Here is a 56,572-nt window from a genome sequence, read left to right as displayed (position 1 = left end):
CTCGGCGTCGATGGCGAACGGGTAGGCCGGCGGCTCGAGCGTCAGGATGTAGGCGCGGATGTCCGGGAAGTAGGCGTCGATCGCCCGCGCCTCGTCGATGTCGTCGGTGCACAGCGTCGCCGCGGCCATCATCGTGCGCGCGTGGTCGCCCCGGCCGGCGGCGACATAGAACATCGCGTGCTTCTTCTTCATGTGCCACCACGGCGGGACGTCGACCGGCGTGACGACGACGGGCGGGAGGTCGAGCAGCGGCGGGTCGAACCATTCGAAGGTGTCGGGGTCGCGGTGCGAGAACAGCACGGCGGCGATGTTGTCGGCCGGGTTGACGCCGACCGTGAGCATCTGGGTGTAGGGCTCGACGGCGGCGAGGCGGTCGACGAAGCGCTGCAGCTCGGCCTTCTCGTCCGCTTCGGTGAGGAACAGATCGGCGAGCGCCGCCGTGCCGCCGACCTTGACGGTGAAGTCGGCGGTGGTGTTGCCGAGGCCGACGACGAGCTCGCCGTCGATCTCGCCGGCGTGACATTGTAAGCAGTTGGCGCTGACGAGCTCGACCCCGCCGGCGCCGACGAACGCGGTCTTGTCATACGGCAAGGTCGCGTTCTTGCCGGCGCGCCCGGGCAATCGCAGCGCCTCGGGGGCGTCGTCGAAGACCTGCGAATAGGCGGTCCAGGGGATCCCGCAGCTGACGTAACCATTGTTGACGAGGGCGTGGTAGCCGGCCTCGGGATCGCCGTCGCGCTGCGGCTCGGCCGGGATCGGGTGCAGGCCGTCATTCGGGGCGCCAGTGGTCGGGGCGCCGGTGGTCGGCGCGTCCGTCGTCGCGCCGGTCGACGTGGCGCCGCCGGTGGTCGCGGCGCCGGTCTCGCTGCTCGCGTCGCCGGTGGCCTCGGTGCCGGCGGACGAACCGGCGCAGGCGAGGGGGAGCACGCTCGCGAACACGAGGCGGAGACAGCGGGGCATCCCTCCATCGTAGCGGATCTGCGGGGATGTGCGGCGGCCGACCGGCCGCATGGAGATATGTCTTTTGGGGCAGGTCGCGTCCGTCCCGGGTCCGACCGGCGCGAGCGTTCGCGCGCGGGCGCAGCGAGTCCACAGTTGATGGCCCGGCGCCGGCCCGCGTACGCTGAGGCGATGTTGCGATGGATGACCCTCGGGGTCTTTGGTGTGGTCGCGTGCGGGCCGAGCCCGCCGCCGGAGAACGACACCGAGGGCGGCAGCTCGAGCACGACGAACACCAGCAACGGGTCGATGACCGGCCTGCCGATGACGTCGCCGCTGCCGGGCACCGACCCGACGATCACGACGGCTGACCCGCCGACCACCGGCGCGGTGACGTCCGAGGTCGACCCGTCGGCGACGACGGGGAACGAGACGAACACGGTGACGACGTCGCCGACCTCCGCGACGAGCACCACCGGCGGCGAGTGCGGCGGCGGGGCCGAATGTCCTTTCGGTCAGGGGTGCGTCGCGGGCCAGTGCGTGAGCGTGGAGGTGATTCCGCCGTGTCCGGTGGTCGCGGTGGTGGACTCGCACTTCCCCCTGGTCCACGAGCCGACGTCGCTCGTGCTCGCCGACCTCGACGGCGACAACGACCTCGACGTCGCCACGGGTGCGCCGGAGCTGTCGCTGATCGAGGTGCAGACACAGGTGAGCGAGGGCGAGTTCGTGCCCGGCGAGACGATCGCGCTGGTGCCGGCGACCGGATTCATCCACCTCGCGGCCGGCGACCTCGACGGCGACGGCGACGTCGACCTCGCAGCGGCGCTCGGCAGCGACGTCGACGTGCTGCTCAATCACGACGGGGTGTGGAAGCTCGAGTCGGTGCTCGACAGCCAGAGCGGCCTGCGCCGCGTCCACCTCGCCAACGCCGACAGCGCCGGCCCGGGGCTGTTCGACCTGATCACGGTCGGCGCGTCGAGCCCGAACATCGGCGTGTGGCTCGGCGTGGGGGCCGGTGCGTTTGAGCCCGAGCCGCCGTTCGACGCGCCGCTGTCGTTCGGCATCGGCGTGGTCGACGTGAACGGCGACCTCCTCCACGACCTCGTCGGGCCCGACTTCAACGATTCGTTCGCCAGCGTCGGGGTGCTGATCCGCGACGGCGGCGGCGGCTTCGTCGACGGCGGGCTGCTGCCGGCGACCGGCGAATCGCTGGTCCAGGTGCTGGCCGGGGACCTCGCCGACGACCCCGAGGACATCGTCGAGCTGCTCGCGCTCACGAGGGACGCGGTCGGCGGGCTCGTGATCCTGTGGTCCGGGAAGGAGCACGGCGCGTGGGACCCCGTGCCACGATTGATGCGGCCGAGCTTCCCCCTGTCGGGAGGTCTGCTCGCCGACGTCGATCCGGACGGCGACGTCGATCTGGTCGCCGCGACGGAGACCAACGCGCTCGTGGTGCTGCACGGCGACGGCAGCGGCGGCTTCGCGTGCGAGCGGGTGTTCGAGCTCGGCTCGCCGACGACCGCCGAGCTGCTCGCGGTCGGCGACGTCGACCTCCAGGGCGTCCGTGAGATCGTGACGGCGGACGTCTCGCTGCGTGATCTGGTGGTGATCAAGACTCTATGAGCGTCGCGTTCGATCGGCGCGTGCATGCGCCTGCGAGCAATTGCGAGCGGCGCGAAGTCGCGCGAGCGAGCGCTCGGCTTGACACGGCTGCGGGGCCGGTCGGATAAGGCTTGGCGGCCTTCGCGGGCCCCCGCACTTATGGCGAAACCGATCATCGTCACCTGGGGCGGCGTGCAGTCGACCTTCGATCACGAGAAGCTCGACCGCGCCAAGCTGTACGGCAAGCGTCAGCGCCAGATCCTCGACCCTCACGAGCAGCGCTGCGAGCGGGCCGAGCTGTCGCGCGACGGCACGCTGCTGATCCGCTCGGGCATGACGGCGCAGGGCTACTTCGACGAGGGCAACGCGTGGATCCCGAACGGCAAGCTGGTCGGCCTCGACGCCGACGGCAAGCCGCTGCCGCACATCCCGAGCACGCTCGGCGAGGCGCAGAAGCTCGACGGGCCGGTCGATCCGGGCGAGCTGCTCGACCTGGCCGTTCGGTCAGTCTACACGCTCGACCCGAACGGGCTCGACCCCAAGCTCGAGGCGGAGCTGAAGGCCGGCAAGGTGTTCCGCTTCACCTTCAGCTACCGCGGCGGCTACGACACCGAGCTGGCCTACCTGGTGTGCAACGCCGGGGCCTTCTTCGCGCTGGTCGGCTCGCCGGCGGTGAGCGAGTGGTGCGAGCTGCAGACCACGGTGGCAGACGACCCGGGCGGCGACGACGACGGCGACGAGCTCGACTTCGAGATGTTCTGAGGGACAGGTCAGGGAGACAGCCATGCGCAAGATCCAGCTGATGAACGAGGAGAAGCGCGACGCCACGCTCGCGCTCGAGTCGGTCAAGGAGAAGGTCGGGCCGGTGAGCGGTGTGCCGGGCAAGAAGCTCGAGTTCCGCCGCTACCTGGCCACCACCGAGGCGGGCACCTACGCCAAGCTGTCGGCGCAGCCGGGCGACCTGGCGCAGGCGCTGATCGACGGCGACCCGGAGATCGACATCGAGCAGGTCGGCAAGCAGGTCGGCGACACGCAGACCGTGTTCCTGTCGAGCAAGGGCGAGGTGCTGCACGCCTCGCCGAAGCTGGTCGACGTGCTGTTCGGGCCCGACGGGGCCGAGCGCGAGCGCAAGCCGGCGGCCGACATCCCGGCCAACACCAACGAGAAGGAGTCGCCGGTGCGGTTCACCAACCGGCGCATGCCCAAGGCCGAGGTGGTGACCAAGTTCGCGTTCCGCCGCACCATCCAGATCAAGCACGTCGACGGCCTGTCGTTCGACTTCCTGTTCAAGATGGCGAAGGAGCTGCACGACAAGGGCGAGCTGGCGCTGCTCGGCGCCGGCAGCAAGGGCCGCGACCCGCTGATCTTCCAGGAGAACGGCAGCCCGTACCGCGGCTTCCTTGAGGGCCGCGTCGACGGCCAGAAGTACAAGCTGCTGCTCCACCTCTCGAACCTCGAGCTGCGCGCCCCGGGCGCGGCGGCGACCTGACCTTTCGGACAGACTGGAGATTGCCATGAGCCTGTTCTCCATCGACAACGCCCGTCCGCTCGGCAAGGGCAAGCAGAGCCCCGCCGGCAGCCTGCTCGACAGCGAGCTGGCGGCGATGTTCCGCAACTACAAGCGCGCCGTGGCCGGCAGCTACCGTGCGCTGCCCTTCGAGGACCTGGCCCGCGGGGCGGTCCCGTCGGGGACGCTGCAGGTGTCGCCGAAGATCGACGGCGAGCTGTGGTTCCTCGTGCTCGACGAGCAGCAGGCGATCCTGTGCTCGCCGACCGGCCGGGTGGTCTCGGGCGACGTGCCGGTGCTGCTCGAGGCGAAGGCGGCGCTCGGGCGCAAGCAGGGTCGCACGGTGCTGGCGGGCGAGCTGTTCGCCGCCAAGCCGCCGGGGCAGGGCCGGCCGCGGGTCGGCGACCTCGGCTCGGCGATGGGCGGCGAGGCGCAGGCGCAGGTCGAGCGCATGGCCTACTTCGCGTTCGACGTGCTCCACGGCGGCGACGCCGAGGCGCCGCAGCGGCCGCCGCTGTACGTCGACCGCCTGGCGCTGTGCCAGCGGCTGCTGGCCGGCGGCAAGCGGCTGCAGGCGATCAAGACCGAGCAGGCGACCAGCGCCGAGCAGGTGATGCAGCGCTGGAACGAGTGGGTCGAGGGCGGCAAGGGCGAGGGCCTGGTCGTCCGCACCGCCGACAACCTGGTCTTCAAGCTCAAGCCGACCATCGACATCGACGCGGCGATCATCGGCTACACCGACAGCTCCGACGAGCCCGAGGCGGTCGGCTCGCTGCTGCTGGCGATGATGCGCGACGACGGCCAGTTCCAGGTCATCGGCGCCTGCGGCAACATGCCGACCGAGCAGCGCAAGGCGTTCTACCAGCAGCTGTCGGGCAAGAGCGTGGCCTCGAACTACCGCTACGCCAACAGCAAGGGCGCGCTGTACCGCTTCGTCCCGCCGGAGACGGTGATCGAGGTCAAGGTCACCGACATCCAGGGCGAGGACTCGAGCGGCGACCCGATCCTCCGCATGGTGCTCGAGCACAGCCAGCCCGGCTGGCGCACGATCCGCGAGATGCCCGGCGTGTCGATCCTGCACCCGGTGTTCTCGCGCGTGCGCAGCGACAAGACCGTCAACCCGGTCGACATCCGCGTCGCCCAGGTGCTCGAGCGGGTCCAGCTCGACAGCCTCAACAAGAAGGCCGAGCGCCTGGTCCTGCCGGCCTCGGAGGTGGTCCGCCGCGAGGTCTACGCCAAGACCGCCAAGGGCCAGCAGGCGGTGCGCAAGCTCGTCATCTGGCGCACCAACAAGGAGAAGGTCGACCCCAGCTACCCGGCCTTCGTGGTCCACTGGACCGACTTCTCCGCCGGCCGCAAGACGCCGCTCGAGCGCGAGGTCCGGCTGGCGCCGACGCTCGGCGAGGCGCTCAAGATCGGCGACGAGATGGTCGGCGAGAACATCAAGAAGGGCTGGGACAAGGTCGGCTGAGCAGCTGACCCCGAGGGCATGTCCCTCGCAGCATGGCGCTAGGGGCAGGTCCTTCGGGACCTGCCCCTTCGTTCATGCCGTCTCGCCGCCGTCGATCGCCAGCGCCTGGCCGGTGACGCCGCCGGCGCCCGGGCGCGCCAGCCAGGCGATCAGGTCGGCGACCTCGGCCGGGCTGCGCAGCCGGCCCTGCGGCGAGAAGCGGGCCAGCGCCTTGCGGGCGTCGTCCTCGCTGCGGCCGGTGGTGGCCTGGATGTTGCGCGCGGCGTCGGCGACGATGTCGGTGTCGGTGAAGCCGGGGCAGACGGCGTTGACGGTGACGTCCTTCGCGGCCAGCTCGACCGCGAGCGCGCGGGTCCAGCCGAGCAGGCCGGCCTTGCTGGCCGAGTAGGCGGCCGTGTACGCGTAGCCCTTGATCGCGGCGGTCGAGGCGACGTTGACGACGCGGCCCCAGCCGGCGGCGATCATGCCGGGGATGAGCGCGCGCGTGAGGACGAACGGCGCGGTGCAGTTGAGCTCGAGCAGGCGCGCCCACACGTCGTCGCCGGTGCGCGCGAGCGGGGCCGAGTGGGCGGCGCCGGCGTTGTTGATCAAGACCTGGACGCGGCGCCCGAGCTGTCCTTCGAGACCTGTGACTTCAGCCAGGAAGGCGGCGCGGGCGCCAGGATCGCCGAGGTCGACGGCAAGGACGTGGGCGCCGTGCGGGGCGTGGAGCCCGGCGCGCGCGCGCTCGAGGGCCTCGCGGTCGCGGCCGGCGAGGATGAGGGCGTGGCCCGGCGCGAGCGCCTCGGCGACGGCGCGCCCGATCCCGCGGCCGGCCCCGGTGATGAGCGCGAGCGGTGCGTTCGACATGCGCGGCAGTGTAACCCCGCGGCCGGCTGCGCTCGCGTCATGAATTCGCGGGTCGCACGCCGAAGACGCGCGTCGGGGTGCCGACGCCGCGCAGGGTGTGCTCGCCGAGGTCGACGAGGTCGTCGCCGTCGACGCGGGCGCGGAACGCCGCGGTCATGAGGATCACCGCGTCGAGGGTCTTGCACAGCGGCTCGAGGCGACAGACCTCGTTGACCGGCCCGCCGATGACGGTGAAGTCGAGGCGGTCGGGGCCGCCGATGTTGCCGTAGAAGACGTCGCCGACGTGCAGCGCGACGCCCATGGCGAGCGGGTCCGGGCGGCCGGCGTTCCACTTGGCCAGCCCCGCGACGGCGCCGCGGGCGGCGGTCAGGGCCCGCCGGCACGCGTCGGCCTCGTCCCCGGCGCTGGGGAAGATCGCCAGCACGGCGTCGCCGATGAACTTGAGCACCTCCCCCCCGGCCGCGGCGATCGGCTCGACCACCCGCTCGAAGTAGGCGTCGAGCGCGGCGACGACCTCGACCGGCGGTCGCCGATCGGACAGCCCGGTGAAGCCGCGCAGGTCGCAGATCCAGATCGCGGCGCGGATCGAGGTGCCGCTGCCGCGCAGGAACTCGCCCGAGAGCACGCGGCGGGCCGCGTTGTCGCCGAGGTACACCTGCAGCAGGCTGCGGGTGGCGAACTGGGCCTGGAACAGCTCGAGGCGGACGGCGAGCGCGGGCAGGCAAGCGCGCAGCTGCGCGAGCGGCTCGTCGGCGAAGCCGTCCGGTGCGCGCGTCGCCAAGGTCAGGCCGGTGCGCCGGCCGTCGCTGAACGTCAGCGCCCAGGCGAGGTAGGCGGTGCCGCCCTGCTCGGCGAGCTCGCGGCAGATCGGGTATTCGAGCTGCGCGTCGGGGCCGCTGAGCCGGCAGCGGATCTCGTCGACGCCGCGCTCCATGAGCGCGTGCATCGGGCTCGACAGGAAGAACGGGGTGGTCAGGGCGCTGCGCGGGTTGTGGCGCACGGTGGGGCCGGCGTCGGCGGTCCAGAACACGCTGAGGACGCCGACCTCGGGGTGCATCGTCGCCAGGCCGGTGCTCATGCGCCACAGCGGGAGGCCGAATTGCTGCGCGCGCCGGGCCAGCGCGTCGAGGAAGGCCCCGACGTCGGCGGCGGGGACGGTCAGGATCCAGCGCGACAGCGCGTCCATCGCCGCGAGTCTACCGCCGTCGCGGGCCGGGCGACGCGGGTGCTTTCGCGCGCCGACATGTCCCTGAGGTCATGTCGAAGGTGGAGGCGACCCGGGGCCCGGGCGGGCCGCCGGGACATGTCCTCCTGGACATGTTCTTACGAGCATTCACTTCTTGAACGGCGAGCTCAGGGCGAGGGAGGTGGCGGACTTGTCGGGCCTGGGCTCGACGACCGGCGGCGGGGGCTGCAGCCCCAGGCGCGGCTGCAGGGCGAACGGCGTCGGCCTCCCCCGGCGCCGATCTTCGCGGCTCGGTCGTCGAGCCGGGAGCGGCGGTAGCCGGCGAGTGTCCGAACGTCCGCGCCGCGCCGCGCGAGCGCCTGGCATTATTGCCACTCGGTCGGTTCCCGTTCGACGTCGGCGTCGGCCCCGAATACGTCGGCCTGGTGCGCACCCCGGCGCCGGCCGACGTCGCGGCGCTGCTGGCGGCGTTCTTCGCCACGCCGGCCGATCTCCTGCCCGCCGAGCCGCTGCCGGACAACCTTCCGTGGCGCGAGGTCCGGGGTCATTGCCAGCACGACGCCCGCTCGCTGCTCGCCGCCGCCGCGTCGCGGCTGCCGTCCGACGCCTCGACATCCTCGCCCGCGACGAACAATTGCGGCGCGCCTTCGAGGCGCTCGCGCTGCCGGAGGAGGCCCACTGGCTCGCCGAGCGCGCGCGGAGGCTGCGGTGCGCGGCGCGGACGAGGTGACGCAATGTCCTGAAGGGCATGGTCTTTCGTTCATGTCCTGGCGATCGCGGCAGCCGCGGCGATCGGCGAGCCACGGACGGTGCCGTCGGCGTGGACCCGAGGCGTGCACGCGCGTGCACGACTCGCGGTGCCACGGCCGTCGCGGACCTGGAGTACGCAGGCCCGGCGCACCGCGGCTCGCCGGCGAGGCGACGTGGCATTCGTGGCACCATGGCCGCTGCTCCAGCGGCATGGAGCAGGCCGGTCGCGTCTCACCATGTGGACGAGGGGCTGTGCTCGCCGACCCGTCCATAAAGCAATCATGGCACCAGTACAGGGGCGCCGGGTATCGCTCCAGCATTCGAAAATGCGCGCATGCGCTCGGTGTCATGATACATTTTGCTCGACAGACTGTGATGATGTGCGGAACTATGGGCAGGCCGGGACCCAGCTGCTAAAGTGCATGGGCCTGGAGGATATCGCCGATGGCCGACAGCGACGCGCGCCCCTTTCTCGACCTCCACGGACCCGCCTTTCACGCCGACCCGCACGCCGCCTTGCGAGCCGCCCGCGAGCAGCACTGGTGCGCCGAGACGGCGATGGGCCCGGCGATCCTGCGGTTCCAGGAGGTCCAGGCGGCGCTGTCCCGGCGCACGTTGCGGTCCGGCGGCCCCGACTCGCTGGCGATGCAGGGGATCACCGAGGGCCCGCTCGCCGAGCTCATGGCGAGCTTCCTGCTCAACAGCGAGGGGGCGACGCACGACCGGCTGAGACGGCTGGTCGGTCGCTCGTTCACGATGCGCCGCGTCGAGGCGCTGCGACCGCTGATCACGGCCACCGCCCACGCGCTGATCGACGAGATCGCGGGCCGCGGGCGCTGCGACCTCGTGGCCGCATTCTCCGACCCGTTCGCGCGCCGCGTGCTCTGTGCATTCGTCGGGTTCCCGCCCGATGCCCAGGCGAGGGTCCGCCGCTGGACCGGCGACATCGGCCTCCTGTTCGGCTTCGGCGTCGCCGAGCACCGCGCCCGGATCGAGGCCTCGCTGGCCGAGTTCCACGCGTACGTCGACGAGCTCGTCGCCGCCCGCCGCCGCGCTCCCGGCGACGACCTCGTCAGCGACCTGGTCACCGCGGAGGCGGCCTCCGACGCGCTGTCTCAGGCCGAGCTGCGGGCCATGATCATCACGTTCCTGACCGCGGGCAGCGATACCGTGCTGCACCAGCTCGGGCACGCGTTCGCGACGTTCCTCGCGCACCCGGAGCAGTGGCGCCTGCTCGCCGAGGAGCCCGAACTCGCCGGCCAGGCCGCCGAGGAGATCGTCCGCTACTCCCCCGCGTCGCTGATCGGCCTCCCGCGGGTGGCGACCGAGGACGTCGAGATCGGCGGGCGCGTGTTCCTCCGCGGCTCGTTCATCCTCCCGATCACGGGGGCCGCGAACCGCGACCCGCAGGTGTTCGTCGAGCCGGACCGCTTCGACATCACCGCCCGACGCAGGCCACACCTGACGTTCGGCGGCGGCATTCATCATTGTCTCGGGGCCGCGCTCGCGCGCGCCGAGCTGCAGATCGCCCTGCCGCTGCTGGCCCGCCGCCTCGGCGAATTCGCGGCCGACGGCCCGGCGGAGTGGCTCCCTCCCACCCTGGCTGTCTACGGACCGGCGCAGTTTCCCGTCGCGTACCACGCCCCCGCCGCGTGAAGGAGCGGACTGCGTTGGTGCAATGACGAGAGCGGACAGTCGTCCGCTGGAATCACATGTCCGGATTCATCGAACGGTGGCGGACTCACCTGCGCAAGCTGCGGTCCGCTGTCGAGTCGCGCCGCACTCGCCCCGGCGATGCACGGCGACAAGTGGGGCCGGCGACGCTAGCTAGGTCCCGGTCGAGCGTCCGGAGCCGGGGCGATCATTCGCGGGGACTGCGGCGAGGGAGCGCTCGTAGTGGCGATCCCGCAGGACGAGGATCCGGACCGGGCCGCTCCTGTCGTCCTCGATCACCTCGTCCCACGAGTAGAAGACCCGCTCGGGTTGCGGCCGGCGCGGGACGACGAGCTCGCCCCAGCGGGTCAGCGTCGGCAAGGCGTCTTCGACCGCCTGCGGGGCGAGGACGAGGGCGATGCCGGACGGATCCTCCGAGGCGACGACGCCGCGACGGAGCGTTTCCTGGCCCTTGTAGACGTTGACGGGAGCTCCACTGGATTGCATGGGAATGCCGCCTGGAGATGCGGGTCATTCATACGTGGGAATATACGGACGAGCCGCGTGTGCCCGGTTCGCCCTGCTCGTGGGAGATCAATAGCCGGTGGGGCGGCCTCGGGCCAGCCGGCCCGGGCTCGACGCGACCCTCCCCCGATCGGACGCGCACGGAGCCATCCTCGCCCGTCAGAGCTCGCTCGAGCGCAGGACCCGCGGCTGGGGGCGCGTCAGCGCCGCCGGGGGCCGCTGATTCAAGCCGACGCGGAGCGGTCGGGCGACCTCGACGGCGAGCCGCGTTCGCCCGCGAAACCACCGGGAGCGAGCGGCGGTCTGAATCGTCAGTCGGCCAGACCGCGGACCACGTCGACCCGGGCGGCGAGCTGCGGGAAGTCGATGAACGGATTGCGCCCACCCTGAATGTGGGCAATCTCGGCGTTGCGGTGGCGCTCCCACTCGCCGGGCGGGTCCGCGGCGCTCCAGTCGGCGAGCCGGGCGAGCTGTTCGCCGGCGTAGTGCTCGCGTGAGACGCGGCCGGGATAGCGGACCAGGAAGTACAGGGTCGCACGCGCGGCGGCGGCCTTGCGGTGGCGCGGCTCGAAGCGCAGGTCGATCGATTCGCCGCACTGCTCGTCGTCGCCGTGGGCGGGGAACCCGGGGAACTCGGCGTACGGCGACGACGCGCGGCGGGCGTTGCACTGCTGATCGCAGGTGAAGAGGTGATGCAAGTCCGACTCCATCGGCAGCTTGCCGGCGAACCACGCCCGCGGCACCACGTGCTCGCAGTTGAAGCCGGCGCGCTCGTCGAGCGCCGCGAGGCCGCGGGCGAGCGCCTGGTCGCCGAGGCGCCGCCGCTGCGCCCGCAGGTCGGCCACCGCGGCCTCCAGGCGCTGCGTCGCGGCGAATTCGGCCCGCACGAACGCCTCGACGTCGTCGTATTCGTGCGGCGAATACAGGCTGCGCAGGAACAGGCGCTGGCCGTCGCGCACGAGGTCGACGAGCGGATAGAGGTACTGCAGGCGCGCGGCCTTGTACGAGAGCACGCGCTCGTGGCTGGCTTCGAGGCGCGCGCACAGGGCGTCGTAGAGCGCGGCAGGGTCGGCGGACTCGAGGTCGAGGCCCTGATAGTATTCGTCGCGCGCGAGCAGGTCGGCGTCGGGGTCGTAGTAATCGGCCGGCGCGGCCCGCTCCAGGCGCGCCAGGGCCTCCTGCAATTCGCGGGCAGGCGCGGTCGGGGCGTCCGCGGCGCCCGGATCGAGCAGCGCGAGCGAGACGTGAATGTCGGCAGAGACGACGAGCGCACTTCGAGGCACGGCACGACCTCCGTGGACCCGCGCGCGGTCGCCCGTTCGCCGGAGCGTGGGCGGGAGCCCGTCGCTTCAAGATGGAAGATCCTCCGGCGGACGCCAATGCGGCCCGCGCCGCTGCGCCCGCTTCGCCGCGCGCGGCGTGACTCGTTCGCCGCCCCGGCGGCGTGACGCGCGTCCTCGTGTCGCCGCCGTCGCCGACCTGCGCGTGCATCGCGAGGCGAGCGCGAGACCAGCACGACCTGTGCGGCGAGGACCGGGTCGTCGTGGGCTCGCTCGGCGAGGATGGCGTCGATTCGAGCGACGACATCGGCTCGCCCGGGCTCGGGTGAATCAGCCGGGCGGGGGGACCAGCACGAGGTCGCGCAGGGCGACGTGGGCGTCGGGGCGCTCGGGGTCGACGACCTCGACGCGCAGGCGCGGCGCGGGGCTCGGCAGCGTGACCTCGGTGAGGGGCGCGTGCCACACGCCGGCGAGGTCGTCGGGCGGGTCGAGCTCGACCAGCGTCACGCCGTCGGCGAGCACGCGCACGCGGCCGGCGGGGCTGAGGCGGGCGGCTCGCAGGGTCGCGGCGAGGGTGATGGTGGTCTTCGGGACATGTTCGACGGGGAAGGTCAGCGGGTCGCCGGCGCGCACGACCAGCGACGGGCCGTCGAGCTCGCGCGCCGGGTCGAGGCCGGGGCGCAGGCGCGAGAGGGCGCGGCCGGCGGCGAAGCGGGCGGGGGTGACGCGGTGGCCGAGGTCCTCCGGTGGGGCGTAGGTGCGCGACCAGGCGCCGCCGCGGTCGTCGGGGCCGCGGTCGGGGCCGAGCAGGCGCAGCTCGGCGAGGCCGCCGTGCGGACAGATCGGGTCGGGCCCCGCGCGCTCGCTGCCCCACAGCTCGATCCGCCGCGGCTGGCTGGCGAACGGGATCGGGCCGACCGTGTCGCGCGCCCGCTTCGGACCCGGGCCCGGGGCGTCGAGGGGCACGCGCCGGCCGTCGAGGACGAGCTGCCACGCGGGGGTGTCGGCGCCAGGATGAGCGACCAGGACGAGCGAGCCGGGGCCGGCGCCGGGCGGGAGGTCGAGGATGGTCGGGTGCTCGGCGTCGAGGCAGACCTGTCCGTCGGGCAAGTAATAAGAGGACAGGGTGATATGGTCAGGTCCCTCGGCGCGGCCGTCGTCGATCCGCCAGCTGCGGACGGCGGCGCGGCGGGCCGGGTCGACGGTGACCTCGAGCAGGCCGACGCGGAGGTCGCTGCGGGTGACGCGGTCGGGGATCCGGTCGTCGACGGGGGTGAGGCGGTGGAAGTAGAGCTCGGCGAAGGCGACCGGGCGGGCGACGAAGGGCGGCGGCAGCAGGTCGTCGACGAGCGCGAGCGGGGCCGCCTCGCCGGGGAGGCGCAGCGGGTGGGTGGCCTCGCCGAGCAGGAGGTACACCGGCGGCGGGTCGTCGCCGCTGGCCGCGGGCCCGGCGACGAGGAGCTCGTGGAGGGCGGCGTAGGCGGCCTCGCGGTCGCGGTAGGGCAGGACGGTGCGGCCGTGGCCGAACGCGAGGGCGCCGCCCAGCTGGCTGAACACGTGGACGTGGTGCCAGCCCTCGCCGCCGGCCAGGACGACCGCGCGCTCGGGGATCTCGGCGGCGAGGTCGGCGATCATGCGGTCGGCGCCGGCGAACTCCTGCAGGCGCGTGGCGGGGGCCCGGGCGTACGGCAGCGCCTGGGCGCCGAGCAGGCCGAGGCCGAGGACGAGGCTGACCCATCGGGCATGTCGCCGCAGACCTGTGCGTTCGGACATGAACGCATGGACATGTGAGAGCGCGAGCGCGGCCAGCAGGCAGGCGGCGGGCAGCAGCTCGGGGACGAGGTAGCGGCCGTAGTAATAGAGGCCGACCTGGGGCAGGTTGCGCTGGGCGTAGAGGGCGAGGGCGGTGACGGGGAGGGTGGCGATCGCCAGCAACCACGCGCTGGTGGCGGTGGGCGCGGGGCGCAGGCGGGCGAACGCGACCAGGCCGAGGCCGGCGGCGAGCAGCAGCGGGGCGCCGAGCAGCGGGCCGACCGGGTCGAGGCGGCTCCACGGCGGTCCGGGGGCGCGCAGGGCCAGCCAGGCGAGGCCGGCGAGGCCGGCGAGGCCGGCGAGGACGAGCGGGATCCGGCGGACGTGGCCGCGGGCGCGGTCGAGGGCGACGTCGAGGACGAGGTAGATCGCCAGGGCGACGAGGCCGACGAGCACCACCCCGGCCAGCGACAGCGCGGCCAGCGGGCCGAGCTGGCGCTTGAACTCGTCGTGCAGGTACGGATAGGTGGTGGCGGCGTGGAGCGCGAGGCTGGCGAGCAGCAGCCCGAAGAGCAAGGTCGGAGCGGACATGCGCCGAAGGCCAGGTTCGGGGCGCAGCCACAGCACCGCGAGCGCGGCCGGGGCGGCCAGCCACAGGTTGCCGCGGACGAAGCCGGCGAGGCCGAGCAGGAGGGCGGCGGTCAGCTCCTGGCCGAGGGCGGCGGCGTCGCGGGCGCGCAGGGTCGAGTCGGAGGCGCCGGACGGTCGCGGCTCGTCGGGGCCGAGGCCGCGGGCGACGGCGAGGGCGGCGGCGAGGACGAGCAGGCCGGTGAGCGGCTCGGTCAGCGGGGTGCGGGCGGTCCACACGGCGATCGGCGACAGCGCGAGCAGCCCGGCGGCCAGCCACGACCAGGCCGCGCGCGGCCACAGGCGCTCGCCCAGGGCCCACAGGGCCAGCACCGACAGGACGCCGGCGAGCGGGGCGACCAGTCCCATCGACCATGGCCCGAAGACCAGGCCGAACAGCGCCAGCAGCGACGGGTGGAGGTGGAGGAACTGCGGCACGACCTCGCCGGCGTCGCGGCGGGCGAGGTAGAAGCCGGGGCGGTAGGAGCCCTCGTAGCGGCCGACGCGGGCCGGGCTGCGGTCGGCGTGGAAGAGGCCGAGGATGTCCCCGGGGCCAGGTCGCAGCGAGGCCTCGGCGCCGGCGCGGGCCAGCACCGGGTCGGTGTGGTCGGTCCGGCCGGTGCGCAGGGTGTGGCGGGCGCGGAGGACGTAGGTGCCCTGGTCGCGGCCGCCGAGGTCGGCGGGGATCGGCGGCCAGCGCAGCGCGGCGGCGCCGGCGAGCAGGACCAGGACGGCGGCGGCGCGCGGCCAGGAGCGGGCCCCGGAGCGTCGCGGGGCTCGCTGTCCCCAGGGCCAGGCGAGCACCGCCAGCGCGATCGCGGTGAACGAGAACGACGGGGCGGAGAAGATGCCGGCGACCCCCAGCAACGCGGCCAGGAGCCCGAGCGCGCCGAGGGCCAGGGCGGCGACGAGGACGAGCGACTCGCCGGCGGCCAGCGGCCCGCAGCGCACCTGCCAGCGCCGCGCGAGCGCGACGATCACGGCGGCGAAGGCGAGCACGGGCGGCACTTCGCGCGAGGATAACGAAAAAAACCGCGTCCCTGGGCGGGACGCGGCGGGAGCGGACATGTTCTTTCGATCATGTCCGGCGAGGGCCCGGCCTATCGCCGGATCCCCCGCGGGAAGCGGATCAGCCGCCGGACGCGCGCTTCTTCTGCCCGGGCGGCGGCGGCGGCGTCGGCCGGTTGGTCGCGCTCGGCTGGCCGGTGCCGGGGGTCGTGCCGGTCGTGCCGGTCGTGCCGGTGACCTTGTGCATCGGCGTGGTCGACACCGTCTTCGACGGCGTCTGCTCCTCGACGACCTCGACGTCGGTGCGACGGACCTTGTCGCGCACGGTCTCGGTGTGCGTCTCGACCTCGCGGCCGACCACGACCTCCTCGACCACGCGCGCCTCCTTGGCGACCACCGCCTCCTCGGCGTACTCGGTCATCTCCATCGTCGACTCGCGGAACGCGTTGAGGTCCTCGCTGGTGGCCGGGCGGTCGACGGGGCGCCGCTTCACGGTCACGTGCTCCTCGCGCAGGTTGACCTGCTCCTCGACCGGGCGCTCGCTGACGTGCGCGTAGACGCGGACGCGGCCCTGCTCGACGACCCGCTTGCCGACCAGCAGGTCCTCCTCGACGACCTTCATCTCGACCGCGGCGTCCCTGAAGTGCGGCGCGTCGAGGTTCTGCTGCGTGCGCTGGGCGGCGCCGGTGCCGGTGGTGCCGGTGCCGGTGGTGCCGGTGGTGCCGGTGGCGGCGGCGGTGGTGCCCGTGGCGCCCGCCGCTTGCGTCCGCATGGCCGCGCCGGTCATGCCCGGCTGGGCGCGGTAGGCCTGGCGCTCGCGCGTGAGCTGCTCCATCGTGTACGGCTTGGCCGACTGGTCGTGGCCCTTGAAGCCGGTCGACTTGAAGTGCTCGCGGCGGCGGTCGACGTCGACCGCGCCCGAGCCGCTCATCATCGAGGCGACGTCGGCGGCGCGCTCGTCGGAGGTCTGCACGAGCACGAGGGTGCCGCCGCGGCGCACGGCCTCGGCGTAGAAGTGGGCGTCGTGTTCGGGCACGCCGGCCTGGGTGAGCGCGCCGACCAGGCCGCCGAGGGCGGCGCCGGCGGCCGCGCCGACGCCGGCGCCGGTGAGGGCGGCCAGCAGCGGGCCGGCGGCGACGATCGGGCCGATGCCGGGGATGAAGATCGAGCCGATGCCGGCGAGGAAACCGAGCACGCCGCCGACGCCGGTGCCGACGATCGCGCCGGTGCCTGCCCCCGTCTTCGCGCTCTCGGCCATCGCCTCGTGGCGGCCCTCGGCCGGGTCCTTGTCGAGGTTGATGGGGATGTTCTCGAGGTTGTTGGCGACCACGCTGATGTCTGCGCGGTCGATGTTGCGCTTGAGCAGGGCGGTGACGACGGCCTGCGCGTCGTTGAAATCATCGAACAGACCGATAACGGTTTTCATGACGGCTTCTCCTGGGGTGGTTCTGTTGTGGGTGATAGAGATCGCCTCGGAGCGGAGATGCATCGTCTGCTGCTCGCGCAAGTGCACGCGGTGGACGCGGACGTGCAGCTCTTCGCGCAGGACGAGCTGCTTCTGCACGACCACGACCTCCTCGTGGATCGGCAAGATCATGGTGTCGCCGTCGTAGCGGACGGGCACCGGGGCGTCGACCGGGCGGCCGACGGGGACGCGCCAGCTGACGACGTGGTCCTCGCTGCTGGCGAGCTCGACCGGCTCGTCGCGCTCCTCGACGGTCTTGTCGATGCGCACGCGCCCGCGCTCGCGCACGCGGGTGTCGACGCGCAGCCGCTCCTCCACCCGCGGGATGACGGCGACGTCGCGCGCGGTCGCCTCGGTCGCGGCGGCGGTCGGGCTCTCGCTGTCCTTTTGGACAGGTCTGTTCGGCGGGGTCGTCATTGTCATTGCGATTGCGCGGCCAACACGTAGACAAGGACGGTGGCGACGAGCAGGACGAGCAGCGCGGGGATGACGACGGGGGTCAGCCAGGGCGCGCGGGCTCGCGGACGCTGCTCGGCGGCGACGGGCATCCGTCGCTCGAGCAGCTGGGCGCTCGACGGAGAGTGGATTCCGAGCTTGGGCATCGTGCCTGTCTCGCTGCGGACGGGGCGGTGGCGCCGGGTCCGCGGTCCTGGTTCGCGGTCGCCATGCTTGTGGGCCCGGTCGCGACGCGGCGCCAGCGAGCGGGTGCGCGAACCTCCGCGGCGGTGTCGGCCGCGACGCGCGAGCGAGACAGACCCAGCCGTCGCGAGATCCTCTATGCTGCGGCGGTGCTCCCCTGGACGATCGTGGTGCTGACGGTCGCGGCCGTGGCGGTCGTGGCGGCGCTGGCGAGCCCGGCGACGACGCTCGCGGTGCTGGCCAAGGAAGGGCCGGCGGAGCACGCGTCGCACGCGGTGCTGGCGGCGGCGGTGGTCGCGTGGGCGCTCGCCGGGCGGGTCGCGAGCAGGCGCGCGGTGCCGCTGGCGATGGCGGGGTTCTTGGCGCTGGTGCTGGCGGAAGAGGTCGACTGGGGCGCCGTCTACGGCTGGCCGGCGCTCGGCGAGCGGATGGCGGCGGCGTTCGGCCACCGCAACATGCACAACGCCGGCCGCGGGTCGTCGTACCTGCTGTTCGCGCTGCCGCTGGTCGGTTACTACATGGTCCCCGGCACCGGTCGCTGGCTCGGCCGAGCCACGCCGAGCCGCGACGAGCGCTGGGCGTTCGCGGCGGTGGCGGGGCTGTTCATCGCCGGGAACATGATCCCGGCGTGGGAGCGGGCGGCCCAGGAGCTGCTCGAGCTGCTGCTGTACGCGCTGCTGCTGGCGACCGGGGTGCGGCTGGCGCGAGCGCCTGGCTGAAAGGACAGGCGGGGGCGGGGCGGATGGGCAGAGCCCGGCCCGGCGCGGCTGGCTGAAGGGTCAGGTCGAGGCGACGACGCTCTCGGCGCCGGGGGCGGTCCGGATGGTGGCGTCGTCGTCGATGCCGAGCTCGGCGAGGACCTCGTCCTCGCTGGCGACCTCTTCGCTCGCGGCAGGCGCGAGCGCCTGGGCCCGCGCGGCCCGCAGGCGCTCGACCCGGCCCTTGCGCAGCAGGTACATCTCCTCGATGAGGCCGAGGGTGATGTAACAGCCGACCAGCAGGATCAGCACGGCGGGGCGGGAGATCCGGACGGCCACGAGCACGGCGCTGGCGAGCAGCAGGCCGACCACGGCGGTGGTCCGCTTGGTCAGCTTGAGGTCCTTCATCGAGCGGAAGCGGACCCGGCTGATCATCAAGTACGAGAGGACGGTGACCAGCGTGGCGACGAGGATGTGATTGGTGGTCTGGTTGATGCCGATGGCGTGGAACGCCATCACCGTCGAGATCAGGACGGTGGCGGCGACGGGGATCGGCAGGCCCAGCATGTACTTGCCGGGCTTCTCGTCGATGGCCCGCAGCGACAGGACGTTGAAGCGGGCCAGGCGGAAGGCGCCGCCGGCGACGAACAGGAAGGCGATGAAGAGCCCGGCGCGGCCGAAACCCTCGAGGCCCCAGCGGTAGATGACGAGCCCGGGCGCGACGCCGAAGGTGACGAGGTCCGACAGGCTGTCGAGGTGCAGGCCGAGTTCGCTCTGCGTGCGCGTGAGCCGGGCGATCCGGCCGTCGGCGGCGTCGAAGAACAGGCCGAGCATGATCGCCAGCGAGGCCTTGTAGAGCGCGTCGCTGCCCCCGCCCTCGTCGCTCAACCGCGCGCACACCGAGATCGCGTAGAAGCCGCAAAACAGGCCGGCGAGGGTGAAGAGGTTCGGCAGCAGGAAATAGGTCTTGCGAAAGTCCATTGCCGGGGGGCACCAAGGTAGCAAGAAATCGCGCGCGCGGCGCTGATTTCGAGCACGGAGGCCGAGTTCGGTTGACAGGCCGCGAGGGTCGGCCGATGGTGCGGCCGCGCCCATGACGCTGCTCCTGCGGGTCGCCTACGACGGCACCGATTTTCACGGATTTGCCCGCCAGGAGGGCACCAGGACGGTGCAGGGGGTGCTGGAGACGGCCCTCGCCGAGCTCTACCAGAGGCCGCTGCGGACTCGCGCCGCCAGCCGCACGGACGCCGGCGTGCACGCGCTCGGGCAGCTGGTGGGGTTCGAACCGACGCTCCCGATCCCGGAGCGCGGCGTGGTGCTCGGACTCACGAGCAAGCTGCCGCGCGACGTCGGGGTGCTCGGCGCGTGGGCCTGCAGCCTGCCGGACGGCCGCGCGGTCGACCCGCGGTTTTACAACGACGGCAAGACGTATCGCTACCGGATCCGCTGCACGCCGCACCGCGTGCCGACGACCGACCGCGGCGAGTGGCACCTGGCCCGCAGGCTCGACGTCGCGGCGATGCAGGCGGCGGCCGCCGCGTTCGTCGGCGAACACGACTTCGCCGGCTTCCGCGCCAGCCAGTGCCAGGCGCAGACGACGGTGCGGACGATGCTCGCGGTCGAGGTCGCGGCGGCGGCGGCGGAGGAGCCGCCGGGCCTCAGCACGGTGGCCGCGCCCGACTCGCCGGCGATCGTGACGGTGACGGTCCGGGGCGAGGCTTTCTTGCAGAACATGGTGCGCATCATGGTCGGCACGCTGGTCGAGGTCGGGCTGGGACAGCGGCCTCCGGCGCAGATCGCCGAGCTGCTGGCCCGACCCGATCGCCGCCGGGCCGGCCGCACGGCGCCGCCGCGGGGCTTGACGCTGGTCGAGGTCCACTGGCCCGAACCGTGGCCACCCGCCGACTGGGAGTCGCGCGCACGCAAGCCCGAGGACGATCCGCGGGCGAGCGCGGCGTCGCGGTGACGGGCGCGCGGCGAACTGGTGTAGCGTGCCGGTGATGACGCTCTCCTTCGACAAGCCGGTGCGCGCGGTGGTCACCGGCGCGGGTGGTGGCCTCGGCCGCGCGTTCTGCCTCGAGCTGGGCCGCCGCAACGCGCAGGTCGTGGTGGCCGACATCGACCTGGCAGGCGCGGAGGAGACGGCGGGGCAGCTCGAGAAGCTCGGCTGCAAGGCCCACGCGCGGGCCTGCGACGTGGCCCGGCGCGAGGCGGTGGCGGAGCTGGCCGAGGCGGCGCAGTCGCTGCTCGGCGGGGTCGACCTGCTGATCAACAACGCCGGCGTGGCGACGAGCGGGCCGGTCGACGCCATCCCGCCGCAGGACTGGGAGTGGATCATGGGCGTCAACCTGTGGGGCGTGATCTACGGCTGCGAGCTGTTCCTGCCGCACATGCGCGCGCAGGGCCGCGGCCACGTGATCAACGTCGCCTCGGCGGCGGGGCTCCTGTGCACGCCGATGATGGCGCCCTACAACGTGACGAAGGCGGCCGTGGTCGCGCTGTCGGAGACGATGGCCGGAGAGCTGCGCGGCACCGGCATCGGCGTGACGGTGCTGTGCCCGACGTTCTTCCGCACGCGGATCATCGACGCCGGCCGCCACCACGGCGAGAGCCGCGCGGCGTCGACCGCCACCAAGCTGATGGAGCGCGCGAAGATGCAGGCGCCCGAGGTGGCCCGCTTCGCCCTCGACGCCGCCGCGGAGGGCACGCTCTACGCCCTGCCGCACGCCGACGGGTCGTGGCTGTGGCGGCTCAAGCGGCTGGCGCCCGAGCGGTTCTACCACAAGCTGGTGCCGCGCTACTTCGGCAAGATCAAGCGCGGGTGAGCTGCGTGGAGGGACATGTCCGCGAGGGCATGTCCAGGAGGGCATGTCCGGTCGGACCTGCCCGAACGAGCAGGGCCGATCAGCCGAGCGAGAGCACGCCGTGGATCCCGATCGCCATGACGATGATGATGGCGGCCAGGACCAGGACGGTGCGCTGGAGCGAGAACACGCGGGTGAGCTCGCGCAGGGCGTGCAGCAGGTGGGTGATGTCGTCGCCGCTGGTGTCGATCACGCGGTTGAAGGCGTCGACGGCCCGCTGCAGCCACATGCCGATGAGGCCGAACACGACGGCCTCGGCGAACTGACCGATCGCGGGGCCGATGGCCGACCTGCCGTGGGTGGCGAGGCCGGCGATGCCGAGGATCAGGACGAAGGCGCCCACCGCGAGCGAGGCCGCGGCGACGAAGCGCATGGCGTCGACGAGCTGGCGGATGATGACGTTCTCCGGCGCCGAGAACTCGTAGTTGCGGGGGGTGCTCGAGGTGGTCATGGCGGGGCCAAGGGTATCAGCGGCGGCGTCGGGCGCGAAATTCGGCGAGCCCGACGAGCGAGCCCAGGCAGGCCCGAACGGCGGCGGCGAGGTGCAGGGCCGGCAGCGTGCGTGGAAGCGGCGACGATGGAGGTCGCGGTGCGGCGAGCGGGCGCGGCGAGCGGTGCCCGCGTCGCCAGGACGGCGAGCGAGGTCGAGGCGGGGGCTCGCTGCGGGAGCACGAAACGGTGCCCGGAGCTGGCGAGGGCCCGGCTGCAGGGGTTCGTCGCGGGCTGCTCGGAACGGTGGCTGCACGGGGACGGAGGCTCGGTGATACCGTCGCGTGACGAGCGAGTGGTCGAGAGGACGCGCGACACGGGTGTGCTGGACCCCGGACGGCGCCGCGGCGCGGTCACGGGCCGCTGAGGCGGATGGCGAGGCCGCGGTCGGGGAACAGGCCGGCGACGACGTCGGCGCGGCCGTCGGCGTTGAGGTCGGGGAGGACGACCTCGACGACGTCGCCGACGAACTCGAGCTGGACGGCGGCGGTGAAGCGGCCGTCGCCGACGCCGCGCCACAGGCCGAGGCGGTCGCCGTGGAACAGGACGGCGTCGAGGCTGCCGTCGCCGTCGAGGTGCGCGAGGGCGATCGGGCCGGGGCGCGAGCCGAGGTTCGTACGTGGCCCTTCGGTCAGGTCGGGGCCGAGCAGCGGCGCGAGGGCGTCGGGGGCGGTGTCGAGGACGAGGACGTCGAGGATGTCGTCGTCGTCGAGGTCGCGCAGGTAGAGGCCGCCGGGCCTGAGGCCGGTGGTCATGGCGACGAGCGGGCCGAACCCGCCGCCGGCGAGGGTGGCCCGCGCGAGGCCGTCGCTGCGCCCCTGCTCGGCGAGGACGAGCTCGACCGGACCGTCGCGGCGCAGCCGGCCGGCGACGAAGGCGTCGGGCGCGAAGCGGTCGAGCCCGGGGACGACGGCGAGGTGCACCTCGGGGGCCGCAAAGCCGCCGGCCGGGTCGGCGCGGACGATGCTCAGAGCTGGCTGTCCGGACATGGCCCCGAGGACAAGCAAGTCGCGCCGGCCGTCGCCGTCGACGTCGGTGAGGGTGGTGGTGCGGATGTCGATGCCGACGGCGATCTCGAACGCGGGCGCGAAGCCGCCGGCGCCGTCGGCCCGGTAGACGAGGACGCCGGCGTCGCAGGTGGGGAACAGTAGGTCGACGGCGCCGTCGAGGTCGAGGTCGCCGGTGACCGGGTAGGCGCTGCAGCCGGCGACCCGCACGTCGCGCGGCTCGCCGAGCCCGCCAGCGCCGTCGCCGAGCCGCAGGTCGGTGGTGATGGTGCCCGACTCGGCGCCGACGACCAGGACGTCGTCGAGGCCGTCGCCGTCGAAGTCGCCGGCCCGCAGCGCGAGCGGGCTGGCGGCCTCGGACTGGACCTCGAGGACATGTTCGTTGAAACAGATCTCGGGGTCGCGGTACTCGCCGTCGCCGCAGTCGTCGGCGCAGCCCGTTGACGCCAGCGCGGACGTGACGGCGACGACGACTGCGACCACGCGAAAGCCCATGTCCGCAGGCTATCAGGCGCGGCGGCGACTGCAAGGGAACCAAAGATGGTGTATGCTGGCGATCATGGCCGCCGCGCCGAAGCTCGCGACCTACGCGGATCTGCTCGCCACGCCGGAGGACGTGAAGGCGGAGATCCTCGCGGGCGAATTGGTGGTGCAACCGAGCGCCGTGTTCGACCACGCCTATTCCCAGGGGGGGCTGCTCGGCAGCCTGCGCGGCCCGTTCGACCGCGGACGTGGCGGCCCCGGCGGCTGGTGGATCGTCGGCGAGGTCGATGTTCAGTTCACGGATCACGACGTGGTCCGCCCGGACCTCGTCGGCTGGCGGCGCGAGCGGTTGCCCTCTCCCTGGGGCAAGCGGCCGATCACGGCGGTGCCGGACTGGATCTGCGAGGTTCTGTCGCCCAGGCAGGGGGTGCGGCGCGACCGCGTGGTCAAGATGGAGCTGTACGCCCGCCACGGCGTGCCCTTCTACTGGCTGCTCGACCCGGTGGAGTGCGTGCTCGAGGCGTATGCGCTCGAGCGCGGGCGGTGGACGGTGACGGGGACGTACGGCCGCAGCGCTGTCGCTCGCGTGCCGCCGTTCGAGGCCATCGAGCTGGTGATCGACGACCTGTTCATGCCCGAGCCGCCGGTGGAGTCCGAAGGTTGAGCGCGCGAGGCCTCGCGGCGAGGCGGCGAAGCCATGATGGGTGCACGCGCCGGCGGCCAGACAGTGCGCGCGGAACGAACGCGACGAGGTGGCTCGGCGATGACGGGAGCACGGGTGCGCGGCCAGACGGTGCTTCTCAGGAGCGCGCAGAATCAGTGCGACGAGGTGGTCGGGCGATGACGGGACCACGCGCTCGCGGCCAGACAGTGACTCGCAACGACGAGGCGGTGGTGCGATGACCGGGAACGACGATCGTGGCCAGGCGGAGATCGTGGCGACCTATGATGCTGTCGCGGAGCGCTACGCGGCCGAGTTCGCCGACGACCTGGCGGAGAAGATCCTCGATCGCGCGCTGCTCTCGGCGCTGGCCGAGATGCTGCGGCGCGCGGGCGTCGAGAACAAGATCGCCGACCTCGGCTGTGGGCCGGGCTTCGAGGCGCGGTTCATGGCGGAGCTCGGGCTCGAGGTCGTGGGCGTCGACCTGTCACCGGCGATGATCGCAGAGGCGCAGCGGCGGCACGCGGGCGTGCGCGGGCTCGAGTTCAAGATCGGCTCGCTGCTGGCGCTGCCGTTCGCCGAGGCGTCGCTGGCGGGAGCGATCGCCATCTACTCGGTGATCCACCTCGAGCGCGCAGCGCGGGCGCTGGCCTACGTGGAGATGGCCCGGGTGGTGCGGCAGGGAGGGATGTTGCTGCTTTCGGTGCACACCAGCGCGCTCGGGTTCCCGTCAGGGAGCATCCGCCGGCTCGAGGAGTGGTGGGGCCGGCGCGTCGGGCTCGACGGGCACTTCATCGCCGCCGAGGAGGTCGCGGGGGGGCTCGAGCAGGCGGGCTTCGAGATCGCCGCGAGGCTCGAGCGCGGGCCGAGCACGTCGCGCGAGTTCCCCAGTCAGCGGGTCTACCTGCTGGCGCGGCGGCGGTGAGCGCAGCGGGGGAGCGAGAGGGGCGGACCGCGGGACATGTCTCGCGAGACATCCGCTCTCAGGACATGTCCCTCGAGACATTCGACCGGCACGAAGCTCTCCCGAGGCGCACACGTCTCGCGCGTCGACGGACGCAGAAAGGGCCCCGGCGCGGTGCGGCGGGGCCCTTCGGCGTCGCTCTCGAGGAGAGCGTCAGGTCGCGGGCTTGGTGGCGCGCGCGCTCATCGGCACGTAGGGGCGGAGCTCGGCGCCGGTGTAGATCTGGCGCGGGCGGGCGATCTTCTGCTCGGGGTCCTGCAGCATCTCCTGCCACTGGGCCAGCCAGCCGGAGGCGCGCGGGATGGCGAACAGGACCGGGAACATGTCGACCGGGAAGCCCATGGCCTGGTAGATCATGCCCGAGTAGAAGTCGACGTTCGGGTAGAGCTTGCGCTTGACGAAGTAGTCGTCGTTCAGCGCGATCTTCTCGAGCTCGAGGGCGATCTCGAGGAGCGGGTTCCTGCCGGTGACCTCGAAGACCTCGTGGGCGAGCTTCTTGATGACCTTGGCGCGCGGGTCGTAGTTCTTGTAGACGCGGTGGCCGAAGCCCATCAGGCGGCCGCTGCCGTTCTTCACGCCGGTGATGAACTCCGGCACGTTGGCGACGCTGCCGATCTGCTTGAGCATGTGCAGCACGGCCTCGTTGGCGCCGCCGTGCAGCGGGCCGTAGAGCGCGGCCGAGGCGGCGGCCAGGCTGCAGTACGGGTCGGTCTCGGCCGAGCCGACGGCCCGCGCGGCGTTGGCCGAGCAGTTCTGCTCGTGGTCGGCGTGGAGGATGAAGAGGATGTCGAGCGCCCGCTCGAGCACCGGGTGGGGCTCGAACCGCGGCTCGGCCATCCGGAAGATCATGTTGAGGAAGTTGCCGCAGTACGACAGCTCGTTGTCCGGGTAGACGTACGGCCGGCCGGCGCTGTGGCGGAACGCCCACGCCGACAGGGTCGGCATCTTGGCGATGATGCGCACGATCTGCTCGCGCCGGGTCCGGTCGTCGCGGACCTTCTTCGCCTCGGGGTAGAAGGTGGACAGCGCGCCGAGCATGCTGACCAACTTGCCCATCGGGTGGGCGTCGAAGCGGAAGCCCTCCATCGATTTGCGCAGGAACTCGTGGACGAAGGTGTGGTGGGTGATCTCGTGGCTCCACTTGCGCAGCTGGGCCTCGTTGGGCAGCTCGCCGTGGAGCAGGAGGTACGCGACCTCGATGTAGGACGACTGCTCGGCCAGGTCCTCGATGGCGTAGCCGCGGTAGCGCAAGATGCCCTTGTCGCCGTCGATCAAGGTGATCGCGGACCGGCACGACGCGGTGTTCATGAAGGCCGGGTCGTAGGTCATCAGGCCGAAGTCGTCGTCGGACGTCTTGATCTTGCGCAGCGCGTCGGCGCGGATCGTTCCGTCCTTGATCTCGATCTCGTAGGTCTTGCCGGTTCGGTTGTCGGTGATCGTCAGGGTGTCGGCCATGGAGAGCCTCCGGGCAAACGCCGTCAAGGCGACGGCTACATGGGAGCCAAGCTGGGAGCGAAGATCCACCAGCGATCGACAGCGCGATCGTCCAGGTCTCGGCCGCCAACCAGGAAGGTAACACCGGTCCCCAGGGTGATGGAATGCCCGCCGTGCACGCGAGTCGCGACGGTCTCGCCGAGCTCGGGGACGAGGGTCTTGCGATCGAGCCGCCACCAGTGGGCGGCGCCCTGAGCGTACACGGCCAGATCATCTGCGAAGAGCCGGGGATCTGCGAGCGGCTCGGCGAGGAAACCAGGCCGCTCTTCGACGACGGTGTTCGCGAGGGCGGGCGGACAGGTCAGCAGCAGCGCGTCGCCGGTGGGCTGGCCGCCGCGCTGGCCGCCGAGACACAGCACGCGCACGCTGTCCTCGGCGTCCTCGGCGACGTCGAGGGCGATGCACTGGATGTTCGTCCAGGCGCCGACCGGGCCGAATGCGTGGGCGCCGTCGGGGAAATACACCGCGGGTGCGTCGGCCTCGCCGCCGACCAACATGAGGGTCTCGTCGCTGCCGCGCATGAAGTTGACGAGCCGGGCCCCGGTGCGAGGACCGTCGAGCGCGGCGACCGGAGCGAGCTCGATGACGCCGTCGTCGTCGGGCTCGAGCGACAGCGCGACGAGGTCGGTGTGGGTGCCCCCACCGGCGATGTAGAGGCGGTCGCGGGCGGCGCCCACAGACCACGCAGCTCCGGGCCGCGCGCCGAGATCGTCGCCCATGACAGTGGCGACAGACCAGCGATCGGCGGCGGGATCGTACATCGCGGCGCCGATGCCCTCGTCGCCGCCGGCCCGCCACAATCGCCCGCGCCGATCGGCGACGAAGGCGCCGTCACCCGGCTCGGGCGGACCGGACAGGCGCGCGCCGAGGTCGATGTCGAAGCTGGTCTCGTTGAGGAGGGCGATGTCGCCGGCGCTGCTGAGCAGCACGAGGCCGCGACCCGGGGCGTACGCGGCGAGCACGTCGGGGTCGGGCTCGGCGACCTCGCCAGGGTAGACCGACAGGACGCCGGGCCGGGCCATCAGCACCGCGAGGTCGCCCGGCGGCGACAACAACACGAACGGGACGCTGCGGCCGTAGGCGAGCAACTCTGACCCATCGGCCAGGTAGAGCGCGAGGCTGCGCTCGACGGCGTCGGGCTCGAACTCGAGCTCGACCTCGAACTCGGTGCCGCGAACCGGATAACTGGCGAACCAGGCGTCGGGCCCGAGCTCGACGGCGAGGTTGTCGGCGCCGTTGAGATCCGTCGCGTCGTCGGGCAGGACGACCCGGACCGCGAACGGGACCTCGAGGGTGCAGGCCGCGAGCCCGGCGAGCAGCAGGCCGGCCAACCCGAGCCGGCTGCGCGCAACGGCTGCGCTCACGCCGGCGACGCGGACGGTCTTGCGCCGACCGGTGGCCCCACGGGCAATTTCGAGCGCGCCCTGGGGCACCTGGAGGTGATCCGAGAGGAGCTCGCACAGGGCCGTGTTGGCGGCGCCGTCGACCGGGGGCGCGGCCAGCTGGACCTTGAGGCGGCCGTCGTGGAGGCCGACGAGCCGGCTGCGCGCGGCCCGGGGGGCGACGAGGACGTCGAGTTCGCAGCCGCGAGCGTGGTCGCGGACCGGAGAGTCGGAGCCGGGCGGCAGGTCGGAGGTCATGCGGGCGATCCTTCGGAGGCGAGGAAGAGGCGGTGGCCCTGGGCGCCGATGGGCGCGCGGACCGGACTACTACCTGGCCGAAGGAGCAGGCATTCTCGGTAGAGGTTGACGGTGGTGCAGACGTGGTCGGGGACCAGGAGGACCGGGGCGCCGTGGTCGGGGATCGCGCCGTGCTCGCGCCGCAGCGGCAGGTGCTCCTCGGAGGGCTTCAGCGGGACGAGGCCCGGCCAGGCGGGGAGCCGGCAATTCGGGGCGGGGCGATCGGGGGCGATCGCCTTGCTGCCGGCGTCGAGGGTGACGCGATCGGGGCCGCGGCTGACGACCCGGGCGAGCACCCAGGCGGCCTGTCGCAGGCCGAGCGCCTCGGCGGCGGGGTGGCTGCGGAGATCGCTGAGGACCACGGTGCCGGGCGAGATCCGGTGACGCCACGGGCCGGCGGCCAGCCGCGGGTGGGCCAGCGCGGCGAGGAAGCTGTGGGTGCCGGAGGTGACGAGCTCGAGATCGGTGCCGATGCAAGCAAACGCCGCGGCGAGATCGCAGAGGAGGTCGTAGGCGGCGGCGGCTTCGTTCGTCTGGCTCCAGGCGAGGTGGCCGTCGTAGCCGTGCAGGCCGGCGACGCGGCAGCGTGACAGCGCCGCAAGCCGGGCGACGCTGTCGCGCCAGACCGGCGGGGGGCTGCCGGTGCGACCCATGCCGAGGTCGACGTCGAGGTGGAGGTCGAGCGGGCGAGCGAGGCCGGCGCGGGCGGCCCAGGCGTCGAGGGCGAGCGCGTGCTCCGGGCTGTCGGCCAGCAGCTGCACGCGCGCGGCCGGGTGGGCGCCGGCGAGGGCGACGGCGGCGTGGAAGGCGGCCTCGTGCAGGGGGTAGGCGAGGAGGACGTCGAGGCTGTCCTCGCGGCCATCTTCGGCGGCGGCGTCGAGGAGCATCTGCAGCTCGTCGAGGGTGGCGCACTTGCAGCGGGTGACCCCGGCGGCCCACAACCGCCGCACGAGCGCGGCCGACTTGAGGGTCTTGACGTGCGGACGCCAGCGCTCGCTGCCGCTGGAGCCGTCCGTGCGGCCGCTCGACGGGCCGGCGGTGGCACCGTGACAGCGGCGCAAGACGGCGGCGATGTTGTGGTCGACGGCGGCGAGGTCGACGACGAGGGCCGGCGAGGCGAGGGCCGGCAGGAGCGGGCCGATGTCCGCCAGGATGGCGGCGGCGCGGGCGGCGTCGGGACCGGGCACCGCGGGAGTGTGCAGCACGCCACGCACCGAGACAAGGGAGGGGCCGTGCGGGTGCTTCGGCCGCGTTGTACTGGGCGCCGAGGTGTGTTTACGCTGCGACCATGCGCATGACGCCTCGCTTGCTCCCGGCCACGCTCCTGCTCCTCTTCGCTTGCGGTGACGACGGAAACATTACGTCGACGGGGTTCACCGAGGGCAACGGCTCGACGGTGACGATGGGCGGCGCGACGATGAACGCGACCGACACGACGACCGAGAGCGTGCCGACCACGACGGTCCCGACGGAGGGCAGCGCCACCGACGGTGACTCGACGACGCAGGTGTCGACGACCGAGGCGGTGACGTCGACCGACGCGACGACGACGACGACCGAACCCGCGACGTCGACGACGACGACGACGACCGGCGAGACGACCGAACCCGAGACGACGACGACGACGACCGGCGACGCGTGCTCGGAGGAGGTGCCGGACCCGAACTGTACGGGGATCGACGAGGGGCTCATCTTCGTGTCGACGCCGGTCGACGGCGGCAGCGACCTCAATGACGGCGTCACCCACGAGACGCCGGTGGCGACCATCGCCAAGGCGATCGAGCTGGCGCTGGCGTGCCCGGACAAGTGCGACATCGTCGTCAGCAAGGGCACGTATCCGAAGTCGGTGACGCTGGCGTCGGGCGTGAGCATCTTCGGCGGCTACACGCCGAAGTCGTTCATCTACGACCTGCAGGCCAACCAGACCACGATCGTCGGCAGCGAGGCGCGGGCGGTCCAGGCCAGCGCGCTGACCGAGACGGTGCGCTTCCACGGGTTCACGGTCGAGGGCAAGGACTTCGGCGATCAGGGCCAGTCGAGCTACGCGCTGTGGGTGAAGGACTCGGCCGACGACCTGCTGCTGGTCGAGCGCTGCGTCCTGAACGGCGGCGACGGCGGGGCCGGCACCAGCGGCACGGCCGGCACCAAGGGCGACGACGGCGGGATCGGCGGCAACGCCAGCAACCAGACCGGCGGGACCGGCGGCTCGTCGAGCTGCGGGGCCAACGGCGGCAACGGCGGCTCGGCGGCCGACTGCTCGAGCGCGCCGGGCGGGGGCGGGCAGGCTGGCGGCGACGCGACGCAGGGCGGCGCGGGCGGGACCAACGGCGCCAGCCAGTGCAGCCTCAACATCGTCAACGGCTGCAACGACAAGGGCGGGACCGGCGTGGCCGGCAGCGCGGGCGACAACGGCGGGGCCGGCTCGGGCGGCGCGGCCGGCGTCGCGCCGACCGGGGCGTTCGACGCGGCGGGGATGTGGTCGGGGACCAGCGGCGGCAGCGGCACGCGCGGCATGCACGGGCGCGGGGGCGGCGGCGGCGGGGCCGGCGGGACGGACAAGGATCCGTTCACGTGCGGCGACGACACCGACCTCGGCGGCGGGGGCGGCGGGGGCGGCGGGGGCGGCTGCGGCGGTCTGGCGGGCGCGCCGGGCGGTGCGGGCGGCGCCTCGTTCGGGATCGTCGTGATCAACTCGTCGATTCAGGTGTCGAACTCGCTGGTCAACGCCGGCAAGGGCGGCAAGGGCGGCGCCGGCGGCAAGGGCGGCAACGGCGGGGTCGGCAAGGCCGGCGGCAACTTCGGCCTGGGCAAGAACGGCGGCGACCCGAGCGACGGCGGCGGCAACGGGGCAGTCGGCGCGAAGGGCGGCGACGGCGGCGGCGGCGGCGGTGCGGCCGGTGGTTGCGGCGGGGCGTCGATCGCGATCGCCCGCGTCAGCGGCGGGTTCGTCGGCCTGGCCAACACGCAGCTGCAGGCCGGTACGCCGGGCGACGGCGGCCTCGGCGGCGACGGCGGCTTCGAGGGCAACGCGGCCGGCAAGCCGCAGGCGCCCGACGGCGGCGACGGCTGCCAGGGCGTGGCCAGCGAGGAGCAGACGTACTAAACCTTTCGGGCAGGTCCGAATGGACATGCCTGAAGGGGCATGCCTGAAAGGGCATGCCTGAAAGGACAGGAGTATCGGCGGCATCGACGCGGGCCGCCGCTGCGCTTTCTGGGGCGACGAGCGGGGGGCCGTGTGCCGTTGACGTTGTGGTTCGTCTCTTCAGCGCCAGGTCGAGCGCGTGCTGGCGGCGTCATCCCGAGCGACGACCCGGATGCGCGCCGTCGCTCGCTTCGAGACATGTCCCGAGAGTCACTGTCTTCAGGGCATGTCCTTGAAGGCATGTGTCGTCGGCCGGGCACGAACGGGCGCTGTCGCGCGCGGCTGGCCCGGGTGACGGCGCTTTCGCCAACATCGCCCAATCGAAAAGGCCGCGGTCGGCTATGGTCCGCCCATGGGACGTGGCTCTGTCCGGGCTCGTGAAGGGACGGCGCGGCGACGGGCGCGGGAAGACGGGCCGCGCATCGAGCACTGGCGCCCCGAGGGGATGGAGGGGCTCAGGGTGTTCCGCGTCGAGGACATGACGGGCCCGCTGTCCTCGTACTCGGAGTACTACGGGGTCGTGTCGATCCTGCAAGGCGCGTGCGACGGCTGGTGCCGCGGGGCGGTGCACACGGTCGCGGCCGGCGGTCTCAAGCTCAAGGAGCCCGGCGAAGTGCATCGCCACGTGCGCGTGCACGCCCCCGTCACGCTCCAGGGGGCGGCGTTCACGGCGGACGTGGTGGAGGAAGCGGCGCGCACGCTCGGTGTCCCCCGGCCGGTGCACTTCGTGCCCGTCGAGCCCGGGCGCGCGCCCCGGGCCGCGGCGCTCGCCACCGCGATGCACGCGGCGCTCGCGGCCCGGGGGCCGGTGACGCGCGAGCTCGAGGCGCTGGTGATCGAGACGCTCACGGAGGTGCTCGCCACCTGCACCGAGCGCGGCGAGGTCCGCGTGCACGAGCGGGCCCCGCGAGCGGTCCGCCGGGCCCGCGAGTACCTGCGCGCGCACGTCTCCGAGCCCGTCACCCTCGACGCGCTCGCGGCCCACGCGGGCGCCGACAAGTTTCACCTCATCCGGGCCTTCCGCGCCGAGCTGGGCATCCCGCCGTACGAGTACCTGACGCACCTTCGCGTGGCCCGGGCGGCCGAACTGCTGGCCACGGGCATGACGGGCGCCGCGGCGGCCCACGCGGTCGGCCTGTTCGACGAGAGCCAGCTCCACCGCCATTTCCGCCGGATCCTCGGCGTGACGCCCGGCCGGTTCGCGCGCACGATGCACCGCCAACATCGCCCAAGCGGCGCCCGCGGGTCGGGACTAGCTTGCCCGGCATGAGCGACGATCTCTCGCAGAAGAACCACGGTTTCGCCACCACGCCCGCCACCATCCGCCTCGGCGATCTCGAGGTCTCTCGCCTCGGCTACGGCGCGATGCGCCTGCCGGGCAAGGACGTCTGGGGCGAGCCCGAAGATCCCGCCCGGGCGCGCGCCGTGCTGCGGCGGGTGATCGAGCTGGGCATCAACTTCATCGACACCGCCTGGTTCTACGGGCCGCACGTGGCGAACCGGCTGATCGCCGAGGCGCTGCACCCGTACCCGAAGGATCTCGTGATCGCCACGAAGCTCGGCGGCAGGCGCACGCCGGACAAGGGGTGGGCGCCCTTCGTCCGGCCCGAGGAGCTGCGGCAGGGCTGCGAGGAGGACCTGCGCACGCTGCGGCTGGAGCGCTGCGACGTGACGCATCTGCGCTACATGGTCGGCTCGGGCGTGCCGTTCCGCGAGTCGCTCGACGCGCTGATCGAGCTGCAGAAGGAGGGCAAGATCCGCCACATCGCGCTCAGCAACGTGGGCACGGCGGAGCTCCTGGACGCGCTCGAGCGGACGCCGATCGTGGCGGTGCAGAACCTCTACAACGTGGCCGGCGGGCTCGCAGGGCTGGCGACCGCGGGCCACGTGCCGGCGGAGCCGCCCGACGCGGTGCTGGCGGCCTGCGAGGCGCGCGGCATCGCGTACCTGCCGTTCTTTCCGCTCGCCAACGGCGACCTCGGCAAGGGGCACCCCGCCCTCGACGCGACGGCCGCGAGGCACGGGGCGACGCCGGCCCAGCTCGCGATCGCCTGGCTGCTCGCGCGCTCGCCGGTGATGCTGCCGATCCCGGGGACCAGTTCGCTCGCGCACCTGGAGGAGAACTGGGCGGCCCGCACGATCGCGCTGTCGCAGGCGGAGGTGGAGGCGCTGGCCCGCGAGGCGCGTGCGGGCGGTTGAGCCGGGACGGGGCCGGATCCGCCGTATGTGATCCGAGGGACAGGTCTGAACAGACAGGCGGGTGGGGCCGGGCGGCGCCGAATCCGCGGCGCATGGTCCGAGGGACAGGTCGGAACGAACAGGCGAGCGAGGCCGGGCCGAGATCTCGGCGCGCGCGGGCGCGCCGGTTGGCGGGTACCTGGAGGGTGGGCGGCGGGACGGCGGCGCTTGTCGCGGCGCCGATCGGTTGCGCGGGCCCGGTGGGTCGGGCATCTCGTGGCGGCGATGAAGTGGGTCCCGGGGGCAGCGCCGGTCGTGAGGGTCGTTGCGCTGGCGCTGGGTGCGCTGGCGGGCGGCTGCGAGCGGGCCGCGCTCGTCGCCGACGACGGGGTGTGCGGCGGCGAGGTGCCCGAGGCGCTGGCCGGCGGGGAGGTCGTGCTCGAGGGCGACATCCTGCTGTCTTCGGGACATGTTCTATGGGACATGTCCGATGGGTCATCCTATCGCAGCGCCGTCAAGTGCCGGGGGACGCTCGACCGCGCGTGGGACGTCGGGCGCAAGCGCGACCTGTCGTACTGCCTGGGCGAGTTCGCCGACGCGACGCTGCGGGCGCGCACGCGCGAGGCGCTGGTGTACGGGGCGGCGCAGTGGGAGCGGGCCTCGGGGGTGAACTTCATCCACCGGGCCGAGCTCGACGGCACGCCGGAGTGCGCGGCGCCGGAGCAGGTGGCGTTCACGGTGCGCCAGGGCAGCGCGGACGAGTGCGGCGCGCGGGGCTGTCCGCTGGGGTCGGCGTCGTTTCCGCCGGGCGAGCAGGAGGAGGAGGGGGCGCGCCTGCTGATCTGGCCGGACGCGCTGGCGAGCGACATGTACTCGCCCGAGATGGTGGTGCTGCACGAGCTCGGGCACCTGCTCGGGTTCGTGCACGAGCACTCGCGGTTCGAGCAGTCGCGGGAGATCTGCGTCGACGCGGCGTCGACCGAGTTCCGCGGGCTGACGTACCCCGATCCGTCGTCGGTGATGGGCGACGCGCGCTGCCCCGGGATCTCGGCCGCGAGCTCGCAGGGCCGGCTGTCGCGCGGCGATCGGCTCGGCGCGGCGATCCTGTACGGGCTGCCGAAGACGCGCGTCGACGTCGACGGCGACGGGCGCGAGGACGTGGTGTGGTTCGTGCCCGGCGGCGACGGCTACGAGGTGTGGTACGGGGCGCAGGCGGGTCGGTTCCTCCGCCGGAGGTACAGCCTGTGCGGCGGCTCGACGCCGTGCCCGAGCCGGGCGCCGCGGTCGTGGCGGCCGGTGGCGCTGGCCGGCGAGGGCGGGCGGACCGGGGTGCTGATGTTCGGGCCGGAGGAGATCACGGACGAGCTGTGGCTGCCGCCGGCGGGGCGCGGCGAGTTCTCGCGCCTTCGGGTCGAGGCCCGCGACCGCGCGGTGCCGATCGTGGGGGCGTTCGCGGCCGACGGGGCCGACGCGGTGTGGTGGTGGCGCCCGGGGGCGGAGGTCGACGCGCGGTGGGTCTGGCGCGCGGGCGACGTCGAGAGCGAGCTGCTCGACGACCGCTTCGCGGCCGGCTACGGCTGGCCGCTGGTCGGGCTGTGGACGCCGGGGCGCGGGTCGGGGGCGCCGCGCAGCCAGGTGCTGTGGCTCGACGCGCAGCGGTTCGCGGTCGACCTGTGGGCGTTCGGACATGACTCCGAGGACATGTTGCAGAGGTCAGGTCTTCCGGCCTGCGGGCTGCGTGCGGGCGACGAGCAGGTCGGGCGCGTCGGCGACTTCGACGGCGACGGCGTCGACGAGGCGCTGTGGTGGGACCCGCGCGCGCGCACGGCGGTGCGCTGGCACCCGGACCGGATGTGGCGCGAGGACGGCAGCTGCGCGCCGTCGGGCTGGTCGCGCGCGGCGGGGGCCGGCGACCTGCTGGCGCGCGTCGAGGTCGGCGAATTCGACGGCGACGGGGCCGACGACGCGCTGTGGTGGACGACGGGGCCGGACAGGGCGTGGCTGTGGCGGATGGTCGGGCCGACGGCGGAGCGGGTCGACGCGCCGGCGCCTCCCGCCGAGGCGACGCCGTGCATCGGCGACTTCGACGGCGACGGCTGCGACGACGTGCTGTGGCACGCGCCGCGCGGGACGTCACGGCTGTGGCGGGCCCGCTGCGCGGGGGAGATGGCCTTCGAGACAGCCGAGGTGGCGGAGCCGCCGCCGGGCGGCTACCCGGTCGGCTGCGGTGGATGAGCATTGGGACATGTCCTAATGGATATGTTTTAGAAGACATGGCCTTTAGGTCATATTGAGCGGCGGGCGGCGGAGCGGAGGTGTCCGCGGGCGCTCGCTCTGCGGCTTAACGCGCTCTTAATCCCGGTCTGGCGGCCGGCGCCGCGGGCCAGGGGTACACTGCGGGAGACGTCATGCGGATCTTGCTGATCGAGGACAACGAGCGGCTGGTGCGGGCGCTGCAACAAGGGCTGTCGGAGGAGGACGTCGCGGTGGCGCACGCCGCCACGGCCGCGGCCGCCCGCGAGCAGGCGCACGCCGCCGGGCTCGACGCGATCGTGCTCGACCTCGGCTTGCCCGACATGGACGGGATGGACCTGCTGCGGGCGCTCCGCGACGAGCGGCTGCACATCCCGGTGCTGGTGCTGACGGCCCGCGACGCGGTCGAGTCGCGGGTGGCGGCGCTCGACGCCGGCGCCGACGATTACCTGATCAAGCCGTTCGCGTTCGCCGAGCTGCTGGCGCGCCTGCGGGCGCTGACCCGCCGCGCCGGCGGGCCGCGCTGGGCCGCGGTGACGGAGGGCGAGGTGACGCTCGACGACGAATTCGGGGTCCGCAGCGGCGCGACGCGGGTGGTGCTGACGCCGCGCGAGCACGCGATCCTGGCGTACTTGCTGCGCCGGCGCGACGAGGTGGTGCCGCGCGTCGACATCCTGCGCGAGGTGTTCGGCTACACCCACGACCCGGGGACGAACGCGATCGATGTCCACCTGGCGCACATGCGGCGCAAGCTGGCCGACCTGCCGCTCGCGCTCGACACGGTGCGCGGGGCAGGGGTCCGGGCGCGGGTGACGGCGGCATGACGCGCGCGCGACGGCGCGGCTCGCTCGGCGCGTGGCTGGCCTGGTGGATCGGGGCGTCGACGGCGTTGAGCCTGCTGGTGTTCTCGGCCACGGCGGCGCTGGTGCTGTACGTCGACGAGGTGCGCGACGCGGCCGAGCAGGACGACGACGACGAGGACGAGGCCGAGGAGCCGGAGGAGATCGAGTTCCCGACCGAGACGCTGCTGGCGCAGGTGCTGGTGGCGTTCGCGATCGCGGCGCCGATCGGGTTGGCGCTGGCGATCGCAGGGGCGCGGTGGTTGACGCACCGGGCGACGCGCCGGATCGACGCGGTGATCGCCGCGGCCGCCCGCATGAGCGCGGAGGACCTGCGCGAGCGGCTGCCGGTGTCGGGCGCGGACGACGAGCTCGACGCGCTGGCGTCGGCGCTGAACGCCCTGTTCGCCCGCGTCGAGGCCGGGATCGCGGCGCAGCGGCAATTCGCGGCCGACGCGTCGCACGAGCTGCGCTCGCCGCTGGCGGTGCTGTCGAGCACGCTCGAGGTGGCCCGCCGCCGCCCGCGCTCGGCCGGCGAGTGGGAGGGCCTGGCCGACCGCGCGCTCGACGAGGTGCAGCGCATGTCGGCGCTGGTCGAGGCGCTGCTGCAGCTGGCGCGCGCCGGCGGGGTGCGCCGCTCGCCGGTCGATCTGATGGCGCGGCTGGCCGGGCCGGTCGAGCGCTGGGCGGCCGCGGCGGCGCGCGCCGAGGTGCGGTTGGCGTTCGCCGGGCCGGACGCGCTGGTGAGCCACGTCGACGCCGATGCGCTCGAGATCGCGATCGGCAACCTGGTGACGAACGCGATCGCCTACTCGCCGGTGCACGGGACGGTGACGCTGCAGGTGCGCGGGGAGCCGGCGGGGGTCGAGATCACGGTCGACGATCAGGGACCGGGGGTCCCCGCGGGCGAGCGCGAGCGGATCTTCGCGCCGTTCGTGCGCGCGACTTCACCCGCGGCCGACCGTACCGAGGGGCGCGCCGGGCTCGGGCTGGGTCTGGCGATCGCGCGCCGGATCGTCGAGAGTCACGCGGGCACGGTGACCGTGCGCGACGCGCCGGGGGGCGGCGCGAGGTTCGTGATCCGCCTGCCGCGATCCCCCGGTCAGGACCTTCCCCGCCCCTGGACAGCGGAACAGGCAGTGAGCGATCCAGAGTAGTGCGAGGCGGTATGGAACGGACCTCTCCCCCGACCGGGCGCCGCGCCGCCAGCCTGCTGCTGGGGCTGGTCGCGATCGCCGGTTGTGGCGGCGGTGAGGCCGCCGGGCGGATGAAGGAGGCGGCGCCGGCGGTGCCGGTGCTGAAGGACGGGCTGGTCGAGCTGCCGCCGGGTTACGCGGAGCGGGCCGGGATCGGGATCGCGCCGGCGCGCTACGAGGATGTCACGCCGCTCGTGCACGTCACCGGCGTGCTCGAGTTCGACGCGCTGCGCCTGGCCGCCGTCGGCTCGCGGATCGCCGGGCGCGTGGCGGAGGTCGAGGTCATCGAGGGCAGCAAGGTCGAGGCCGGACAGGTGCTCGGGACGATCGTCAGCGCGGAGCTCGGCACGGCGCAGGCGGACATCGCCGCGGTGGAGGCCCGCGTGCTGGCGGCCCAGCGCGACGTGGCCCGCAAGCGCAGCCTGCTGGCCGAGGGGATCACGTCGCAGCGCGAGCTCGACCTGGCCATCTCGGCGGCGGCGATCGCCGAGGCCCAGCTGCGGGCGGCGAGGCAGCGGGTGACGGCGCTGGCGGGCTCGCGCGGGTCGAAGGCGCTCGGGGTCGCGGAGCTGCGCAGCCCGATCGCGGGCGACGTGGTCGGCGTGCACGTGTCGCGCGGACAGGCGGTGGTGCCGAGCCACACGGCGTTCATGATCGCCGATCCCCGCACGCTGTGGGTGCGCCTGGCGGTGTTCGAGGGCGAGCTGCTGCACGTGCAGGTCGGCGACCCGGTCGAGCTGTCGCCGACGACCGGGTCGGCGGAGACGTTCGCCGGGGTGGTCGAGTTCGTCAGCGTGGCGCTCGACCCGATGACGCGCAGCGCCGAGGTGCGGGTGGTGGTCGACAACCTGGCGGGCAAGCTGCGCGCCGGGCAGACGGTCCAGGCCAACATCCGCCCGGCGTCGGCGCAGCGGCGCGCGGTGGTGGTGCCGCGGCAGGCGGTGCTGCAGATCGACGGGACGCCGACGGTGTTCGTCGCCCAGACCGAGCGCAGCTTCGAGTCGCGCCAGGTGGCGCTCGGGGTCGGCGACTTCGAGCGGGTCGAGATCCAGCAGGGGCTGGCGGCCGACGAGCAGGTGGTCGTGTCGGGGGTGTTCGCGCTCAAGAGCGAGCTGTACCGTTGAGCATGTCCCCTGGGGCAGGTTCTCGGGGACATGCCCAATACGACATGTCTCAACCGACAGGGATGTGGATGCAGGCGTCGCCGATGGTGGCGGCGAGGGCGTCGCCGACGACGTCGACGTAGCCGGCCTTGTCCTCGATGTCGCCCCAGATCGGCGGCTCGCCGAACGCCTTCATGAACTGCCACAGCTTCTGGTTCTCGTCGGGGACGCACTTCTTGAGCAGGCCGGCGGTGAGGATGCAGGCGTCGCCGCCGCAGTCGGCCTTGGCCTCGCGGACCATGGCGGTGTAGGTCGAGAGGACCTCGACCGAGGCGTCGGGGTCGTTGGTGAGGAAGAAGACGAGGAGGATGGTATCGCTGTCGCGCAGGAAGCCCTGGTTGGCGACGGCGTTGGTGGCGCTGGTGGCGTAGGCGGCGGCGGCGACGGGCATCTCGAGCGAGGAGCCCTGCTCGCCGGCGGCCGTGGCGGCGCCGGTGAACCACGCCTTGAGCGGGGCGGGATCGTCGTCGGTGTTGGTGGCGAAGTAGCTGAGGCCCTCGTGCACGAACAGCCGGCCCTGCGCGCCGTTGGCCCCGTTGTCGCCGCTGGTGGGCGGGACGTAGTACTTGTCGATCGCCTCGACCTCCTCGGGGGTGGTGCCGATCTGGCACTGGGTGTTGCCCACCGGGCAGTTGTCGGGGCAGCACTCCTGGCCGGCGCCGGTGCAGTAGAAGTCGGTGGTGGTGACGCCGACGTGGAGGTCGACGCTCTCGGGCAGGTTGGCGATCATGGCGTCGACGAACTGCGGGAACGCCTCGGCCAGGGCGCTCTGGTACTGCGCCATCGACTTCGAGTTGTCGATCACGAACAGGACGTCGACGGCGCCGCAGCCGGGCACCTCGGGGGGCGGCTCGTCGGGTAGATCGTACTTCTCGGGCCCGGCCGTGGTGACGCTTGAATCGCCGCCGGGGCCGGTGGTGGTGGTGCTCGTCGGCGGCAAGACGATGCCGGTGGTGGTGCCGGTGAGCACCGGACCGCTCGGATCGCCGGCCTCGCTGGTGGACTGGGTGGCGTCGCCGCAGGCGATCAGCGGGGCGAGGACGAGGCCGCAGGCAGAGGCGAGGGAGCGGACGTGCACGCGGCGAGTATGGCGCGAAGGTGCGCGGGCGTCGACGCCGTCCTGAACCACGCACGGCGCGGCGATGCCTCACGCGTCGCTCGCCCGGTCGATGCCGCGACGGCGAGGCCGGCAAGGCGTGCGCAGCCGCGATCGCGGGCGTCACGGCGAGGGGGTGGTCGGCGCGGGGGCGGGGCGCAGGGCCTCGGCGAGGCCGCGCAGCGCGGCGATCTCGGCCATGCCGAGACGGACCTCGATCGTGACCTCGGTGCCTGCCTGGCCGAGGCCGACGCGGTCGAGGATCGCGGGCGGCAGCCCGGCGCCGCGGAGGCCGTCGAACTGGCGCCGCAGCTCGGCCAGGGTGGCGGCGGCGACGTCCTCGCCGCGCATGTCGAGGGCCAGCTCGACGCCGAGGCCGTCGCGCAGGTCGAGGGCGCCGCGCACCCGCTCGAGGCCGGACAGCGCGGGCGCGAGCGAGACGGCGGCCTGGGTCGGGACCTGGCCCGCGAACCAGATCGGCCGGTCGGCCGGGACGCGCGCGAGCAGCGGCTGCAGCGGGCCGGTGGCCGCGGCGGCGCCGGTGCCGGCCCGCAGGGCGTCGAGCTGCTGCGACCAGCCCGGGGTGGCGAGCACGAGGACGTCGGGGGCGTGGATCCGCCCGCGCGCGCCGCCGAGGACGACGACGGGCTCGGCTTCGCCGGTGTCGAGGCGGATCCCGCGATCGGGGAGCTGACCTTCGAGACAGGTGAGCCGGTCGCGCTCGCCGACGCCGTCGCCGACGAGGACGGCGGCGACGTCGACGCCGTTGGCCGCCACCGCGAGGTCGAGCGTGCGCAGGCCGTCGAACGGGACGCGGCAGGTGGCGAGGGCGTCGAGGGTGCGCCGGGCCTCGGGGTCGGCGTCGAGCAAGGGGCGGTTCTGCTGCCACAGCGGGGCGGCCCGCAGGGCCTGCAGGTCGACGTGGGCGATCAGGCTGGCGTCCGCCGGCAAGAGGGTGAGCGGGTCGACCTGGGTCCGCGCGGCCGGCCGCGAGCAGGCGAGCGCGACGGCGGCGACGAGGCCGAGGCGGCGGACCGGGACGCGGCGCATGTCAGGGTGATACTTCGCGCGCGCCGGGCGGTCAATCGCGACGGAGCGGGGCGGGCCGCGGCGCGGGGCGGCGGTCCTCCACGCGGATGCTGTCTGACGGGGCATGTCGAAAGGGACACGTGCGATCGCGCGCCCCGCGTCGTGACGGTGGATGCTGCTGCTCGATCGAACATGTTGTCAAGAGCATGTCTCGATAGTCATGCCTTCACCGTGCGGGCGTGCGACGGCGAGCCGGAGCGGAGTCGTCGAGCGGTCCGGTCCGCGGCGAACGTCCGGCGCAGACGGGCCGGCGGCCACGAATTCTCGCTTGCCGCCCGCTGGACGATGCCGCGCGTGCGGCCATATTTCCGCGGCCGACGCCATGGAGGCGGCGGCGAGGATGAGGCGACGATGATGATCGAGATGCTCGTGAGTGCTTTGTTGACCGCGCTCCCCGTGCCCGGCGATGCCGAGGGGCTCTCCGCGGAGCCCGACGAGGCGGCCGCGCCTTCCGACGATTTCACCGAGATTCCCGCGGTGGCGCGCGACTACGAGTGCGTGGTCGGCGACGAGAGCGGCGCGTCGTTCACGTGGGAGGAGGGCGAGGTCAAGATCTACTGCCTGGCCTACTGCGAGGGCTTCGACGAGTACCGCCGGGCCTGGCGGACTCCGGTCGACCCGGTCGACAAGCCGGACGGCTGGTGCCGCAACAAGGCGAAGAAGTACTGCCACCGGTACAACCTCGACTTCGAAGATTCGTGCTACGGCGAGCGAGACTGAGGCGCGCTCGCCACCGACGGGGCCGGGCGGAGCGAGCGCCCGGTCGCGGCGCTATCGCAGCCAGGAGCGGGTCGATTGCACGTGCGGGTGCTCGGGGCCGAGGAGGCGCTCGAGGGCCTCGGCGGCGGCGGCCATCTCGTACTGGCCGGCCGGGTCGCCGAGCTCGCGCAGGGCGGTGCCGCAGTTGAAGCGCGAGCTGACGGTCTGCCAGTGCTCGGAGCCGAGGACGCGCTGGCGGATCTCGAGGGCCTGGCGGTAGTGCTCGAGCGCGGCCTGGTGATCGCCGCGGCCGTAGTGGACCTGGCCGATCGCGTTGAGGGTGACGGCGGCCTTGGCGTGCTCGTCGCCGTACAGCGCGCGCAGCCCGGCGAGGTTGCGCTGGAAGGCGTCGAGGGCCCCGTCGATGTCGCCGGCGCGGCCGCGGGCGCGGCCGAGGTCGTGGAGGATGGCGAGCGTGTCCTCGTGGCCGGCGCCGCGGTGCGTCTCGCTGAGGCCGAGTGCGCGCTGGTACTGGACCAGCGACTCGGCGTACTGGTTCTGTTGAAACAGGACCTGGCCGATGCCGACGATCACGGGGATCAGGCGCCGGTCGATGTCGGCGGCGTCGGCGGCGGCGCGCAGCTGCTCGAGGCCGGTGAGCGCGGCGTGGAGGTGGCTGAGGGCGTCGGCGAAGTGACCCTCGGCGAGCAGCAGCTCGCCGATCGCCTGCTGGGTCGCGATCGTGCGCGCATGACCGGGCCCGAGGCTGCGCAGCTGGACGGCCAGAGCCCGCGTGTAGGCGGCCAGCGCCTCGTCGCGCTGCCCGGAGGCGAACAGCGCCAGGCCGAGGTCGAACAGGGTGTTGGCGGTGAAGATGTGACCAGGGCCGAGCAGCTCGCGCTTGATCGAGAAGGCCTGCCGGTGGTGATCGAGGGCGGCGACGTGCTGGCCCTGGACGAACAGGATCTGGCCGATCGCGCTCAGCGTGCTCGCCGTGTACGGGTGCTTGGCGCCGAGGACCGTCCGCTGCAGCGCGAGCGCCCGGTTGTAGTGATCGAGGGCCTCCTCGAACTTGCCCTGCCGTCGCAGCTCCTGGCCGACAGCGTGGAGGGCGATGGCGGTGTGCGGGTGTTCCTGGGACACGGTGCTCGCTGCGACAGCGCCGGCCAGTATAGTGGCTGGCCGCAGTGCGGCTCAACGCGCAAGCCTGCGCGGCCCTCGGCGCGTGATCGCGCGAGCGTGCGCGCGGGCGCGCGAGAACGGCCGGATGGACGGCCGTCCACGCGGAGCCGGCGCGCGGCGCACGTGAACGCGGCTGATGGGGCATGTCTTTTTAAGAATGTTCGAAAGGACATGTGGCATCGGCGCGAGTCGGCGGCGAGCGCGGGAGTGCCGGCCGGCATGTTCTTTAGATCATGCCCGATAGGGCATGTCTTATGGGGAATGTTTTGAGGGACATGTCCCTCAGGCCGGCGGGGCGGTGCTGTCGGCGGCGGGGTGGGCGCGCTCGATCAGCGGGACGCGGCTGCGCGCCTCGGCGGCGGGCAGGTGAATTTTAAAGACCATGGCCTGGCCGACCTCGCGGACGTCGAGGCGGCAGCCCTCGATCTTGAGCAGGGCGTCGGCGATCGGCAGCTCGAGGCCGAGGCCGCGGTGGCCGGGGAGGCGGTGGAAGCCCTTGCGCGCGAGGCCCATCTGCTGCTCGCTGGCGGGCTTGAGCGGGGTGGTGACGTGGAGCTGGAGGCCGAGCGGGGCGTCGGGGTCGCCGCGGCGCAGCTTGATGTTGAGCGAGCCGGCGGTGAGGCGCTTGCCGGCGAACAGCAGCAGGTTCTCGAGCGCCTGGACGAGGTGGCGCGGGTCGATGTAGGCGGTGGGCAGGCCGGGCACGGCCTCGACGGTGTAGTTGAGGTGGTCGCCGCCGCGGACGCGGGCGCGCTGCACGGCCTTGCTGATCAGCGGGGCCAGCGGGACCGGCTCGGCCTGCTTCTCGATCCGGCGCGCCTCGATGCGCGCCATGTCGAGGATGGCGTCGATCTGGGCCAGGAGGTCGCGCCCGGCCGCGGCGATGGTCTCGACCATCTCGCGCGTCTCGGCGTCGAGGGTGCCGTCGACGCCGCGCAGCAGCAGCGAGGAGAAGCCGAGGATCGAGTTGAGCGGCGAGCGCAGGTCGTGGCTCATGTTGGCGAGGAACTGACTGCGCAGGCGGTCGGTCTCCTCGGCCTTCTCGAGCGCGACGAAGCGGGCGATCGTGGCCTCGTGCATGCGCGCGACCAGGGCCTCGATCGCCTGCGCGAGCGCCTGCCACTCGGGGCCCTGCGGCGCGGGGGCCGGCTCCTCGCGCAGGTGGGCGCGCACGCGGGCGAGGTCGCGCTCGCTGCGGCGCGCGTACAGGGCGATCGCCAGCATGCCGGCGAGGGTGGCCAATGCGCCGGCGAGCACGAACGGGACGGCGTTGTCGACCGGGGCGCGGCGCAGCGGGACGACCGCCCGCGCGCCGCCGCGCTGGACGGCGAAGCGGTCGTACTCGCCGTCGCCGTCGGCGTCGAGGAGGCCCTCATCACCTGGCTTGAGGGACAGGTCAGCGCCGTAGATGGCGCCGCGGGCGGTGAGGACGGTGGCGCCCGGGGCGGCGGCGAGGCGGCGGCCGAGGTCCTCCTCGTCGGCCGGACCGGCGACCTCGATCAGGGCCTCGGCGGTCCGCTGGGCCGCGGCGACGGCGTCGGCGCGGGCGTGGGCGTGCAGCCACAGGTGGGAGCCGAGCAGCGGGGCGGTGACGCCGGAGAGCAGCAAGATGCCCGACCAGACGCGCAGGCGGGCGGTCATGCGCCGCGGGCGGTCGCCGACCGGCAGCTGCGCGATCGGACAGGCGAGGATGTCCCCGCGGACAGCTCGGCGGGCCCAGTGGGCGGCCAGCGTGGCCAGCGGGGCGGCGATCGCGGCCCACAGGCAGGCGTGGGCGAGGGTGGTCGACCAGGTCCACTGCAGCGGGTTGCGGGCGATCAGCGCGTCGCTGAGGGCGATGACGAGGAGGCCGCTGAGGACGGCGCGGGCGACGGTCCGCGGGACCTCCTGCAGCGCGAGCGCGGCCTGCTCGACCTCGGCCCGCGGGGCGACCCGCAGCAGCTCGTTGCGCTCGCGCGCCTCGAGCAGCGGGTGCAGCGGCAGGGCGAGGAAGCCGAACGCGCGCACCAGCCAGGCGCCCGCGGGCGCGACCGGGCGCCCGAGCTCGTCGGGCCGCAACCACCGGGCCGCCGGCAAGGCGGCGTAGACGGTGAGGAGCGCGGCGGTGAGGATGAAGAGGTGCGGGACGAGCAGGGCGAACAGCGGCCACGGGGCGACCGCGCCGCGGCTGTCCCACACGATCAGCGCCCAGGCGACGTCGAGGCCGACGGCGAAGGTGTAGGCGGCCGCGACCCCGGCGAGCACGTCGCGCTCGGCTCGCAGGCGCGTCGGCTGACCCGCCCGCGGGTAGCCGGGCGCGAGGTCGTCGACGGCGCGCGCGAGGCCGACGAGGTCCTCGGTGCTGCCCTCCCACTGCGACTCGGACGAGACGCTGCGATCGCTCACGGCTCGACCTCCCCGACGGACGAGCTGCGCGGGCTCCAGAGCCGCGGGTTGAGACGACATGTCTCTTCGGTCATGTCGATCGCGCTGCGCCGGCTCACGGCTCGACCTCCCCGACGGACGAGCTGCGCGGGCTCCAGAACCGCTGGCTGGCGCGGACTGCCTCTTCGGTCATGTCGATCGAGCTCGGCTTGCGCGGCGGGGTGAGCGGCAGCGAGAGGGTGAAGGTCGAGCCGCGCCCGAGGGTCGAGCTGACCTCGAGCGAGCCGGAGTGGTGGTTGGCGATGCTGCGCGCGATCGCCAGGCCGAGGCCGGTGCCCTTCTTGCGCTGGGCGAGGTTGCCGACCTGGCGGTACTCCTGGAAGATCTTGTCGATGTCCTCGGGCGCGATGCCGATGCCGGTGTCGGTCACGCGGATCAGCACGCGCCCGTGCAGCGGCTCGAACGCGGCCGAGACGATGATCGTGCCCTTCTCGGTGAATTTGGTCGCGTTCGACAGCAGGTTGTTCAAGATCTGGCAGATCCGCCGGCGGTCGCACACGACCCGCGGGAGGTCGCCCGGGACCTCGGTGCGCAGCTCGAGGCCGGCCTCCTGCACGAGCGGCCGGTGCTGCCGCCACACCTCGTCGATCATGTCGGCCGGATCTTCGGAGGCGAAGTAGAGCCGCAGCTCGCCCGACTCGATCATCGAGATGTCGAGGATGTCGTTGATGAGCCCGAGCAGCTGCATGCCGCTGGTCCGGATCAGGCGGATGTCTTCGCGCTGCTCGTCGGACAGCGGGGTCGACAGGCCCTCGAGGAGCAGCTGGGAGAAGCCGCAGATCGAGTTGAGCGGGGTCCGCAGCTCGTGGCTGACGGCGGCCAGGAACTCGGCCTTGGCCTCGGCGGCCTCGCGCGTCTGCAGCAGGGTCTCCTTGTAGAGCCGGTGCTCGCCGACGAGGTCGCGGCGCAGCCGCTCGAGCTCGTTCTGCAGGGCGCCGAGGCCGTCGACGCGGGTGGTGACGAGCGGGCGGCTGCCGGCGGCGGTGTCGATGTTGACGCGGTCGAGCCGGCGCGCGAGCGACAGCACCTCGCCGCCGGCGTCGCGGGCGAACACGCTGCCGGCGCGGGCGAACAGGCCGGTGAGGATGGCGAGGCCGAAGGCGGGCCACAGCTCGCGCGAGCTGGCCTCGGGCGCGGCGGCGGCGAGGACCCGGCCCATGGCGAGCAGGCCGGCCGAGCTGACCGCGCTGGCGAACAGCGAGCACCAGGCGGCGTGGGCGGTCTGGTGCTCGTCGCGACCGACGGTCCGCGGGGCGCCGCCGAGGTGCTGATAGGCGGCCAGACAGGCCGGGGCCAGGGCGAGAGCGACGCCCCACACGGCCGCGAGCACGGGGCCGAGCGAGGGCACCAGCACCGGGACGCTGGTGGTCTGCAGCACGCTGCCCCACAGCAGCGGGACGGCGAGCACCAGCGCGGCCGGCGGGGCGACCACGAAGGCGCGCACGGCCTCGCGGCCGGCGGTCTCGATGATGCCTGTCCTTGAGGACAGGTAGACGACGGCGACGTGGACCAGCGCGACCATGCCGGCGACGACCGCCGCGGTGCGTCGCAGCGGCTCGCCGGTCATGTACGTCAGCGCGACCTGCGAGACGACGAGCAGGGCGATGCCGGCGACCATGGCGATCGCGAGGGCGTACACGGTCTGCCGCCGCGATGCGGTCTGGCTGCCCATTGCGGGCCGCCAGCGTAACACCCTTCGCAGCGCCGGCGCGGCGGGCCGCGGGCGGCCGGCGCGGGCCGAAGACGGCGGCGGCCTCGGCCCTCACCGGTGGGGGTGAGGGGCGAGGCCGCGCCGATGCTCCATTCAGGTCGATGCGAGGCGCCCGGGGCCCGGGCGCAGCGCTCAGGCCGCGCCCTTGCGGGCCTTGATCAGCTCGACGAGCTGCGGGACGGCCTCTTCCCACTTGGCGACCAGGCCGTAGTCGGCGACCTGGAAGATGGGGGCCTCGGCGTCCTTGTTGATGGCGACGATCGTCTTCGAGCCCTTCATGCCGGCGAGGTGCTGGATCGCGCCCGAGATCGCCACGGCGAAGTAGAGCTCCGGGGCGACGATCTTGCCGGTCTGACCGACCTGCAGGTCGGCCGGGACCATGCCCGCGTCGGTCGCGGCCCGGCTGGCGCCCAGAGCGCCGCCGAGCAGGTCGGTGAGCTGCTCGAGGATCTTGAAGTTGGCGCCCTCACGCATGCCGCGGCCGCCGGACACGATGACCTTGGCCTCGGTGAGCTGCGGGCGCGACGACTCGGTCTTCTGCACGCCCTTGACCTGCGCGCCGCGGGTGCTGACGGCCGCCGCGGCGAGCGCCTGCACGGGCACGGCGCCGGTCGGGTGCGCGTGCTCGAACTCGGTGCCGCGGGCGGTGAAGAAGAACGTGCCGCTGTTGACCTTCTGGTCCTGCAGGGCGCGGCCGGCCGAGATCGGGCGGACGAAGGTGTCGCCCGACTTGACCTTGACGACCTCGGAGACGAGCGGCGCGTCGAGGATGGCGGCGGCCCGCGGGAGGGCGTCGCGCAGCGTCGACGATGCGGTGCCGCCGATCACGCTGGCGTCGAGGGTGCGCGCGGCGTGGACGATCGCGTCGCCCCACGCCTCGGCGGTGAACGGCTCGAGCTCGGGGGCGGCGAGCGTGTGCACCGCGGCGGCGCCGTAACCGGCGGCGGCGACGGCCTGGGCGGCCTCGCCGGGCTGGGCGCCGAGCACGAGCAGGTGCAGCGGCTTGCCGGTGGCGCGCGCGATCTCGGCGGCGCAAGTGATGCCGGGGAGGCTGTGCGGGCGCAGCTGGCCGCCGGCGGTTTCGAGGATGACGAGGACCTTGCTCATGTTAGATGACCTTCGCTTCCTTCGTGAGCTTGTCGAACAGCTCCTCGACCGTCTTGACCTTCTGACCGGCCTTGCGCGCCGGCGGGGCGGCCACGCCGGTCACCTGCTCGCCGGCGCCGGCGGCGACGCCGAGGTCGGACGGCTTCAGCACGGCCACCGGCTTGCGCTTGGCCATGGTGATGCCCTTGAGCGAGGCGAGCCGCGGGCCCTCCTGGTAGGCGTGGGTCGCCGGGGTCGAGCCGTTCTTGACGCTCTTCGGCAGGACGATGCGGAGGTCGACCGAGACGACCGCCGGCAGCGGGACGCGCTTGACCTCGACGCCGTCGTCGACCTCACGGCCGACCGTCAGCGCCTTGCCCGCCTGGTCCCACTCGAGCGTCGCGGCGAAGCTCGCCTGCGGGACGTCGAGCAGGCCGGCGACGCGCTGCGGGACCTGGCCGCCCTCGTTGTCCTGCGACAGCTTGCCGGCGATGAGGAGGTCACAGGCCTCCTTCTTGAACACCGCGGCGATCAGCTTGGACACGGTGGCGGTGTCGAGCTTGTCCGGGTCGGCGTCGACGATGATGCCGCGGTCGGCGCCCATGGCCAGGAACTGGGTGAGCTGCTGGCGCTGGTTCTCCGGGCCGATCCCGAGGACGATCACCTCGGCCAGCCGCTGGGCGCCGCCGACGACTTCGGCGAGGCGGAGGGCGGTCTCGATGGCGTACTCGTCGAAGGCGTTCGGGACCCACTTCGAGGCAGAGTAGTCGAGCCCGCCGCCCGTGAATTTCAGGCTCTCGTCGGGATCCGGGATCCGCTTGACACAGACCAAAATTTTCAAAAGGGACTCCTCCTGCGCGAGGCTGTATCGCCCGGGCAGAGAACCGTGTCAATGCGTCCGTCCGGGTGAGTTTTTCCCCGGATGTGGAGCTTTCTCCGCGGTCATCTGCCCGTGCCCGCCGTGTCCGGACAGAAGGCCGCGGCGGTCGGGGACGCTTGCGGGCGAGCGATGCGTGCGTTAGCGTTGCGCCGCCAATTCTGCCGGACGCTGCGAACTTGCGGCGAACTCGCCGGCTGCGCCCGCCAGGATCATCCGCGATGACCCGCTCCAAGTGCTCGCTCGCACCGCTGCTCCTCATCCTCTCGGCCTGTAGCCCCGCGTGCACCTCGGTGCCCGAGGCCGGCACCCCGGAGAACAAGGGCGGGCCGGTGGCCGCGGACACGAAGGCCGAGGCGCCGCCGAGCGAGGTCACGCCGCCGCCCGGCGGCGAGATCACCGAGGCCAAGGGCGTCGACCTGTCGCGCCTCTCGGAGCCGCAGAAGACCAGCTTCTTCCAGCTGATCAACAGCGAGCCGTCGGCCTGCGGCAAGCCGCACAGCCTGGCCGTGTCGCTGCGCGACGACGCCGCCTGCCGCGACTCGCTCAGCGTGTCGCAGTTCATCGCCGACGCGCTGGCCTCCGGCGCCTCGGCGAGCGACATCAAGGCCAACATGGAGTTCGTGGTCGGCGCGCTGCAGCCGCGCAAGATCGACATCGAGGGCCGCCCGGTCTACGGCAACGAGCGGGCGCCGGTGACGGTCGTGGTGTTCGCCGACTTCGAGTGCCCGCACTGCCGCGCCGAGGCGCCGGTGCTGCGCCAGGCGATCGACCAGTTCCGCGGCCGCGCCAAGCTGGTGTTCAAGCACTTCCCGCTGTCGGCCCACCCGCGCGCCAAGGTCGCCGCGATCGCCACCGTCGCCGCCCAGTCGCAGGGCAAGTTCTGGGAGATGCACGACATCGTCTTCGAGAACCAGACGGCGCTGTCCGACGCCGACATCCGCAAGTACGCGCAGAAGATCGGCCTCGACATGAAGCAGTTCGACGCCGACTTCGCCGCGCTCAAGGGCAAGGACCTGGTCGAGGCCGACCGCGCCGAGGGCGAGAAGCTCGAGATCTCGGGCACCCCGGCGGTGTTCGTCAACGGCCGCAGCTTCAACGAGTACATGTTCGGCGGCACGGTCGTCGGCTGGATCGACGACGCCCTGCGCCGCTGAGCGCGACCGGCCGGCGGCGGCTTGACTTCGCGCTCGTCCTGAGTCTGACTCTTTGGACATGTCACGACCGCGACCATGGATCGAGGCGTTCGCGCCCGCGACGGTGTCGAACCTCGGGCCCGGCTTCGACTGCCTGGGCCTCGCGCTGCGCGGGCCGGGCGACCGGGTGCGCGCGCGCCGGGCCGAGGCGCCGGGAGTGACGATCGTCAAGGTCGAGGGCGACGGCGGCAAGCTGCCGCGCGCGGCCGACAAGAACACCGCCGGCGTGGCGGTCGCGGAGCTGCTGCGGCGCCACGCGCCCGACGCCGGGGTCGAGCTCGAGGTCCACAAGGGCCTGCCGCTCGGCAGCGGGCTCGGGTCGTCGGGCGCGAGCGCCTGCGCGGCGCTGGTGGCGGCCGACGCGGCGCTCGGGCTCGGGCTGCAGCCGGCGCAGCTGGTCGACCTGGCCCGCGAGGGCGAGCGCGTCGCCTGCGGCGCGCCCCACCCCGACAACGTGGCGCCGGCGATCCTCGGCGGGGTCGTGCTCATCCCGCAGCTCGACCCGCTGCGCCTGATCGCGCTGCCGAGCCCCTCCGACCTGTGGCTGGCGGTGTACACCCCGGGCTGCTCGGTCAACACCGCCGAGGCCCGCGCCGTGCTGCCCGCCCAGGTGCCGCTGGCCGCCACGGTCCAGCAAGCCAGCCGCCTCGGGCTCCTGGTCCACGCGCTCCACTGCGGCGACCTGTCGCTGCTCGGCGAGGCGATCGTCGACGAGCTGGTCGAGCCGTGCCGCGCGCGCCTGATCCCCGGCTACCTCGACGCCAAGGCGGCCTGCTGCGAGGCCGGCGCCCTCGCCTGCAGCATCAGCGGCTCGGGCCCGACCACGTTCGCCCTGGCCGCCTCGCGCGGCCGCGCCGAGGCGCTGCTGGCGATCCTCGAGGAGTGCTTCACGCTCGCCGGCGTGCCCGGCACCGGGCTGTGCGACCAGGTCGGGCCGGGCGCCCGCGTGGTGTCGACGCTGCTGCACTGAGCCGCTCGGCGCGCTCGAGCATGGCCGCGGGGACATGCTGTTCAGGGCATGTTCGTGGGGACATGTTCTCCTGGACATGTGTGATCGGGCAGGCCGCGGGTCGCGGGCGTGAGGCGCGCGAGAGCGGCGCTCGCGGACGGATCCGAGCCCACCGGAGCGCCGAGCGGTCTTTCGGACATGTCTCTCAAGACATGATTGGATCGAGGTCAGAAGGCGAGGCCGAGGCCGAGGCCGAGGCCGCGCGGGAGCACCACCGGGCCGGCAGCGCGCAGCTGCAGGCGCGCGGTGGTGGCCGGGCGGGCTTTCTTGAGCTTGTGCAGGCGGACCTGGCTGGTCGGCCAGAGGATCGCGCCGGGGACGGCGAGGCCGAAGCCGGCGGTGATCACGAGGGCGCCGCCGATGACGTCGACCTCGCGGTCCTCCTGGTCGGCGAGGAGCACGAGGGCGATGCCGGCGGCGCTGAGGCCGAGGCCGGCGATGGAGAGGGCGATGCCGGCACCGAGGCGGCGACGAAACCGGGCGCGCGCGAACTCATGAAAACCCTGGCCGGCGCGGTGGTCGGTCTGGTAGTCGGTCCACACGCGCTGCAGATCGAGGCCGGTGCGCTGCTGGAGGTCCTGGTAGACGGCGGCCTCGCTCGCCAGCGAGGCGGGCACCGGCGTCACCTGCGGGGCGGGAGCCTGGCTGCTCGGCGGCGGGGGCGGAACCGGCGGCGGCGGGAAGGTCGCGGCGGGCGGCGGAGACGGGGGAGGTGCTGCGGTCGGCGCGGCGGTCGTGGGCGCGACGGTCGGCGAGGCGGGCGCGGCCGCCTCGTTCGCCGGGGGCGGCGGAGGGGCTGCCGGTGAGGCCGGAGAGGCGGGCGCGATGGCCGGCGAGGCGAGCAGGAGGCTGGCGAGCGCGCCGACGAGGTGCATGCCGCGATCGTACGTCACCCGCGGGGTCCTGCGCGAGCGAAGGCTGGCCGATCTCGCGCGACCGGCTGCGGACGCGGACCCGGCGACGCGGGCGGTCGCCCTGGCGACAGGATATGCCCATTGCCAGGTGGAGGCGGTCTCCCGGCGATCGGGGTGCCTGCCTGATCGGACATGCCCGATCGAACATGGTCAGGCGAGGATAGCCTCATGTCTGACCGGACCTGCCCGATCGTGCATGGGGAAGCGAGAGCGCGCGGGTCCGCGGCTCACGGGGCGAAGAAGCCGTGGGCCAGGTAGGCGGTGTTGAAGCTCGTGCCGTTGTTGAGGGCGACGTACACGTCGGCGCTCTGGTCCTGGGTGAAGCGGAGGATGTCGTCGCGGCCGTCGCCGTTGACGTCGCCGACGCGGTAGGTGTCGTTGAAGTCGCCGAAGTCGGCGTCCCAGAAGGCCGAGCCGAAGCTGTTGACGGCGTTCGACAGGCCGACGTAGACCGCGCCGGCCTTGACGAAGGTGATGATGTCGGCGGCGGCCCCGGCGTTGAAGCGGCCGAGCGCGGGCACCTCGCCAGGCAGGGCGAAGTAGGTGTTCCACACGGTGGCGGCGCCGAAGCCCGAGCCGCTCGAGAGGGCGACGAACACCTGGTTGGCGTTCATGCCCTGGGTGAAGGTGACGATGTCGGCCCGGCCGTCGCCGTTGACGTCGGCGACCTGCGGGGTCTCGCCCTCGGGGGCGAAGAACTCGTGCCATTTGGTCTTGGGCCCGAAGCCGGAGGCGGTCGAGAGCATGACGTGGACGTCGCCGGTGCCGTCGGCGGCGAACAGGACGGCGTCCGCGCGGCCGTCGCCGTTGACGTCGCCGACACGGCCGATGTCCTCGCTGTCGGTGCTGCCGGCCGGGCTGACGAAGATCGAGCCGTTGAAGTCGTAGCCGCGCGAGAGCGCGACCCACACGCCGGACTCGGTGAATGACCAGATGTCGTCGCGGCCGTCGTTGTTGAAGTCGCCGACGGCCGGGACGTTGCCGCGGTGCGACCACCAGTCCTGCCACACCGTGGCGCCGCCGAAGGTGCTGCCGTTCGACAGCGAGACGATGGCGTCGAGCGGGCCCGCGCTCGAGTCGCCGTGGGTGAAGGTGACGATGTCGTCGCGGCCGTCACCGTTGAAGTCGCCGACCAGCGGCGTCTCGTGGATGACGGCGCGCAGCCAGCGGTGCAGCAGCTGGGCGCTGATCCGGGTGTAGATGCCGGCCTTGTTGGCGAGGGCGCAGCCGTCGCCCCAGCTGACCACGCCGAACTGCTTCCAGCCGGTCGCGGTCCAGGTGAGGAGCGGCCCGCCGCTGTCGCCCGAACAGGCGTCCTTGCCGCCGGCAGGGTAGCCTGCGCCGACCATGACCTTGGGGTTGAAGTCGCTGCCGTAGTTGGCCGCCACGGTCGCGTCGCTGGCGACCGGCACCTGGACCTCCTGCAGCACATTGGGATACGTGGTGCCGGTCCAGCCCCAGCCGATCGCGGTCGCCATCACGCCGGGCAGCCACGACACGCGGTCGCTGCCCCAGTGCGGCTGGGCGATCTCGACGGGCGTGCGCGTCGACGCGGTCGACAGGCGCAGCACCGCCAGATCGTTGGAGGTGTAGCCGGGGTCGAGGGTGTAGCGCGGGTGGCGGATCACCTCGGCGACCGCGTGCACCGCGCCGGTGGCCGTATTCGTCCAATTGGTGCGCCCGAGGACCACGGTGAGGTCGCCCGGCAGCGAGATGCCGGAGCGCGTGGTGTCGGTGATGCAATGCGCGGCCGTCAGCACGTAGCGCGGCGCGACCAGCGTGAGGCCGCACATCGGCACGCCGCCGGGGCCGTCGAACGAGAGGTAGCCCATGAACGGGTACTCGCCCTCACTCGCCGGCCCGCCGCCGACGATCGTCTGCGGCGCCAGGGCGGCGGCGAGGTCGAGGCCGCCCGTGCCGCTGCCGCCGGCTGCTTCGTCGTCCTGCGGTTCGGCGGCGAGGGCGGCGTCGGCCTCGACAGCGGCGTCGTGGGCGGCGTCGGACTCGCCGATCTGGTCGGGCGAATCACAGGCGGAGACGGCGAACAGCAGTGCAGTGGACAGGTGAATGTGGGCTTTCATGATTGTTGATTCCTTCAGCTCAAACGTGTTTCAACGGACATGCGAACGACGGCCCGAGCGCGCGCCGGCGCGCGCCCGGGCAATGATAGGAGCAACAAGGATCAAGCTATGTGCAATGCGCGTGATGGATCCGGCGGATAAGGGCGGACGTGAGCGCCGGTCGGACGGCGCTCACGGGCGATCGCCCGCGATGAATGCGTAATTGGGCGACGATCGCCGAGGACCTGATAACACGCGGGGAACGCCGGCGCCGACGGGCCCGGCGGCCTGGATCATGAGGAAGCGTGTCCACGGCCGGCCCCAGCGCGGCGCGGTGACACAATGGCCATTCGCGGTCGGATCGGCGCATTGCTCGGCGAGCGCCGAGACAGGTCGGTCGAGTCGAGCCGCTGCGATTCGCGCGACATGTCTTCCAGGAACGATGTCGGTGACGCGATCGTGTCGCTGCGCTGTCACCGCGATGGGCAGACGGTGGATCTCGCCGGTGCGGGCGCGGGAGCGCGGCGTCGCGGGGCCGTTCGGCCGTCGTACGCCGGAGGTCCCCAGGCCGCGGCCGGGCGCGATCCGGCGCGGGTCGTCGCGGCGGCGGCCCGGTGCGAGGAGCGCGTGTGCCTGGCGAAAAGGACATGCCCTCTTGGGCATGTCTCAAAAGACATTTCGCTAGGCGCCGGCGAGCAGGGCGCTCTGCTCGAGCAGGCCCTGCTCGAGCATCAGGCGGACGTTGCCCATGCGCTCGATGCGGGCGCCGAGGCGCTGCAGGGCGGTGATGGCGGCGACGAGGGTGCCGGGGGCCACGGCGGGCGGCGGCGGCAGGCCGGGCAGGCCGGGGCGGCCGCGCAGCTGCTCGCGGACGTGGAGGATCCACAGCTCGACGAGGCGGCGCACGGCGGCGCGCTGGAGCGCCGGGGCGTCCTTCTTGCTCGCGGCCTTGTCGCCGCCCTCGGCGTCGCCGCCGGCCCTGGCGGCCTTCTTGGCGGTCTTCTTCTTCTTCGCGCCGGCGGGCTCGGGCTCGGCGGCCGCGGGGCTGTCCTCGGGGACAGCCTCGATCGGCGCGGTGGCGGCGGCCCAGGCCAGCCACAGCGGGTGGGTGTCGCCGCCGAAGATCGCGGGCGGGCCGGCGCGCACGGCGGTGATCGCCTGCTTGACGAGCTCGAGGCTGCGGGCCAGCGACGGGTCGGAGGCCAGCTCGAGGGCCACGCCGGCGCTGCCCTCGGCGAGCAGCACGGCCATGTCGTGGCGCTCGGGCGGGGCGTCGGGGGCGCGGGCGGTGACGATGTCGCCGACGATGGCGTCGTCGAGGCGGCCGAGGCGGACCGGCAGCGAGCGGCTGAGGATCGTCGGCAGCACGCCCTGCAGGTTGGTGGTGAGCAGGGCGAAGTGGACGCCGGGGCGGGGCTCCTCGATCGTCTTGAGCAGCGCGTTGCCGGCGGCCTCGCCGAGCGCGTCGGCCGGGTCGACGACGACGAGGTAGGCGCGGCCCTCGTAGGGCGCGTGGGTCTGGCGCACGTGGCAGGCGCGCGCGGCGTCGACGGAGATCAGGCCGGCCTTGCTGTCGGGCACGAGCCAGTCGACGTCCGGGTGGTTGCCGGCGAGGACGCGCTGGCAGGTGGGACAGGCGCCGCAGCCGGTGCCCGGGCGCTGCGGGCACAGGAGGGCGCAGCCGAGGCCGCGGGCGAAGGTCGCCTTGCCGACGCCGCGGGGGCCGACGAGCACGAGCGCGTGGTGCAGCTGGCCGCGCCCGAGCGCGCGCACCACGGCCGCCTGGGCCTGCGCGTGACCGAGGACGCCGACGAGGCCGGGGCCGGGCTCGGGCCCGGGCGGCGAGGGGGAGGTGCCTGCCATCCGCGCGGCTTTGATAGGCGGGAATGGCGGCGGTTGCAAGGTCGGACGCGACAGGCGACGGGGCGCGCGCTAGACTCGGCGACCGAGGCGGGCGAGGCGCCCGCGAGGACGCGCATGTCGGAGAAACCGGGGCTGTTCCGCCGCCTGAAGAAGGCCATCCAGAGCACGCTGAACGACGCGGTCGAGGCCGTGTCGGATCCTGGGCAAGAGGTGGCCCTGATGCTCGACGACCTGGCCGAGAACATCCGCAAGTCGGAGCTCGACCTCAAGCAGGCGATCGTCGACCAGAAGATGATGGAGAAGAAGCTCGAGCAGCTGGCCCGCGACGAGACGGCGTGGCAGCGGCGGGCCGAGCAGGCGATCACGATCGGCGACGAGACGCTGGCCCGCGCGGCGCTGCAGCGCAAGGGCGAGATCACGCAGGAGCGCGAGGCCACCGACGAGGCGCTGGTCCAGCAGCGCAAGCTGGTCGAGGACCTGCGCCAGGGCATCACCGACGCCAAGTCCAAGCTCAAGGCGCTGAACCTGCGCCGCGGCACGCTGATGGCCCAGGCCCGCGCGCACAAGCAGAGCGGCGGCACCAGCACGATCCCCGGCGACGCCGGCGCGGGCGCCCGCATGGACGCGATCGAGAGCAAGATCGCCCGCCTCGAGGCGCTCAACGAGGTCAGCGCCGAGGACATGGACGGCCGGATCCAGGAGGCCCAGATCGACGCCCAGCTCAACGGCCTCAGCGCCAAGAACGACCTCGACGACGCGCTCGCGGCCCTCAAGGCCAAGATGCAGGCCAAGCAGCTCGAAGAGGGCAAGAAGTAGGGCGGTCCTCTCGGGCATGCCCGATCGGCCAGGTGTGATGGCGCAGGTCCCGGAGGACATGTCCCCGGGGGCATGTCCACGCGGCGGGGCCGCCCTGCTGGCCGCGCTGGCGCTGCTGCTGCTGGCCGCGTTCCCCTACGCCGAGGCGACCCGCAACGCCAACGAGCGCCCGCGCCTGCTGCAGGCG

45 protein-coding genes and 1 pseudogene (1 of these 46 cut by a window edge) are annotated in these 56,572 nt (G+C 73.2%); 21 read left to right on the top strand and 25 right to left on the bottom strand.

The genetic code is table 11. The features are described 5' to 3' along the window. Positions 1-960: the 5' portion of a c-type cytochrome gene (locus K7C98_RS24385; RefSeq protein ID WP_224194155.1), read on the bottom strand. The gene continues 546 nt to the left of window position 1, outside the view; only the first 960 of its 1,506 coding nucleotides appear in the window; it begins with the start codon at positions 958-960; its stop codon lies off the left edge, out of view. A 183-nt stretch (positions 961-1,143) separates the two neighbouring features. Here K7C98_RS24385 and K7C98_RS24380 point away from each other — a divergent pair, with 183 nt between their 5' ends. The 4 genes from K7C98_RS24380 (at position 1,144) to K7C98_RS24365 (ending at position 5,519) form a co-directional block, all read left to right on the top strand. Then, positions 1,144-2,562 carry an FG-GAP repeat domain-containing protein gene (locus K7C98_RS24380; protein ID WP_224194154.1) on the top strand — a complete coding sequence of 473 codons (1,419 nt, stop codon included), beginning with the start codon at positions 1,144-1,146 and terminating at the stop codon, positions 2,560-2,562. 138 nt (positions 2,563-2,700) lie between these two features. Next, positions 2,701-3,303 carry a hypothetical protein gene (locus K7C98_RS24375; RefSeq protein ID WP_224194153.1) on the top strand — a complete coding sequence of 201 codons (603 nt, stop codon included), beginning with the start codon at positions 2,701-2,703 and terminating at the stop codon, positions 3,301-3,303. A 22-nt stretch (positions 3,304-3,325) separates the two neighbouring features. Next, on the top strand, positions 3,326-4,030 hold the full coding sequence (locus K7C98_RS24370; protein WP_224194152.1) for a hypothetical protein: 705 nt from the start codon (positions 3,326-3,328) through the stop codon (positions 4,028-4,030). Positions 4,031-4,055: 25 nt separating this feature from the next. Then, entirely contained in the window at positions 4,056-5,519 is a 1,464-nt protein-coding gene (locus K7C98_RS24365) for a hypothetical protein (protein ID WP_224194151.1), read from the top strand. Between the two features lie 72 nt (positions 5,520-5,591). Here the strand turns inward: K7C98_RS24365 and K7C98_RS24360 are convergent, their stop codons facing one another. From K7C98_RS24360 to K7C98_RS24350, 3 genes are all read right to left on the bottom strand, one after another. Then, complete coding sequence (locus tag K7C98_RS24360; RefSeq protein ID WP_224194150.1) at positions 5,592-6,368, bottom strand: SDR family NAD(P)-dependent oxidoreductase; 777 nt, start codon at positions 6,366-6,368, stop codon at positions 5,592-5,594. Between the two features lie 37 nt (positions 6,369-6,405). Then, entirely contained in the window at positions 6,406-7,554 is a 1,149-nt protein-coding gene (locus K7C98_RS24355; RefSeq protein WP_224194149.1) for an adenylate/guanylate cyclase domain-containing protein, read from the bottom strand. Positions 7,555-7,919: 365 nt separating this feature from the next. Then, positions 7,920-8,102, bottom strand: a complete 183-nt coding sequence (locus K7C98_RS24350; RefSeq protein WP_224194148.1) for a hypothetical protein — start codon at positions 8,100-8,102, stop codon at positions 7,920-7,922. A gap of 646 nt (positions 8,103-8,748) precedes the next feature. Here K7C98_RS24350 and K7C98_RS24345 point away from each other — a divergent pair. After that, positions 8,749-9,960 (top strand): cytochrome P450, encoded by a 1,212-nt coding sequence (locus K7C98_RS24345; RefSeq protein WP_224194147.1) that lies wholly within the window; start codon positions 8,749-8,751, stop codon positions 9,958-9,960. A gap of 171 nt (positions 9,961-10,131) precedes the next feature. Here K7C98_RS24345 and K7C98_RS24340 read toward each other — a convergent pair whose 3' ends face one another. The 5 genes from K7C98_RS24340 to K7C98_RS24320 all read right to left on the bottom strand — a co-directional run bounded on the left by K7C98_RS24340 (position 10,132) and on the right by K7C98_RS24320 (position 17,216). After that, positions 10,132-10,464, bottom strand: a complete 333-nt coding sequence (locus K7C98_RS24340; RefSeq protein WP_224194146.1) for a hypothetical protein — start codon at positions 10,462-10,464, stop codon at positions 10,132-10,134. Between the two features lie 329 nt (positions 10,465-10,793). Continuing rightward, entirely contained in the window at positions 10,794-11,765 is a 972-nt protein-coding gene (locus K7C98_RS24335; RefSeq protein WP_224194145.1) for an endonuclease, read from the bottom strand. A gap of 327 nt (positions 11,766-12,092) precedes the next feature. Next, complete coding sequence (locus K7C98_RS24330) at positions 12,093-15,149, bottom strand: hypothetical protein (RefSeq protein WP_224194144.1); 3,057 nt, start codon at positions 15,147-15,149, stop codon at positions 12,093-12,095. A gap of 121 nt (positions 15,150-15,270) precedes the next feature. After that, entirely contained in the window at positions 15,271-17,031 is a 1,761-nt protein-coding gene (locus K7C98_RS24325; RefSeq protein WP_224194143.1) for a YsnF/AvaK domain-containing protein, read from the bottom strand. A gap of 2 nt (positions 17,032-17,033) precedes the next feature. Beyond that, the gene (locus K7C98_RS24320) at positions 17,034-17,216 is read right to left on the bottom strand and encodes a hypothetical protein (protein ID WP_224194142.1); all 183 of its coding nucleotides are present in this window, start codon (positions 17,214-17,216) and stop codon (positions 17,034-17,036) included. Between the two features lie 186 nt (positions 17,217-17,402). Between K7C98_RS24320 and K7C98_RS24315 the strand changes: the two genes are divergently transcribed. Beyond that, on the top strand, positions 17,403-17,972 hold the full coding sequence (locus tag K7C98_RS24315; protein ID WP_224194141.1) for a hypothetical protein: 570 nt from the start codon (positions 17,403-17,405) through the stop codon (positions 17,970-17,972). A gap of 60 nt (positions 17,973-18,032) precedes the next feature. Here the strand turns inward: K7C98_RS24315 and pssA are convergent, their stop codons facing one another. Continuing rightward, on the bottom strand, positions 18,033-18,932 hold the full coding sequence (pssA, locus tag K7C98_RS24310; RefSeq protein ID WP_224194140.1) for a CDP-diacylglycerol--serine O-phosphatidyltransferase: 900 nt from the start codon (positions 18,930-18,932) through the stop codon (positions 18,033-18,035). 112 nt (positions 18,933-19,044) lie between these two features. Between pssA and truA the strand changes: the two genes are divergently transcribed. After that, on the top strand, positions 19,045-19,917 hold the full coding sequence (gene truA / locus K7C98_RS24305; RefSeq protein ID WP_224194139.1) for a tRNA pseudouridine(38-40) synthase TruA: 873 nt from the start codon (positions 19,045-19,047) through the stop codon (positions 19,915-19,917). Positions 19,918-19,951: 34 nt separating this feature from the next. Beyond that, complete coding sequence (locus tag K7C98_RS24300) at positions 19,952-20,776, top strand: SDR family NAD(P)-dependent oxidoreductase (RefSeq protein ID WP_224194138.1); 825 nt, start codon at positions 19,952-19,954, stop codon at positions 20,774-20,776. Positions 20,777-20,855: 79 nt separating this feature from the next. Here the strand turns inward: K7C98_RS24300 and K7C98_RS24295 are convergent, their stop codons facing one another. Together K7C98_RS24295 and K7C98_RS24290 are read right to left on the bottom strand one after the other, a co-directional pair. Beyond that, the gene (locus tag K7C98_RS24295; RefSeq protein WP_224194137.1) at positions 20,856-21,266 is read right to left on the bottom strand and encodes a hypothetical protein; all 411 of its coding nucleotides are present in this window, start codon (positions 21,264-21,266) and stop codon (positions 20,856-20,858) included. A 391-nt stretch (positions 21,267-21,657) separates the two neighbouring features. Further along, entirely contained in the window at positions 21,658-22,806 is a 1,149-nt protein-coding gene (locus K7C98_RS24290; RefSeq protein ID WP_224194136.1) for an FG-GAP repeat domain-containing protein, read from the bottom strand. A gap of 64 nt (positions 22,807-22,870) precedes the next feature. Between K7C98_RS24290 and K7C98_RS24285 the strand changes: the two genes are divergently transcribed. Then, positions 22,871-23,458 carry a Uma2 family endonuclease gene (locus K7C98_RS24285; protein WP_224194135.1) on the top strand — a complete coding sequence of 196 codons (588 nt, stop codon included), beginning with the start codon at positions 22,871-22,873 and terminating at the stop codon, positions 23,456-23,458. 235 nt (positions 23,459-23,693) lie between these two features. Next, a complete protein-coding gene (locus tag K7C98_RS24280) occupies positions 23,694-24,380 on the top strand; it encodes a class I SAM-dependent methyltransferase (protein ID WP_224194134.1) in 687 nt (228 codons plus the stop codon). Positions 24,381-24,572: 192 nt separating this feature from the next. On the opposite strand, the gene K7C98_RS24275 is transcribed toward K7C98_RS24280, so the two are convergent. From K7C98_RS24275 to K7C98_RS24265, 3 genes and pseudogenes are all read right to left on the bottom strand, one after another. After that, positions 24,573-25,874 (bottom strand): citrate synthase, encoded by a 1,302-nt coding sequence (locus K7C98_RS24275; protein WP_224194133.1) that lies wholly within the window; start codon positions 25,872-25,874, stop codon positions 24,573-24,575. 1,373 nt (positions 25,875-27,247) lie between these two features. Further along, a pseudogene (locus K7C98_RS44975) lies at positions 27,248-27,553 on the bottom strand (DUF167 domain-containing protein); the annotation flags it as partial. Beyond that, a complete protein-coding gene (locus K7C98_RS24265; protein WP_224194132.1) occupies positions 27,550-28,779 on the bottom strand; it encodes an alanine racemase in 1,230 nt (409 codons plus the stop codon). The pseudogene K7C98_RS44975 and the gene K7C98_RS24265, both read right to left, overlap by 4 nt. Before the next feature lie 101 nt (positions 28,780-28,880). Here K7C98_RS24265 and K7C98_RS24260 point away from each other — a divergent pair, with 101 nt between their 5' ends. The 7 genes from K7C98_RS24260 (at position 28,881) to K7C98_RS24230 (ending at position 38,324) form a co-directional block, all read left to right on the top strand. Continuing rightward, the gene (locus K7C98_RS24260; protein ID WP_224194131.1) at positions 28,881-30,695 is read left to right on the top strand and encodes a hypothetical protein; all 1,815 of its coding nucleotides are present in this window, start codon (positions 28,881-28,883) and stop codon (positions 30,693-30,695) included. A gap of 391 nt (positions 30,696-31,086) precedes the next feature. Then, positions 31,087-32,004: a helix-turn-helix transcriptional regulator gene (locus tag K7C98_RS24255; RefSeq protein ID WP_224194130.1), complete on the top strand. Its 918-nt coding sequence runs from the start codon at positions 31,087-31,089 to the stop codon at positions 32,002-32,004. Beyond that, a complete protein-coding gene (locus tag K7C98_RS24250) occupies positions 32,001-32,933 on the top strand; it encodes an aldo/keto reductase (RefSeq protein ID WP_224194129.1) in 933 nt (310 codons plus the stop codon). Before K7C98_RS24255 ends, K7C98_RS24250 begins: the two co-directional genes overlap by 4 nt. 264 nt (positions 32,934-33,197) lie before the next feature. After that, positions 33,198-35,147: an FG-GAP-like repeat-containing protein gene (locus K7C98_RS24245; RefSeq protein WP_224194128.1), complete on the top strand. Its 1,950-nt coding sequence runs from the start codon at positions 33,198-33,200 to the stop codon at positions 35,145-35,147. Positions 35,148-35,320: 173 nt separating this feature from the next. Further along, complete coding sequence (locus tag K7C98_RS24240; protein WP_224194127.1) at positions 35,321-35,989, top strand: response regulator transcription factor; 669 nt, start codon at positions 35,321-35,323, stop codon at positions 35,987-35,989. Beyond that, positions 35,986-37,161 (top strand): HAMP domain-containing sensor histidine kinase, encoded by a 1,176-nt coding sequence (locus K7C98_RS24235; protein ID WP_224194126.1) that lies wholly within the window; start codon positions 35,986-35,988, stop codon positions 37,159-37,161. Before K7C98_RS24240 ends, K7C98_RS24235 begins: the two co-directional genes overlap by 4 nt. A gap of 11 nt (positions 37,162-37,172) precedes the next feature. Beyond that, complete coding sequence (locus K7C98_RS24230) at positions 37,173-38,324, top strand: efflux RND transporter periplasmic adaptor subunit (protein ID WP_224194125.1); 1,152 nt, start codon at positions 37,173-37,175, stop codon at positions 38,322-38,324. Between the two features lie 49 nt (positions 38,325-38,373). Here K7C98_RS24230 and K7C98_RS24225 read toward each other — a convergent pair whose 3' ends face one another. Both K7C98_RS24225 and K7C98_RS24220 read right to left on the bottom strand, forming a co-directional pair. Beyond that, positions 38,374-39,441: a hypothetical protein gene (locus K7C98_RS24225; protein WP_224194124.1), complete on the bottom strand. Its 1,068-nt coding sequence runs from the start codon at positions 39,439-39,441 to the stop codon at positions 38,374-38,376. A gap of 141 nt (positions 39,442-39,582) precedes the next feature. Further along, complete coding sequence (locus K7C98_RS24220; RefSeq protein ID WP_224194123.1) at positions 39,583-40,509, bottom strand: hypothetical protein; 927 nt, start codon at positions 40,507-40,509, stop codon at positions 39,583-39,585. 402 nt (positions 40,510-40,911) lie between these two features. Between K7C98_RS24220 and K7C98_RS24215 the strand changes: the two genes are divergently transcribed. Beyond that, the gene (locus K7C98_RS24215; protein ID WP_224194122.1) at positions 40,912-41,268 is read left to right on the top strand and encodes a hypothetical protein; all 357 of its coding nucleotides are present in this window, start codon (positions 40,912-40,914) and stop codon (positions 41,266-41,268) included. Positions 41,269-41,319: 51 nt separating this feature from the next. Here the strand turns inward: K7C98_RS24215 and K7C98_RS24210 are convergent, their stop codons facing one another. The 5 genes from K7C98_RS24210 to K7C98_RS24190 all read right to left on the bottom strand — a co-directional run bounded on the left by K7C98_RS24210 (position 41,320) and on the right by K7C98_RS24190 (position 48,491). After that, on the bottom strand, positions 41,320-42,390 hold the full coding sequence (locus tag K7C98_RS24210) for a tetratricopeptide repeat protein (RefSeq protein WP_224194121.1): 1,071 nt from the start codon (positions 42,388-42,390) through the stop codon (positions 41,320-41,322). A gap of 321 nt (positions 42,391-42,711) precedes the next feature. Further along, complete coding sequence (locus K7C98_RS44970) at positions 42,712-44,814, bottom strand: sensor histidine kinase (RefSeq protein WP_224194120.1); 2,103 nt, start codon at positions 44,812-44,814, stop codon at positions 42,712-42,714. 94 nt (positions 44,815-44,908) lie between these two features. Further along, positions 44,909-46,525 carry a sensor histidine kinase gene (locus tag K7C98_RS24200; protein ID WP_224194119.1) on the bottom strand — a complete coding sequence of 539 codons (1,617 nt, stop codon included), beginning with the start codon at positions 46,523-46,525 and terminating at the stop codon, positions 44,909-44,911. A 171-nt stretch (positions 46,526-46,696) separates the two neighbouring features. After that, positions 46,697-47,671, bottom strand: coding sequence for an electron transfer flavoprotein subunit alpha/FixB family protein (locus tag K7C98_RS24195; protein ID WP_224194118.1), 975 nt, complete (start codon positions 47,669-47,671; stop codon positions 46,697-46,699). Between the two features lies 1 nt (position 47,672). Further along, on the bottom strand, positions 47,673-48,491 hold the full coding sequence (locus K7C98_RS24190; RefSeq protein ID WP_224194117.1) for an electron transfer flavoprotein subunit beta/FixA family protein: 819 nt from the start codon (positions 48,489-48,491) through the stop codon (positions 47,673-47,675). A 257-nt stretch (positions 48,492-48,748) separates the two neighbouring features. Between K7C98_RS24190 and K7C98_RS24185 the strand changes: the two genes are divergently transcribed. After that, positions 48,749-49,684 carry a DsbA family protein gene (locus K7C98_RS24185; protein WP_224194116.1) on the top strand — a complete coding sequence of 312 codons (936 nt, stop codon included), beginning with the start codon at positions 48,749-48,751 and terminating at the stop codon, positions 49,682-49,684. Positions 49,685-49,742: 58 nt separating this feature from the next. After that, entirely contained in the window at positions 49,743-50,693 is a 951-nt protein-coding gene (locus K7C98_RS24180) for a homoserine kinase (RefSeq protein ID WP_224194115.1), read from the top strand. A gap of 206 nt (positions 50,694-50,899) precedes the next feature. Here K7C98_RS24180 and K7C98_RS24175 read toward each other — a convergent pair whose 3' ends face one another. The 3 genes from K7C98_RS24175 to K7C98_RS24165 form a co-directional block, all read right to left on the bottom strand. Then, entirely contained in the window at positions 50,900-51,607 is a 708-nt protein-coding gene (locus K7C98_RS24175; RefSeq protein WP_224194114.1) for a hypothetical protein, read from the bottom strand. Positions 51,608-51,873: 266 nt separating this feature from the next. Then, positions 51,874-53,727, bottom strand: coding sequence for a trypsin-like serine protease (locus K7C98_RS24170; RefSeq protein ID WP_224194113.1), 1,854 nt, complete (start codon positions 53,725-53,727; stop codon positions 51,874-51,876). Between the two features lie 660 nt (positions 53,728-54,387). Further along, positions 54,388-55,569: an ATP-binding protein gene (locus K7C98_RS24165; protein ID WP_224194112.1), complete on the bottom strand. Its 1,182-nt coding sequence runs from the start codon at positions 55,567-55,569 to the stop codon at positions 54,388-54,390. Positions 55,570-55,683: 114 nt separating this feature from the next. On the opposite strand from K7C98_RS24165, the gene K7C98_RS24160 reads away from it, so the two are divergent. Further along, on the top strand, positions 55,684-56,385 hold the full coding sequence (locus K7C98_RS24160) for a PspA/IM30 family protein (RefSeq protein WP_224194111.1): 702 nt from the start codon (positions 55,684-55,686) through the stop codon (positions 56,383-56,385). Positions 56,386-56,572: the final 187 nt, after the last annotated feature.

The organism is Nannocystis pusilla (assembly GCF_020073745.1).
Lineage (GTDB): Bacteria > Myxococcota_A > Polyangia > Nannocystales > Nannocystaceae > Nannocystis > Nannocystis radixulma.
This window is presented reverse-complemented; position numbering and strand designations above follow the sequence as displayed.

Excerpts from the sequence above, each read along its gene's own strand:
- K7C98_RS24360 (WP_224194150.1), bottom strand. The coding sequence starts at position 6,368 with ATGTCGAACGCACCGCTCGCGCTCATCACCGGGGCCGGCCGCGGGATC.
- K7C98_RS24280 (WP_224194134.1), top strand. The coding sequence starts at position 23,694 with ATGACCGGGAACGACGATCGTGGCCAGGCGGAGATCGTGGCGACCTAT.
- K7C98_RS24175 (WP_224194114.1), bottom strand. The coding sequence starts at position 51,607 with ATGCACCTCGTCGGCGCGCTCGCCAGCCTCCTGCTCGCCTCGCCGGCC.
- K7C98_RS24340 (WP_224194146.1), bottom strand. The coding sequence starts at position 10,464 with ATGCAATCCAGTGGAGCTCCCGTCAACGTCTACAAGGGCCAGGAAACG.
- K7C98_RS24325 (WP_224194143.1), bottom strand. The coding sequence starts at position 17,031 with ATGACGACCCCGCCGAACAGACCTGTCCAAAAGGACAGCGAGAGCCCG.
- K7C98_RS24160 (WP_224194111.1), top strand. The coding sequence starts at position 55,684 with ATGTCGGAGAAACCGGGGCTGTTCCGCCGCCTGAAGAAGGCCATCCAG.
- K7C98_RS24285 (WP_224194135.1), top strand. The coding sequence starts at position 22,871 with ATGGCCGCCGCGCCGAAGCTCGCGACCTACGCGGATCTGCTCGCCACG.
- K7C98_RS24180 (WP_224194115.1), top strand. The coding sequence starts at position 49,743 with ATGTCACGACCGCGACCATGGATCGAGGCGTTCGCGCCCGCGACGGTG.
- K7C98_RS24345 (WP_224194147.1), top strand. The coding sequence starts at position 8,749 with ATGGCCGACAGCGACGCGCGCCCCTTTCTCGACCTCCACGGACCCGCC.
- K7C98_RS24195 (WP_224194118.1), bottom strand. The coding sequence starts at position 47,671 with ATGAGCAAGGTCCTCGTCATCCTCGAAACCGCCGGCGGCCAGCTGCGC.
- K7C98_RS24215 (WP_224194122.1), top strand. The coding sequence starts at position 40,912 with ATGCTCGTGAGTGCTTTGTTGACCGCGCTCCCCGTGCCCGGCGATGCC.
- K7C98_RS24375 (WP_224194153.1), top strand. The coding sequence starts at position 2,701 with ATGGCGAAACCGATCATCGTCACCTGGGGCGGCGTGCAGTCGACCTTC.
- K7C98_RS24275 (WP_224194133.1), bottom strand. The coding sequence starts at position 25,874 with ATGGCCGACACCCTGACGATCACCGACAACCGAACCGGCAAGACCTAC.
- K7C98_RS24230 (WP_224194125.1), top strand. The coding sequence starts at position 37,173 with ATGGAACGGACCTCTCCCCCGACCGGGCGCCGCGCCGCCAGCCTGCTG.
- K7C98_RS24320 (WP_224194142.1), bottom strand. The coding sequence starts at position 17,216 with ATGCCCAAGCTCGGAATCCACTCTCCGTCGAGCGCCCAGCTGCTCGAG.
- truA (WP_224194139.1), top strand. The coding sequence starts at position 19,045 with ATGACGCTGCTCCTGCGGGTCGCCTACGACGGCACCGATTTTCACGGA.
- K7C98_RS24200 (WP_224194119.1), bottom strand. The coding sequence starts at position 46,525 with ATGGGCAGCCAGACCGCATCGCGGCGGCAGACCGTGTACGCCCTCGCG.
- pssA (WP_224194140.1), bottom strand. The coding sequence starts at position 18,932 with ATGGACTTTCGCAAGACCTATTTCCTGCTGCCGAACCTCTTCACCCTC.
- K7C98_RS24370 (WP_224194152.1), top strand. The coding sequence starts at position 3,326 with ATGCGCAAGATCCAGCTGATGAACGAGGAGAAGCGCGACGCCACGCTC.
- K7C98_RS24170 (WP_224194113.1), bottom strand. The coding sequence starts at position 53,727 with ATGAAAGCCCACATTCACCTGTCCACTGCACTGCTGTTCGCCGTCTCC.
- K7C98_RS24350 (WP_224194148.1), bottom strand. The coding sequence starts at position 8,102 with ATGACCCCGGACCTCGCGCCACGGAAGGTTGTCCGGCAGCGGCTCGGC.
- K7C98_RS24380 (WP_224194154.1), top strand. The coding sequence starts at position 1,144 with ATGACCCTCGGGGTCTTTGGTGTGGTCGCGTGCGGGCCGAGCCCGCCG.
- K7C98_RS24165 (WP_224194112.1), bottom strand. The coding sequence starts at position 55,569 with ATGGCAGGCACCTCCCCCTCGCCGCCCGGGCCCGAGCCCGGCCCCGGC.
- K7C98_RS24365 (WP_224194151.1), top strand. The coding sequence starts at position 4,056 with ATGAGCCTGTTCTCCATCGACAACGCCCGTCCGCTCGGCAAGGGCAAG.
- K7C98_RS24255 (WP_224194130.1), top strand. The coding sequence starts at position 31,087 with ATGGGACGTGGCTCTGTCCGGGCTCGTGAAGGGACGGCGCGGCGACGG.
- K7C98_RS24185 (WP_224194116.1), top strand. The coding sequence starts at position 48,749 with ATGACCCGCTCCAAGTGCTCGCTCGCACCGCTGCTCCTCATCCTCTCG.
- K7C98_RS24250 (WP_224194129.1), top strand. The coding sequence starts at position 32,001 with ATGAGCGACGATCTCTCGCAGAAGAACCACGGTTTCGCCACCACGCCC.
- K7C98_RS24240 (WP_224194127.1), top strand. The coding sequence starts at position 35,321 with ATGCGGATCTTGCTGATCGAGGACAACGAGCGGCTGGTGCGGGCGCTG.
- K7C98_RS24220 (WP_224194123.1), bottom strand. The coding sequence starts at position 40,509 with ATGCGCCGCGTCCCGGTCCGCCGCCTCGGCCTCGTCGCCGCCGTCGCG.
- K7C98_RS24355 (WP_224194149.1), bottom strand. The coding sequence starts at position 7,554 with ATGGACGCGCTGTCGCGCTGGATCCTGACCGTCCCCGCCGCCGACGTC.
- K7C98_RS24245 (WP_224194128.1), top strand. The coding sequence starts at position 33,198 with ATGAAGTGGGTCCCGGGGGCAGCGCCGGTCGTGAGGGTCGTTGCGCTG.
- K7C98_RS24235 (WP_224194126.1), top strand. The coding sequence starts at position 35,986 with ATGACGCGCGCGCGACGGCGCGGCTCGCTCGGCGCGTGGCTGGCCTGG.
- K7C98_RS24290 (WP_224194136.1), bottom strand. The coding sequence starts at position 22,806 with ATGGGCTTTCGCGTGGTCGCAGTCGTCGTCGCCGTCACGTCCGCGCTG.
- K7C98_RS24295 (WP_224194137.1), bottom strand. The coding sequence starts at position 21,266 with ATGACCACCTCGAGCACCCCCCGCAACTACGAGTTCTCGGCGCCGGAG.
- K7C98_RS24300 (WP_224194138.1), top strand. The coding sequence starts at position 19,952 with ATGACGCTCTCCTTCGACAAGCCGGTGCGCGCGGTGGTCACCGGCGCG.
- K7C98_RS24260 (WP_224194131.1), top strand. The coding sequence starts at position 28,881 with ATGCGCATGACGCCTCGCTTGCTCCCGGCCACGCTCCTGCTCCTCTTC.